This is a genomic window from Paenibacillus sp. JL3B1040 (assembly GCF_057063165.1).
In genome coordinates, this window is the sequence record NZ_CM169317.1 from 3974341 (window position 1) to 4032011 (window position 57671).

The 57671-nt window shown below is 55.1% G+C and carries 43 protein-coding genes and 1 pseudogene (2 of these 44 only partly in view); 10 read left to right on the forward strand and 34 right to left on the reverse strand.

Annotated features, from left to right (window positions below):
• The 3 genes from ACZF99_RS18000 to ACZF99_RS18010 all read left to right on the forward strand — a co-directional run.
• Window positions 1–239 carry the 3' portion of a helix-turn-helix domain-containing protein gene (locus ACZF99_RS18000; protein WP_483606442.1) on the forward strand. Its footprint begins 115 nt before the window's first position, so 239 of the gene's 354 nt are visible here — the last part of the coding sequence; its start codon lies beyond the left edge, outside the window; it ends in the stop codon at window positions 237–239.
• A gap of 110 nt (window positions 240–349) precedes the next feature.
• A complete protein-coding gene (locus ACZF99_RS18005) occupies window positions 350–949 on the forward strand; it encodes an ImmA/IrrE family metallo-endopeptidase (protein ID WP_483612821.1) in 600 nt (199 codons plus the stop codon).
• Window positions 950–952: 3 nt separating this feature from the next.
• The gene (locus ACZF99_RS18010; protein WP_483606443.1) at window positions 953–1339 is read left to right on the forward strand and encodes a hypothetical protein; all 387 of its coding nucleotides are present in this window, start codon (window positions 953–955) and stop codon (window positions 1337–1339) included.
• Between the two features lie 40 nt (window positions 1340–1379).
• Here ACZF99_RS18010 and ACZF99_RS18015 read toward each other — a convergent pair whose 3' ends face one another.
• The gene (locus ACZF99_RS18015) at window positions 1380–2585 is read right to left on the reverse strand and encodes an oxalate decarboxylase family bicupin (RefSeq protein ID WP_483606444.1); all 1206 of its coding nucleotides are present in this window, start codon (window positions 2583–2585) and stop codon (window positions 1380–1382) included.
• Window positions 2586–2819: 234 nt separating this feature from the next.
• Between ACZF99_RS18015 and ACZF99_RS18020 the strand changes: the two genes are divergently transcribed.
• The gene (locus ACZF99_RS18020; protein ID WP_483606445.1) at window positions 2820–3800 is read left to right on the forward strand and encodes a glycoside hydrolase family 43 protein; all 981 of its coding nucleotides are present in this window, start codon (window positions 2820–2822) and stop codon (window positions 3798–3800) included.
• A gap of 79 nt (window positions 3801–3879) precedes the next feature.
• Here the strand turns inward: ACZF99_RS18020 and ACZF99_RS18025 are convergent, their stop codons facing one another.
• On the reverse strand, window positions 3880–4728 hold the full coding sequence (locus ACZF99_RS18025) for an MBL fold metallo-hydrolase (RefSeq protein WP_483606446.1): 849 nt from the start codon (window positions 4726–4728) through the stop codon (window positions 3880–3882).
• A gap of 122 nt (window positions 4729–4850) precedes the next feature.
• On the opposite strand from ACZF99_RS18025, the gene ACZF99_RS18030 reads away from it, so the two are divergent.
• Complete coding sequence (locus ACZF99_RS18030; RefSeq protein WP_483606448.1) at window positions 4851–6137, forward strand: glycoside hydrolase family 27 protein; 1287 nt, start codon at window positions 4851–4853, stop codon at window positions 6135–6137.
• Between the two features lie 258 nt (window positions 6138–6395).
• On the opposite strand, the gene ACZF99_RS18035 is transcribed toward ACZF99_RS18030, so the two are convergent.
• The 10 genes from ACZF99_RS18035 to sigK form a co-directional block, all read right to left on the reverse strand.
• Window positions 6396–6761, reverse strand: a complete 366-nt coding sequence (locus ACZF99_RS18035) for a GntR family transcriptional regulator (RefSeq protein WP_483606449.1) — start codon at window positions 6759–6761, stop codon at window positions 6396–6398.
• Window positions 6758–7414, reverse strand: coding sequence for an ABC-2 transporter permease (locus ACZF99_RS18040; protein WP_483606450.1), 657 nt, complete (start codon window positions 7412–7414; stop codon window positions 6758–6760). The genes ACZF99_RS18035 and ACZF99_RS18040 overlap by 4 nt, the downstream gene beginning before the upstream one ends.
• On the reverse strand, window positions 7398–8264 hold the full coding sequence (locus ACZF99_RS18045; protein ID WP_483606451.1) for an ABC transporter ATP-binding protein: 867 nt from the start codon (window positions 8262–8264) through the stop codon (window positions 7398–7400). The genes ACZF99_RS18040 and ACZF99_RS18045 overlap by 17 nt, the downstream gene beginning before the upstream one ends.
• A 91-nt stretch (window positions 8265–8355) precedes the next feature.
• Window positions 8356–10569 (reverse strand): MMPL family transporter, encoded by a 2214-nt coding sequence (locus ACZF99_RS18050; protein WP_483606452.1) that lies wholly within the window; start codon window positions 10567–10569, stop codon window positions 8356–8358.
• A 45-nt stretch (window positions 10570–10614) separates the two neighbouring features.
• Window positions 10615–11337: a glycosyltransferase family 2 protein gene (locus ACZF99_RS18055; RefSeq protein ID WP_483606453.1), complete on the reverse strand. Its 723-nt coding sequence runs from the start codon at window positions 11335–11337 to the stop codon at window positions 10615–10617.
• Window positions 11338–11459: 122 nt separating this feature from the next.
• The gene (locus ACZF99_RS18060) at window positions 11460–13256 is read right to left on the reverse strand and encodes an LTA synthase family protein (protein WP_483612823.1); all 1797 of its coding nucleotides are present in this window, start codon (window positions 13254–13256) and stop codon (window positions 11460–11462) included.
• A 240-nt stretch (window positions 13257–13496) separates the two neighbouring features.
• Window positions 13497–14147 (reverse strand): response regulator, encoded by a 651-nt coding sequence (locus tag ACZF99_RS18065; protein ID WP_483606454.1) that lies wholly within the window; start codon window positions 14145–14147, stop codon window positions 13497–13499.
• Window positions 14144–15340: a sensor histidine kinase gene (locus ACZF99_RS18070; RefSeq protein WP_483606455.1), complete on the reverse strand. Its 1197-nt coding sequence runs from the start codon at window positions 15338–15340 to the stop codon at window positions 14144–14146. The genes ACZF99_RS18065 and ACZF99_RS18070 overlap by 4 nt, the downstream gene beginning before the upstream one ends.
• Before the next feature lie 39 nt (window positions 15341–15379).
• Window positions 15380–16711, reverse strand: coding sequence for a methyl-accepting chemotaxis protein (locus ACZF99_RS18075; protein WP_483606456.1), 1332 nt, complete (start codon window positions 16709–16711; stop codon window positions 15380–15382).
• 251 nt (window positions 16712–16962) lie between these two features.
• Window positions 16963–17661 (reverse strand): RNA polymerase sporulation sigma factor SigK, encoded by a 699-nt coding sequence (gene sigK, locus ACZF99_RS18080; protein ID WP_059044522.1) that lies wholly within the window; start codon window positions 17659–17661, stop codon window positions 16963–16965.
• A gap of 342 nt (window positions 17662–18003) precedes the next feature.
• On the opposite strand from sigK, the gene ACZF99_RS18085 reads away from it, so the two are divergent.
• A complete protein-coding gene (locus tag ACZF99_RS18085) occupies window positions 18004–18678 on the forward strand; it encodes an SOS response-associated peptidase (RefSeq protein ID WP_483606457.1) in 675 nt (224 codons plus the stop codon).
• 70 nt (window positions 18679–18748) lie between these two features.
• On the opposite strand, the gene ACZF99_RS18090 is transcribed toward ACZF99_RS18085, so the two are convergent.
• The 9 genes from ACZF99_RS18090 to ACZF99_RS18130 form a co-directional block, all read right to left on the reverse strand.
• Window positions 18749–20026 (reverse strand): BNR-4 repeat-containing protein, encoded by a 1278-nt coding sequence (locus tag ACZF99_RS18090; protein WP_483606458.1) that lies wholly within the window; start codon window positions 20024–20026, stop codon window positions 18749–18751.
• A 200-nt stretch (window positions 20027–20226) separates the two neighbouring features.
• On the reverse strand, window positions 20227–22605 hold the full coding sequence (locus ACZF99_RS18095) for a GH36-type glycosyl hydrolase domain-containing protein (RefSeq protein WP_483606459.1): 2379 nt from the start codon (window positions 22603–22605) through the stop codon (window positions 20227–20229).
• Between the two features lie 242 nt (window positions 22606–22847).
• Complete coding sequence (locus tag ACZF99_RS18100) at window positions 22848–27047, reverse strand: glycoside hydrolase family 2 protein (protein ID WP_483606460.1); 4200 nt, start codon at window positions 27045–27047, stop codon at window positions 22848–22850.
• Window positions 27026–27730 carry a hypothetical protein gene (locus ACZF99_RS18105; RefSeq protein ID WP_483606461.1) on the reverse strand — a complete coding sequence of 235 codons (705 nt, stop codon included), beginning with the start codon at window positions 27728–27730 and terminating at the stop codon, window positions 27026–27028. The genes ACZF99_RS18100 and ACZF99_RS18105 overlap by 22 nt, the downstream gene beginning before the upstream one ends.
• A gap of 138 nt (window positions 27731–27868) precedes the next feature.
• On the reverse strand, window positions 27869–31657 hold the full coding sequence (locus tag ACZF99_RS18110; RefSeq protein ID WP_483606462.1) for an Ig-like domain-containing protein: 3789 nt from the start codon (window positions 31655–31657) through the stop codon (window positions 27869–27871).
• 124 nt (window positions 31658–31781) lie between these two features.
• On the reverse strand, window positions 31782–33323 hold the full coding sequence (locus ACZF99_RS18115) for an ABC transporter substrate-binding protein (RefSeq protein ID WP_483606463.1): 1542 nt from the start codon (window positions 33321–33323) through the stop codon (window positions 31782–31784).
• A 31-nt stretch (window positions 33324–33354) separates the two neighbouring features.
• A complete protein-coding gene (locus ACZF99_RS18120) occupies window positions 33355–34239 on the reverse strand; it encodes a carbohydrate ABC transporter permease (RefSeq protein WP_483606464.1) in 885 nt (294 codons plus the stop codon).
• Between the two features lie 16 nt (window positions 34240–34255).
• On the reverse strand, window positions 34256–35224 hold the full coding sequence (locus ACZF99_RS18125; protein ID WP_483606465.1) for an ABC transporter permease: 969 nt from the start codon (window positions 35222–35224) through the stop codon (window positions 34256–34258).
• A 245-nt stretch (window positions 35225–35469) separates the two neighbouring features.
• A complete protein-coding gene (locus ACZF99_RS18130) occupies window positions 35470–37776 on the reverse strand; it encodes a helix-turn-helix domain-containing protein (RefSeq protein WP_483606466.1) in 2307 nt (768 codons plus the stop codon).
• Between the two features lie 232 nt (window positions 37777–38008).
• Between ACZF99_RS18130 and ACZF99_RS18135 the strand changes: the two genes are divergently transcribed.
• On the forward strand, window positions 38009–38551 hold the full coding sequence (locus tag ACZF99_RS18135; RefSeq protein WP_483606467.1) for a flavin reductase family protein: 543 nt from the start codon (window positions 38009–38011) through the stop codon (window positions 38549–38551).
• 82 nt (window positions 38552–38633) lie between these two features.
• Here ACZF99_RS18135 and ACZF99_RS18140 read toward each other — a convergent pair whose 3' ends face one another.
• From ACZF99_RS18140 to ACZF99_RS18170, 7 genes are all read right to left on the reverse strand, one after another.
• On the reverse strand, window positions 38634–39005 hold the full coding sequence (locus ACZF99_RS18140; RefSeq protein WP_483606468.1) for a DUF488 domain-containing protein: 372 nt from the start codon (window positions 39003–39005) through the stop codon (window positions 38634–38636).
• Between the two features lie 79 nt (window positions 39006–39084).
• Window positions 39085–41634, reverse strand: coding sequence for a hypothetical protein (locus tag ACZF99_RS18145; RefSeq protein WP_483606469.1), 2550 nt, complete (start codon window positions 41632–41634; stop codon window positions 39085–39087).
• 165 nt (window positions 41635–41799) lie between these two features.
• Entirely contained in the window at window positions 41800–42603 is an 804-nt protein-coding gene (locus tag ACZF99_RS18150; RefSeq protein WP_483606470.1) for a helix-turn-helix domain-containing protein, read from the reverse strand.
• On the reverse strand, window positions 42567–42830 hold the full coding sequence (locus tag ACZF99_RS18155; RefSeq protein ID WP_483606471.1) for a hypothetical protein: 264 nt from the start codon (window positions 42828–42830) through the stop codon (window positions 42567–42569). Before ACZF99_RS18155 ends, ACZF99_RS18150 begins: the two co-directional genes overlap by 37 nt.
• Before the next feature lie 121 nt (window positions 42831–42951).
• Complete coding sequence (locus ACZF99_RS18160) at window positions 42952–44556, reverse strand: glycoside hydrolase family 3 protein (protein WP_483606472.1); 1605 nt, start codon at window positions 44554–44556, stop codon at window positions 42952–42954.
• Between the two features lie 34 nt (window positions 44557–44590).
• Entirely contained in the window at window positions 44591–47059 is a 2469-nt protein-coding gene (locus ACZF99_RS18165) for a hypothetical protein (RefSeq protein WP_483606473.1), read from the reverse strand.
• A 16-nt stretch (window positions 47060–47075) separates the two neighbouring features.
• Entirely contained in the window at window positions 47076–48518 is a 1443-nt protein-coding gene (locus ACZF99_RS18170) for an L-fucose/L-arabinose isomerase family protein (protein ID WP_483606474.1), read from the reverse strand.
• 144 nt (window positions 48519–48662) lie between these two features.
• Between ACZF99_RS18170 and ACZF99_RS18175 the strand changes: the two genes are divergently transcribed.
• The 3 genes from ACZF99_RS18175 to ACZF99_RS18185 all read left to right on the forward strand — a co-directional run bounded on the left by ACZF99_RS18175 (window position 48663) and on the right by ACZF99_RS18185 (window position 50910).
• Window positions 48663–49502 carry a helix-turn-helix domain-containing protein gene (locus ACZF99_RS18175; RefSeq protein ID WP_483606475.1) on the forward strand — a complete coding sequence of 280 codons (840 nt, stop codon included), beginning with the start codon at window positions 48663–48665 and terminating at the stop codon, window positions 49500–49502.
• A 110-nt stretch (window positions 49503–49612) separates the two neighbouring features.
• On the forward strand, window positions 49613–49942 hold the full coding sequence (locus ACZF99_RS18180) for a hypothetical protein (protein ID WP_483606476.1): 330 nt from the start codon (window positions 49613–49615) through the stop codon (window positions 49940–49942).
• Window positions 49943–49971: 29 nt separating this feature from the next.
• Entirely contained in the window at window positions 49972–50910 is a 939-nt protein-coding gene (locus ACZF99_RS18185) for an SGNH/GDSL hydrolase family protein (RefSeq protein WP_483606477.1), read from the forward strand.
• A 101-nt stretch (window positions 50911–51011) separates the two neighbouring features.
• Here ACZF99_RS18185 and ACZF99_RS18190 read toward each other — a convergent pair whose 3' ends face one another.
• The 6 genes and pseudogenes from ACZF99_RS18190 to ACZF99_RS18215 form a co-directional block, all read right to left on the reverse strand.
• Window positions 51012–53255 carry a glycoside hydrolase family 2 protein gene (locus ACZF99_RS18190; RefSeq protein WP_483612825.1) on the reverse strand — a complete coding sequence of 748 codons (2244 nt, stop codon included), beginning with the start codon at window positions 53253–53255 and terminating at the stop codon, window positions 51012–51014.
• A 39-nt stretch (window positions 53256–53294) separates the two neighbouring features.
• Window positions 53295–54596 (reverse strand): FAD-dependent oxidoreductase, encoded by a 1302-nt coding sequence (locus ACZF99_RS18195; RefSeq protein WP_483606478.1) that lies wholly within the window; start codon window positions 54594–54596, stop codon window positions 53295–53297.
• Between the two features lie 48 nt (window positions 54597–54644).
• Window positions 54645–55019: a putative collagen-binding domain-containing protein gene (locus ACZF99_RS18200; protein WP_483612827.1), complete on the reverse strand. Its 375-nt coding sequence runs from the start codon at window positions 55017–55019 to the stop codon at window positions 54645–54647.
• Window positions 54999–55946, reverse strand: a pseudogene (locus ACZF99_RS18205) (glycoside hydrolase family 140 protein); the annotation flags it as partial. The gene ACZF99_RS18200 and the pseudogene ACZF99_RS18205, both read right to left, overlap by 21 nt.
• Before the next feature lie 60 nt (window positions 55947–56006).
• The gene (locus ACZF99_RS18210) at window positions 56007–56897 is read right to left on the reverse strand and encodes a carbohydrate ABC transporter permease (protein WP_483606479.1); all 891 of its coding nucleotides are present in this window, start codon (window positions 56895–56897) and stop codon (window positions 56007–56009) included.
• Window positions 56898–56932: 35 nt separating this feature from the next.
• Window positions 56933–57671 carry the 3' portion of an ABC transporter permease gene (locus tag ACZF99_RS18215; RefSeq protein ID WP_483606480.1) on the reverse strand. The gene runs 203 nt beyond the window's last position, so only the last 739 of its 942 coding nucleotides appear in the window; the start codon falls outside the window, past its right edge; the stop codon is at window positions 56933–56935.

Sequence of the window (57671 nt, forward strand, 5' to 3'; positions counted from 1 at the left end):
ACGACCGCAAGCCGGATCCGGAGGTGCTGCGAAATATCGTTGATGCGCTGGATACGAGCGCCGATTACTTGCTGGGCCGGACACCCGATCCGTCCCCTGCGGCGGAGAAAGGCGCGAGCTTGTCTTTTTTCGGCGGTCCCGAAGCGTATACGGCCGATGAAATCGCCATGATGGAAGCCGCTTTGAGAGCTTATCGGGAGCAAAAGAAGAAGCTGCTGAACGGGGACGAAGCGAAGTAGAGCGAAGTTAACCAACCCTATAAATAATGCCAGCAACGAAGGCCCTGATTCTTAAGGGCCCTTATTTCGGACGTTGAACCGAACATACATTCTGATTCGGGGTGATTTGGATGTTGTATGCCTATTATTATGAGACCCACCTGGAGCAATGGATCCATACAAAATATCTGGACCGCGGGATGTCGACGCCCGCCGATCTTGACATTGAGCGAATCGCCGAAGCTTTTGGCGTCGGGTTGGTTTACGGGAATCATCCCTCTTTCTCGGATAACGAGGAGAACGTGATTTTCCTGAATAAGCATATGGAGGCGGGGCAGGCGCGAATCGTCTTCTTCCATGAGCTGTGCCATGTGCTGCGCCACGCCGGAGACCAGCGTAGGATGACGGAGCTGTTCATGCATGCCCAGGAGACCGAAGCCGAGCAGTTCGCGCTCTACGCCGCCATCCCGTTTTATATGTTCGCCAAGCTGCCGGTGCCGGATCATCGCAGCGAGGCGGTGGCCTTCGTCGCCGAACAGTTTCGCGTTCAACCGGAACTGGCCGAGCAGCGGCTGGATCAAATCCAGCGGCGGGTGCTGCACGGCAGCCTGATCGCGGCGGCCCAAGAAGCCAACCGCCGCCAGCGCGAAGCGGAGCGGGGCTGGTCGCCCGAGACCCGGCGCATGTTGTCCCAACTGGAACGGCAAATCGGCGGACAAGGAGGGCGGTAACCGATGCGCATTGCGGCGTATTGCGATTTTTACGGGGACGCCACCCGGCCGCTGCAGTTGATCGTGGATGCCCGGCCAGGCGAACTGGATTGGTCGAAGACGTTATATCTCCCGGTTTCCGGTCCGTTTGAGCCGTTTGCGCCCGAAGACTTCGGCGATTTGCCCGGGGTTTCCGTCCTGCTGGAAGACCTGGTACGCCTTAAAGTTCAAGAACCGTCGGAATGCTCCGACGGTTCCGAGCCGAATGCGGGACTTCCCGTTCAAGACCGGCAATGCCTCGGCGTTCTTCTCCCGCAAATCGCCGCCCGCTGCGGCGATCCGTACGAGATCCAGCGGCTGATCGTGCAGATGGATGACGTCGAGGAGGTTCTTAGCTGTCAACGGAGGTAATGGACGGGGATTATGGAGTTGGGCATGGCGGTCGTCAGCGTCAACTGCGGTCGTACTTCACAACCGGCCATTTTTGCTTTCGCAGCGCATCCATCAGCAGAGGCCCGACGTGCAAATTATCCTGTACCAGCTCGCGGGGGGTCAGCGCCATCCATTGGTTGAGCGACACGTCGGCGAACCGGTCGCTGCGGAACATTTCGAGAAACCAGATGCTGCGGTCACCGGTATTCTGAATATAATGGCCATAGGCGAACGGCACATAACCTACATCCCCGGCTCTTACGTTGAACGTCCGGGCAACGCCGCCTCCGGCGAATACGGTCATGCGCCCTTTGCCGGACAAATAATACTGCCACTCGTCGTTGTTCGGATGCCAATGCATCTCCCGCATGGCCCCGGGCTTGATCTCCACAAGGGCAGCCGCAATCGTCTTGGCGATGGGAAAGTTCGTGGAATCGGCAATGCGCACGGTCCCGCCCGGCGTCGTGATCGGTTTCTGGGCCAGCAAGCTATGCTTGAAGCTGACGGGAATTTCGCCGTACGGCGAAGCGACCTTCTGGCTGGCAATCGGTCCCGGAACGCGATCCTGGTAAATGTACACCTGTTTCCCTGGAATATGCTCGAACGCTTTGCGGGGCACACCGAAGTTGGCGGAGAGCACTTCCTTGGGCGTGTGGGCGAACCAGTCGGAAATCGACAAGGTGTTCAAGTCGGAGAAATGCCCGTCATCGAACACAAGCAAGAATTCGCAGCCTTCCTCCAGCCCTTGAATCGAATGGGGAATCCCCGGCGGGAAATACCACAAATCCCCAACGCCCACATCGGCGATAAAGTTCCGGCCATCCTGATCCACCGCCGTAATCCGAGCTTTGCCCGAGATCATGAACGACCATTCCGCCTGTTGATGCCAATGCAGTTCCCGCACTCCCCCCGGCGTCAGACGCATGTTGACCCCAGCCAGCGTTGTGGCGACCGGCAGCTCCCGAATCGTAATTTCCCGCGACCAGCCCCCATGATTCAACTGCATATGCGTATCCGAAAAAGAAAACTTCAAATTCGGAATCAATCCGTTGTCGGTCACCGGAGGAACCAGCATATCGGGATTTTCGCGATCCCGCATCACATCCCGCGGTCCCGTATCGGTTGCGCCGCTGCCGTCATCGCGTATCGGCTCGGGCACGGTTAACGCCCCGGTGGCTTGGTTTTCCGGCTGCCTTGAGGCGGATGGATCCAAATGATTCGTCATCGATCATCACTCCTTTCTCCTGAACATGCCAATGTTAATTTTTTTCCATATTAATCCTACAGTGATCCTATTCCTTCGATAGGAGAAATATGTTCCGGCAAAGCCGTCCGTCTTCCTATAAAATCCGACGATTTTGGAGAAAATAACTTCAAGCGGTTGATAGTTGCTTGTGCATCTGTATAATTAAAGTTAGTAAGTTTAGTCAACAAACTAACTAGGTAAAGGGGAATCCTGATGGAAAGACCTGTACGTCCGAATGAACCCATCGTTACGCACATTTTTACGGCTGACCCATCCGCCCATGTGTACGACGGCAAAATCTATATCTACCCCTCCCATGATCTCGATCACAACGGTCCCGACAACGATAACGGCGACCAATACGCGATGGAGGACTACCATGTCCTCTCGCTGGATGATTTCAACTCTCCATGCGTCGATCACGGCGAAGCCCTGCATCTGCGGGATATTCCTTGGGCGAGCCAGCAACTGTGGGCTCCCGACGCCGCTTACAAAAACAATACGTATTACCTCTATTTCCCCGCGCGGGACAAAGAGGGCATCTTCCGCATCGGCGTAGCTACGAGTTCCTCGCCCGCGGGGCCGTTCACGCCGCAAGAAAGCTACATCTCCGGCAGCTTCAGCATCGATCCGGCCGTCCTCGTCGATGACGACAACCGCGCCTATATGTATTTCGGCGGACTTTGGGGCGGCCAGTTGGAGAAGTGGCAAACCGGAACCTTCAAGCCGGACGCCGAGGGACCGGCACCGGATGCGCCGGCGCTGGGGCCACAATTCGCCGAATTAAGCGACGATATGCTCAGCTTCAAATCGGCGCCGCAGGAGATTTCCATCGTTGACGAAGACGGAAATCCGCTGTTGGCCGGGGACGAAGACCGCCGGTATTTCGAGGGGCCATGGGTGCATAAATACAACGGTTATTACTACCTGTCCTATTCGACCGGAACCACCCACACGCTCGTCTATGCGATCAGCAAGAACCCGCAGGGCCCTTACGTATTTAAAGGTAAAATTCTGACGCCGGTCATCGGCTGGACCACGCACCATTCCATCGTGCAATTTCAGGACAAATGGTATTTGTTCTATCACGACAGCTCGTTGTCCGGCGGCGTAAATCATAAGCGCAGCGTCAAGTATACCGAATTGCATTACAATTCGGACGGCACAATCCAAACGATCGATCCGTATAAATAAGAAAAAACGGGGGAGCGTCAACCGGCATCATGCAGCCGGCGATGCTCCTCCGTTTTTTCTTTGCGCTGCCTTTCGCCGCTCACTGCTTTACGTATTTCCCGTAATCCGGGATGGCGACACGGTCAAACTCGTTCGCCAGTTGAAGCAAGCCGTCCGTCAACACTTGGCCGGATACGGGACGTCCGTGACCGGTAACCGCTACGGCAGGCTGTAGGGCCGCTAATTTCCTGACGGATTCCCATGCGGCTGCCCAATCGGTGGTCAGGTATCTTGGCGGACCGCTGATTTCCACTTCCTGTGTCAGCACCTTATACAACGCATCCTGCCTAACCGTCACGAACGCGTCCGCCGCAATCAATGCGCGGTCTTCGTCCCTGAACAACGACACATGACCCGGCGTATGCCCCGGGGTGTGAATCCAACGAAAGTCGGCCAAATGCGGCACGCTTCCGTCCGTCGGGAGCGGCTGAACATGGTTCCCCAGCCGAATAGGCTCATTGGGGAACAAAGCGGACATTTTGGCAACCATACCGCCTTCTACGGTGGGATCTGGTTCCGGGTAACTCTTTTGTCCCGTCAAATAGGGGATTTCCCATTCATGAGCGTATACGGGAACGTTCCAGTGCTCAACCAGCTCGATCACCGCGCCTACATGGTCAAAATGTCCATGCGTCAGAAGGATGGCTTTCGGCCGGCAGCCCGCCCCGTAGCGAGCTTCCGCAACGGAGATGATTTCTTTCGCCGACCCGGGCATTCCTGCGTCAACCAGGACAAACTCCTGCGCGGTCGGGTCTCCGACGAAGCAGATATTCACGATTTGGAGGGTATGGCAATAAAGGTCCGGGAGCACCTCAACGCCGTGACCGCTTCCAACCGAAGTGGCAGGGATATATTTATAATCGCTCCCGTACTCCATTTCCGTATCCATAGGTTTATTCTCCTTTGAAATTATGGGATAATGACCTTATCGTTCCAATCCCTTGGCAGGGTTATTCATGCTATGGATATTCTATTATGCTATGCTCGTTGATCTGTAGAGGAGTGATGAACATGGACCATCGGCTTGTCGCACCTGCTCCGCCGCTTGGCTGGAACAGCTGGGACTGCTACGGAGCGGCCGTAACGGAAGACGAAATTCGCGGCAATGCGGAGTACATGGCGAAGCATCTTAAAGCATTCGGCTGGAGCTACATTACCGTCGATATTCAGTGGTATGAACCGGGGGCCCATTCCTCGCAATATCGGCCGTTTGTCCCGCTCGTGATGGACGGCTATTCCCGGCTTATGCCTGCCGAAAACCGTTTCCCCTCCGCGGCGGGAGGCCAAGGCTTCAAACCGTTGGCCGATTATGTGCACAGCCTTGGACTGCAGTTCGGCATTCATATCATGCGCGGCATCCCCCGGCAGGCTGTTCACGCCGCTTCCCCGATTAAAGGGACTTCCGTTTCCGTAACGGCACGCGATATTGCGCATACAAATTCCATTTGTCCCTGGAATACGGATATGTATGGCGTAGATGCCTCAAAAGAAGGCGCGCAGGCCTATTACGACTCGCTTTTTGAATTGTATGCCGCGTGGGGCGTCGATCTGGTGAAGGTGGACGACATCGCAGCTTCAAAGCTTTATGGCACTCACCGGCCGGAAATCGCCTTGATCTCCCATGCAATCCAGCGATGCGGCCGCCCCATGGTGCTAAGCCTCTCCCCCGGGCCGGCTCCCGTTGAACACTCGGATTTCTTTGTCGAGCATGCCAATATGTGGCGGATGACGGACGACTTCTGGGACCAGTGGCCGCTTCTGCGGGACATGTTCGACCGCTGCCGGGCCTGGCAGGGCATACCGCAAGCCGGTTCCTGGCCGGACTGCGACATGCTACCGCTCGGCCACATCGGCATACGCTCGGTGGATGGCGGCGGGGCCGACCGCTGGACCCGGTTCACCCGAGACGAACAGTTGACGATGATGTCGCTCTGGAGCATCTTCCGCTCGCCGCTCATCTTTGGCGGCGAAATGCGGGATAACGACGAATGGACCTTGGCGTTGCTGACCAATCGCGAAGTGCTGCGCATGCACCGGGAGAGCCGAAACGCCAGAGAAACGATCCGTCAAGGGGATCTCATCGTTTGGACGGCCGAACATCCCGAAGGGTTCAGCTATGCCGCCGTGTTCAACGTCGGCGAGAGCCCGCTGCCGCTGGACCTCCCCCTGGAGCGGATTGGCCTGTCGGGCGTTGCCGCAGGGTCCGAGCTGTGGAGCGGAGCGCTGGCCGAACTTGCGGCGGACGTGCTTCACACCACGGTACCGCCGCACGGAGTGCGTCTGTATCGGTTTTATTGAGCGTGTCATAGGGTCTCTTGCGCACCGCTTTGTACGATTATCCCTCTCGTTCAGGAACAAGAGCTGTTTCTGATCAAAAGGGATAATCAGGCAAAGCGCTCATCCGACGTACACCTGTAACTTATTCAATAACAAGCATACGCGGAGAGGTTGCAGCCACTAATCTGGAGGACGCCCATGAACCCAGCCCGGCGGAAAGGATCGTCACGACAAGCTTTGTTCCGAGAAGACGCGGGTCAGACCGTTCGTATGAGCGAGTTAATAAACCTTCTTCAATACTTCGATCACTTCTTCCAAACTTAGGCCAAAGGACTTGTAGTAAGCCACCTCGCTAGCCATTTGCTCCGTAACCATTTCACTGCGTATTCGCCGCATCTCCTCGGGTGAAAACTCAGCCACAAAGCAACCCTTGCCTGTAATCGTACGGATCAACCCGCGCCGTTCAAGCTCTTCCCAAGCCTTCTTGACGGTGATGACGCTGACGCGCAGCTCATGGGCGGCTTGCCTGATCGGCGGCAGACAATAGCCGCTTTCCAGCTCGCCCTGCAAAATTTGAGCGCTGATTTGTTCGAAAAGCTGCTGATAAATCGGTTTCTCGGAGGTGTTCGAAATCGCTACGTTCATTGGATTTCCACATGAAGGAATCGTTTGATCGCAATCCGGCAAGCCATAGCGGTAAGCGCTAGGAAGATCACGATTCCCGCGATCAGAATATAGGCTTGAAGCGCCGCACTGCTCGCTTCCGTCCCATAGAAAATGCGGTTTATCCCCGAGTTCTGAATCCCGAGCCATTGGGCGATCCCGGCGAACAACGTGGCAGCCACGGTGGAGGCAAGCAGCGCCATGCCGAATTTATACGCCGTCTTGTAATACATCGGAATAAAGATCAGGTTGAAAATCGCCAGCATCGCAAAACAGAGACCAAAGAACCCCAAATTCGGCGGGAAGAAAATATAGGTCAAATCCGGATACAAGCGGAGCGTGATCATGCCAAAGACTAGGGCAACCACCAGATGCGCCGTTTCCAATCCCGCGATCACGAATACCCGCGCCTTCACGATGTCCCGTTTCGTGACAGGCATCATCGAGGTAAACATCAAATCGTTTTGCGATCTTAATTGGTTAAACATATTCGGAATGGTGATCCAGCAAAAATACAGGATCACGATAAAGTAAATCCAGCCGGGAATGAACATCAAGGCGCCGGTCAAGAATGGCATAATTAAAAACAGGGGATGTACACCCAGCTTGATATCTTTCTTAATCAAGTTCACCATGGATTTGCTCCTCCTTCTTCGTATAATAAATCACGATCTCCTCCAGGCTTGGCGTGGCGGCTTTGATGCCAGCGGAGGGATCGAAGTCGCTCGCGTGGATCAAGCCCGTAAACCCAAACGAATTCGTTTTATAGGATATCATCCGGTCCTTCACCCGGTCCAGTTCGCTTGCGGAACCGTTCAGCAGGAGATAAGTCTCTTTGAATTCTTCCTTCTCGCAGCTTAGAATAATTTGCCCGTTTGAGATAAACGTAATGAAATCCGCGCACTTCTCCAAGTCGGAGGTAATATGCGTCGAGAATAGAATGCTGACTTCACCGTCTACGATCAGTTCTTGGAAAATATCCAGCAAATCGTCTCTTGAAGCCGGATCAAGCCCGCTTGTCGGCTCGTCGAGAATCAGAAGCTTCGCTCCGTGAGACAAAGCAAGAGCAAGGCTGTATTTGACCTTCATGCCTGTCGACAGATCGGCGATTTTTTTGTTCTCATTCAGTTTGAATCTTCGCAAGTAATAGGAATAGGTCTCCTCGTCCCAATTCCGGTAGAACTTCTTAATCGTATCGGTCAATGTCTTGATTTTGCTGCGGGTATAAAACTCGACGCCTCCGAAAGCGAATCCGATGTCCTGCTTCAATTCAAGCTCATGTTCAGCCAGCTTTCTGCCCAGAATATGAACCTCGCCGCTATCGATATGCGTCATATTCAATATCGATTTGATTGTGGTTGTTTTACCTGCACCGTTGACTCCGATAAAACCCATGATGTACCCTTTCTCCAGTTGGAACGAAACCTCTTTGAGTTCAAAGTTCGGGAATTTCTTATTTACGTTTTGAATATCCAACGCCAGCATTCGGTACCTCCTCAAAAAAAATATTGTGCATACCGTGTATGCACAATATATCACCGAAGAGGGGGTTCGTCAATTCATTTATACTGCTATGCTATTCATTCAACCGGACTTGCCCGGCATAGGACTTTGGCTCTTTGCCCTTTTCGGAATACTCTTTCATGATCGTCTCCCCTTCAATATCGAAGTTAGGGAGTATTTTATCTAACCATTTAGGGAAGTACCAAGCGGATTTGCCCAGTAAAGTCATCACGGCGGGTACAATCGCCAATCTCACGACAAAGGCATCGAACAAAACGCCGACTGCCAGGGCCAGTCCCATTTGCTTGATCGTAGGATCATGGGAGAAGATAAAGCCAGAGAATACCGAGATCATGATTAAACCGGCCGCCGTAACGACAGCTCCATTTTCCTTCAAACCCGCATGAATCGCTTTTTTCGCATCGCCGGTATGCGCAAATTCTTCGCGCATTCGGCTAACGAGGAAGACTTCGTAATCCATGGATAAACCGAACAGGATGCCGATACACAGCACCGGCAAGAGGAACAGGATCGCACTCTCCCCGGGGAAGCCGAACAGATCTAGGAAATTGCCGTCCTGCACAATGAATACCGTAAATCCTAAAGTTGCGCCAATGGAAAGAACAAAACCGAGAACCGCTTTTAACGGGACAAGCAAGGATCTGAAAACGACCATCATGAGTACAAAAGCGAAAGCAACAATGAGAATGGCAAAGGTCGGTAAAGCGCTCATGATTTGTTCCGTGATATCTATATTAATGGCCGTAGCTCCTGTAACCAACAACTCTACGCTCCCCTGATCGGACAGAGCCCTAATTTCATTTACGAGGTCTTTGGTTTCCGGAGCGTTTGGCCCATCCTCCGGGGTCACACTCATTAAGAACATATCGCCGCTTTGGTTCGGCATCGCAGGCGTAGCGCTTTTTACGTGATCCAATCCGCTAATTTGTTCCGACAGGGACTTCAACTTGTCCGGAGCGGCAGCCTCCGGATTGGCAGGATCGGCAATCACGACTAATGTAGAATGGAATCCGGCTCCATACGCTTCCGTTAACAAATCGTACCCTTGTCTCTCTGCCGTTTCATACGGCTTATTCCCATCGTCAGGGAGTCCGAGATTCAAATGGAAGAACGGGACGGTCATGACTACTAATAGGGCTATACCGACGAATGCGACGACAAAAGGATTTTTCGTAACAAATCTGCTCCATGCATTGGTGTCCGTATCTTTTTTCTTGTTGGCCCGCGTCAACTTCAAGATCCATCGATTGCCTTTGTCCGGTTGAATTCGATGACCCATGATTCCCAAGATCGCCGGCACAACCGTAATGGCTACAATAATCGAAAGCAACACGACCACTGCCGTCGCGATCCCCATCGTGGTCATGAACGGGATATCCACAACGATCAGCCCTAACAGAGCAATAATCACGGTGATTCCAGCAAATACAACGGCATTGCCGGCCGTACCGTTGGCGATGGCGATCGACTCGTGTACGGAATATCCTTTTTTCAGTTGTTGTTTGAATCTGGAGAAAATGAACAGGGAGTAATCTATCCCCACGGCAATCCCCAACATTCCTGCCAAAGTGAGGGATATCGATGAGACATCGAAGAAGTTCGTTCCCAGCATGATTAACAAGGCGCCGGTACCAACACCGATTAGTGCGATAAGTATCGGCATTCCCGCCACAAGCAAGGAAGCAAAAGTAAGCGCCAAGATCACATAAGCCATAGCGATGCCCAAAACTTCTCCCGGTCCTCCGCCCGCTTTGGTTTGTTCAAATTTAACCGTCCCGCCTAACCCCGTCTCAATGCCTTGTTCCCGTGTTAGCTTCAAGCTGTCTTCCACCCTGTCTTTGGACGCTTGAGACACCTGATCCGCGGGAGAATTATAAGTAACGACCGCATAACCAATTTGTTTATCCGGGTTAATATTCCCAAGCTCATACGGCGTTGCCACGGAAATGACCGCCTGATCCTCCTGAATCTTTGCTAGCAGGTCGCTAATCGCCGCTTTGCTTTTTTCCGAATCTAAAGGTTCATTTGCGGGAGCTTTAAAGACAATGTTGACTTGCCCTTTTTGTTCGCCGCCCGTAAATTGTTCCTGCAAGATGGTCATGGCCTTTTCCGATTCGGTTCCCGGTATGGAAACATCCTCACTAAACGACGTGCCCATGCTCAGGATCAGTGCGCCCAAGAGAGCCATGAGCAAGATAAAAGCCGTAATCACCTTTTTACTATTTGAACCTGTCCAACTTCCGAGCTTATACAACCATTTTGCCACTTTTTCTCTCTCCTCTCATTCCTATCCGAATCCAGTTGTCGATACTCAGTTTGAAAACTGCTGTACTTTCCTGATTTTGTAACGGACCATTCGCTTGCTAAGGCAGCGAACCACCACGGCGTCCATGCATCCTGCAAAAATATTTTTCAGAACATGGGGTCTGGGGCCTCCGTTTCTTCGTTTGCGGTAGCTGACCGACACCTCAATGACGGAAAATCCGTTCATCTGCGCCATTGTCGAAATAAAGCGGTGCATCCCCTTGAAAAGATATAGGCTATCCGCTACTTCCCTTCTGAATAACTTCAGGGGACAAGCCGAATCTTGAAGCTTCCCGCGGGTGATCCATCTGCGAAGGTGATTTCCGGCTCGGTAAGACAACCTCTGGATCCATGACTCCGGAATATCGTTCCATCTGCCATTGACACAATCCATTCTTTCAATGAACGGCATCATTCTGAATATATCCCGAGGATCTGTCTGAAGGCCGGCATCCATTAATGCAATGAGATCTCCATCGGAATGTCGGATTCCAGCCCAAATCGCTGCGGCCGGACCATAATTTCGAGCCAAATGAATGACCTTTACCCGCGAGTCGTATTGAGCGATCTCATTTAATTGCTGCGAACTTCCATCGCGGCTGCCATCATTCACAAACACAATTTCATAGTTTTCATGCTGGTTTCTCATCGCTTCAATAATGTCCAAGTAAAGATCGTTTATATTTCGCCTCTCATTATAGATCGTTGCAATCACTGAAAGTCGAGCCATATCACGTCACCTCCTCGTTCAAGTGAGCTTAACTTCTAACATGACCCTATCTTACAGTTGAAAAGTGCAAGTCGCATCGTCCAAAAGGGCTCCGGTCGGTTGCCCTTTCGGGCAGCCCCTCCTCACCGAGAATCATCCCGGTTCGGCAGTTGTCGAAGATAGCTGTTGGACAGATTCAAGAGCAGTTGCCCCGCTTCGAATTGGTTCTTTGTGGAACCGTTCTGAATGAGATGATTATCTTCTAAACTGTAATTGCTTCCATCCTCATAATCGTTGCCGGTCACATAAATACTCGTGTCGTTAAGAAACGATCCGGTCGGCAGAAAATGCCTCAGCGGGATCAGATTACTGCTCTGATTGAACAGGTCCTGACCGAAATACAATTGATCCCTCAGCGGCACACCCAGCAAATTAGCCACTGTTGGAAGTATATCGATTTGTCCGCCCGTGCCGGCCACCACCTTCGGCAACTGCCCGCCCGGCGAGTGGATAATTAGTGGGACGTTGAACATATCGGCGTAACCGTACTTATGTCCGATCAAAGATTCCAGAAGATCTTTCTCGTTGCGGTTCAGCGTATACATCGGCAAACCTTGATGATCGCCATAAAAAACAAGGAGGGAATCTTCCCATAAGCCGCTATTCTTCAAACCCTCCAGAAATTGCCCCATCGCATCGTCCGCGTAATTTTGCGCGCGAAGGTAGTCCCCCAAAAGCGTACCCTCGTATTCCTCAGGCAGGGTCATTCCGTACTTTTCCTCCGGAATATGATAAGGATGATGTGCACTCATGGAAATCACCATGGCATAAAAAGGCTGCGAATTCGCATCCAAACGGACTAACTCCGGCAGCGTTTTCTTGTAAAGCACCTCATCGGAGGAGCCGAAGGCGATATAATCGTCCTTGCCGAAGAAAGCCTCATCATAATAAGTTTTAAAGCCGACCGCTTTATACAAATCGTTTCGGTTCCAAAAATCAACACGGTTCGTATGGAAAGTGGCTGTATAATACTGGTGTTGATTTAGAAGCCGGGGCAAACTCGGCAAATCCTTCTCCATGTAATCCGAAGAGGTAGCAGGCTCGTTCGGGGGGACATAGAAAGAAGTATTCACCACGAATTCGGCATCCGACGTCGTTCCTTGTCCGGCATTCGCATAGAAGTTACGAAAATACGTGTTCTCCCGAGCCAGTCGATTGAGATTCGGGGTAATCTCATGACCGTCCAAAGTTAAACCGATGAGGAAGTTCTGAAACGATTCCAACTGTACGATAATCAAATTTTTCCCTTGATCAAGGCCAAAATATTTCGATACCGTCGGCATCGTGACACCTTTTATGGACTGTATCCTCTGCTGCGTAATGTCTTTGGAGTCTATCATTTCTTCGTCATTAGAAGCGTCGGCAAGCAAGGTATAGACTTCGTAATTAAGAATCCCCATGCTCCCTGCCTTTTTGATTTCATTCATATTGGCCTGATTAGGCCAGACATTGAAAATACAAAGTCCCAGCGAGACGGATAATGTGCAAGAAAGTACCTTTTTACTGAGCGGTTGCACGCCCCATTGCTTCCATTTCGCAATATACTTTGGCTGAAACATAAAGAGGATGAAGAGAACGACATCCAAAAAAATAAACAAATAGTACGGTGCAATCAGGGAGTACGTACTTTCTCCCAAATGCGTGATTTTTTGGGCTTGCCGCAAATGATGATAAGTCGGGATCACCCCATAGTATTTGTAATACATCAATACGGCAAAATAGATTAATGACATCAGAAAGTTAGACAGCATGTAGTACAACATCTTTCGTTTTGCGGCGAACCATTCAATCAAACTGAACACGATCAGAAAAAACGGGAATTCCGTAATCACCGTGCTCCAGCCCGGCCCTTCGTTAAATACGACATACCAGGCGACCATGCTTTTCAACAGTAGAACTACACTAAAGACAACAAGAAGTCTTCCTCGTTCATTCATTATTTTTGGCATTTCTCTCTGTTCCTCAGTTGTTCAGATTTAGGTGTGCCGGTCACTAGCCCCTATCTTACACTGGGGAGGCGTCTGCAGCATCGTCCAAAAGGGAAAGGATAAACTGCCCCTTCGGGCAACATAGGTGCAAAAAAAAAGCATGCGGATAATTGCTCTCGCATGCTTGTAAATCTACATTTTTAATATTCCGCGTTCCAAGGCGGTGGCTACCGCCTGAGAACGTGAATCGACGCCGAGTTTGTTGTAGATGCTTGTCAAATGGGCTTTTACCGTTCGTTCCGCAATCCCGAGATCATAAGCGATTTCTTTGCTTTTAAAGCCTCTGGCGACGCTTTGCAAAATATAAGTTTCCTTATCGCTAAGCAAAGCAGACTCCGTCTTAGCTGAAACCGGAGGCTTCTGCAACTTGGCTGCCATTACCCTCTCGAGGATATCCGCCGACAGCAACGTCTCTCCTCTGACCGCCGATTCGATGTTCCTGAATAAGTTTTCCCGGTTCGTATCCTTAAGCAGATACCCCTTCGCCCCGAGCGCCAGGCCTCCGATCATGAGCTCATCCTCGTTGTAGGTGGTCAGTATAATCACCGGGGTAGGATCATTTTTGTCCTTTAAGGCTTGAATCGCTTCAAGTCCGCCCATGACCGGCATATTCAAATCCATCAAAATGACATCCGGGTTGATTGAACCCAGCAGTTCCAATGCTTCCTGACCATTTTTAGCCTCGCCCACAACCTGAAACTTATCGCTCGTCTCCAGAATCAATTTAAGTCCCTCGCGAACCACAAAGTGATCGTCCACGATCATGATTTTATAAGGATTCATTCATCTTCACCTTCACTAAGCTGTATCGTGACCGAAATCGTTGTTCCTTCCCCGCTGCTAAGTACCTTCATCTCTCCCTCAATCAGTCTGGCCCGTTCCTGGATTCCCAAAAGTCCGTAATGTCCGGCATCCATCCCCAAATTGTTCGTATTAAAACCAACGCCGTTATCCCTGATTTCGATCCATAGCTGTTTAGCATCGCCAAAGAAGGTTAACCATACCCTGCTCGCCTGGGCGTGACGGGCAATATTCGTCAGCCCTTCTTTCACGATGTGCAAACAGTGCTCCATGTACAACTGGGGTAATTTTGTATTGATTCGGAGATTGGTGACGACGGAAATGCCCGTCGCTTCTTCGAAACGCCGGACTTCATCTTCAAGCGCCTCTTTCAAGTTCATGTCGGGAGCCGACTTCTGCCGCAGATCGTCAATGGCTCGACGCGCTTCGGCCAATGTCCTGCGCGCCTGCTGCATAGATCGCTTGAGAATGGCGTGCGCCCCCTCCGAATTGCCTTGGGTCATATGGGCATCGACAGCTTCCAGCTGCATGATTAACCCGGCAACGCCTTGCGCTAGCGTGTCATGCAAATCTCTGGCCATTCGCTGCCGTTCATTGGATAACGTCAATTCTTCCACCTTTTGATGCGCCTCCTGCAAATCATGCAGAAAGCTCTGAATCCGCAACCGTTCATTGACCTGCTGAAAAAACAAAATGCCATAAGCCACTACAATAATCAGCATTAAGACGAAGATCGGAAGAAAGACGTAAATCTCATCCATATCATGAACGGTCAGGGCCGAATCAAAGAAGATGATGATACTGATGAGGGAGACAAAAACAACTCTGTGGATACGAAAGGAAAAGCCGAGACTTTGAGCAATCAGAACAGGCAGCAGTCCGAGCAGCACGGCTTGGTATCCTTGCGGCATCAGAATCGCGCAAAAAAAGATCAGAATCCCTTGTACCGTGAAATAGATCCAAAATTGCTTTTGCGTCACCCGATATGAATTCCAATGAAGCAGAACGTGGACCGTGAATAATCCGGTAAACGCAATGCTCGGCAAGATCTGCGGGTCCCTTAGGAACTGAAGCACCACCGTCCCGGCATAGACAAACGAAACCCAAATCAGAATCGGGAGCCTGGAAGCAAACATCCCGTTGAACATCGCAAGTCCGGTCTTTTTGTCATTCAATGAACCAGCCCCCCTTTCTCTTATTCTATTATATAGGATCTATAACCTGAATTTTTGAATCGAGCTGCTTAATTGGTTAGACATTGCGGTTTGATCTTCCGTGAATCGGGAAGCATCCTGAATCACGATATTAAACTCTCCCAAGCGGTCCTTGATCTGATTGGTATAATCCGATGTTTTGGCGGAACGTTGGACAACCTTATCGATCACGGAGCTAATTTGCATGACCGAACCGCTCATGGCTGTTGTAGCCGCATTCATTTCTTCCGACATTGCGGTCACAAGCTGAGCATCTTGTTGATATTGTCGTCCGGTTTCAATCAGCAACTCGTAATCGGCCTGCACGTCCTGATTGATATAATTGAGAATATCCTGGGAGCTTTCCGCAAGATATCCAAATGCGTCCCTGACTTGCGCGACCAACCGATCCACATCTGCTATCGCGGCTGCAGACTGGCCCGCCAGTTTTCTCACTTCTCCCGCAACGACCTCGAAGCCTTTCCCGTTCTCCCCGGCCCTTGCGGCTTCAATAGATGCGTTTAAAGCTAACAGATTGGTTTGTTCGGAAATATCCCTGACACTAGAAGCAAGGGTATTGATTTCATCGATGACTTTCCCCGCTTCGATCGCTTTAAGCAAATTCTTATGCTTATCTGTATAGGTCATCTGCGACCGTTCCAAGGATTGGATGCCTTCCTTTTCCATGCGATCCGCTCTTTTTTTCATAGCAGCCGAGGCGGATAAAGAGGATTCCATCTTCTGTATCAATAATTCATTTGTGTGATTGATCTCAGCAATGGATTCATTCACGGTTTGGGCTTCTTGGATCAAATGAAGCGCATCTTCCGCGAGGAACGAGGCCGTGGCATGAATGCTCTGAATGCTGTCTGCCGAATTTTGGGTCGAATGAAGCAGCAGCCCGCTGGTCGCGTGCATATTATTAAATGTCCTATCGATTTCCATAACCAAATTTCGGATATTGGACGAGCTCTTCACCAAAGAGGAACCCAGTCGACTGATATCATCATTCCCTTTAAAATTCAATGTAACGGATAAATCCCCATCGCCAAGCTTTTCCGTAAATGCAACTACTTTTAGCAGTCTTCTCAAAACAAGGCGGTCGTACAGAAATATCAAGATAAACGCGGATATCAGGATACTCAGGCCGGAAGAAACAAAAAAGCCAATATTACCATCCATATAGTTCGTGTTCATACCTGCATCGGCAATCACTTCCCGCCCTTTATCGAAAACGAAGTTCACCAGTTGGCCGATGTTCGTACTAAAAATTTGGAGTACAACAACCGGAAGGATGAGCTTGAATTTGATCGAGTCTAATGTCCAATGTCTCAGCTTGTCCAGGATTTTCATTGAGATCCCTCTTCCATTATAGGTAATATATCCATCATCGTTCCATGAATTTTACTTGAATATGAAAACGTCAACATCGTCCGAAGGTGCATCGCGATCTGCCCTTTCGGGCAATAACTGGCTATAAGCATTGGCATAACCGAAGTCTTGGATGAATTAAAATCTCAATCGCCAATAAAAATGAGACGGTGAGGTAACCGTCCCATCATTTCCCCTATCATATAATTTTCGATATTAGTTTGGAAGTTCCCCTATTTTTTCTTATAAAACTCATGATACAACTTCATGAGCGCTCTTTTCTCGATGCGGGACACGTAACTGCGGCTGATGCCAAGCTCTTTGGCGATTTCGCGCTGGGTCCGTTCTTCTCCCCCATGCTCCAGCCCGAAACGCCCCTTGATCACTTCCTGTTCCCGCGCGTCCAATATATCCAGGTTCCGGTAAATCTTGCTCTTCTCCATTTTGAGCTGAACCCGGTCCACCACGTCGTCCGCTTCCGTCCCCAAAATATCGATCAAGGTGATTTCATTTCCTTCTTTATCCGTTCCGATCGGATCATGCAGCGATACGTCCTTGCGCGTTTTCTTCAGCGATCGCAGATGCATGAGGATCTCGTTCTCGATGCAACGGGCCGCGAAGGTCGCCAGCTTCGTCCCTTTATTCGGCCGGAAGCTCTCAATCGCCTTGATCAGACCGATCGTTCCGATTGAGATCAGGTCCTCCAGGTCCTCGCCGGTGTTATCGAATTTCTTCACGATATGCGCCACCAGCCGCAAGTTATGCTCAATCAGGATATTGCGGGACACCGCGTCCCCTTCCGCCATGCGCTGCAGATGCTTCGTTTCCTCCTCCTCGGTCAGGGGCTGCGGGAACGCATTATTTTTCACATACGATACGAGCAAAGTCAGCTGTTTTATGAACAAAGCAATTGCGGTAAACAATCCGGGCAAAGATGACACCTCCTGCTGATTCACATCACAATGAATTCAACCTCGCTTCATTTTGGGTCATTTCATTGTATGTGGGCGGAGGCCTAGGCGTGCCTGTACCGGAAAAGAAAAGGACACACTCCCGTTGTCTTTCCATCGGTATGATGGATCAGAGTGACAAATCAGGCAAGAACCATAGCGCGTTTCGCTTAACGGACAGGACCCGGGTTTGAATATATCCTCATGAAGTACAAGCGAATCCATGATATACATCATTCCGAAATCAAAAAAAGAACTTATCAAGCATGATTTTCCTCCTTTTACAAACACTACATCCAATCGATCAAAGGAGGCAGATCTTTTATGTGTCAACGGTTTTCCATGGCGGCCGAGCTGCCGGAGGTTCAGGAGCATTTTCAAATCGGGCGGGTGATGTGTTACTACAAGAACCGCTTCAACATTAGTCCTACGCAGCCGACGCCGGTCGTGCTTCAGCAGGACGGGGAGCGGGTGCTCGACGAGTTCCGCTGGGGGTTCGTTCCTTATTGGGGAAAAGACGCGGTCAACGCGGATCTGCGAAACGTCCACCGGAATCCGACCTATCGTCGGATCATCGGCACCCAGCGGTGCGTCATCCCCTGCAACGGCTTCTATTATTGGAGGAAGGAAGGCAAGAAGGAATATCCCGTACGGGTCGTTCTGAAAAACCGCGGCATGTTCGGCGTGGCCGGGCTGTACGAAATTTGGCGGGATACGCGCGGCGAACCGCTTCGGACTTGCACCCTCGTCATGACGGACGCCAATCCGCTGATCGGGGAGTTTGAGCGCCGCATGCCGGCGATTTTGTCCCCCGAGGACATGACCCGGTGGCTGGATGAAGAGATCAATGATCTCGATGCACTGGACCCGATCCTGCGTCCGCATGCGGCGGAGGATATGCAGGCCTACGCGGTAACTCCGCTCATCGACAACAACCGATACGATACCGACGAATGCATCCGGGAGATGGATTTGCAGTTGGCTTGGGTGAAGCGTTGAGCCGTAATTCCCACTATAAAAAACATGAGAAAGCTCTTGGACGCCCACGTCCAAGAGCTTTCTGTTTTGCTCAGTTGTTCCTGCCATAATACAGCTTGAGATTCGGGATATCCACCAGGTACAGAATATCCACGCCTTTGGCGCTGCGCTCCACCGCAAGCCGTTCGATCGGTTTGCCCGGAGCCAGCGAGGTTTCGGTCCAGCCGGTTCCGCCCGGATTCACGGCCACGAAGGCCCGATCCGTTCCGCTCTGCTTCACGTAATAAATTCGGGCTTCCGTGCCGGTCCAGGTGACGTCCACCGCGGCCCGCGTCGCGCCGGCATCGTAGACGGTTTGCAGCTCCCAGCCTCCCGCAACGTAGGTCGCCTGCTTTACCGCGAAATTCGCACTGCCCGCCTCGCGGTAACGGTAGGCGATGATCGGCCTTCCCGCGGAATCCACCGTCAGTTTGGCGCTTTGCACGCCGGGTCCGCCCGGATCGTCGCCGCTTTGCACGTAGGTTTCGCCAGGGGCTAAAGGTTGGACGATATCGGCCGTAGACAACGTCGCCGGAATGGATACCGGCGTTCCGTCCGCCTTGGTGAAGACGCCCGTAGCCGGGCTGTACTTCAGGTACGACAGCTCATGGCGCAAGGCGCTGGCGGCAAAATGCGCCCACTCGAACAAAATATGCATATCGCCGTTGGCGTCGAAAGCCAAGTCGTCCGGATAAACGGAGCGATTCAGCGTCGACGCGATCACTCCGATCTGGCTCCAGGACGAAGCCGCGTTGTCCCAATGAAACAGGACGCCTTCCCGTTTGCCTGCGGGATCCTTGGCCGCCCGTGCGAAGAGATACAAATCCCCGTTCGGTGCCGTTTTAACGATGGGATAGGATATTTTCATATCCGGACCGGGCAGATCCGCCGAATGGTTCTGGGGAGCTCCGCCTACCGTATCCGAACGAAAATATCGCCAGTTGTTATCGTGCATCGAGGCAAACACATGGAACCGGCCGCTGCCGTCCCTCGCGATGGAGGGCTGGTTATGACCCACATCGTCTTGATACTCGGCCACGACGGACCCGTTCATGACCGGGATGTTGCTCCAAGCCCCCGTTCCGTCTCTTCTGGCGATATATACGGTATGCTTGTCTGCGGTACTTCCCGGCGCATTATAAGCCATATACGCGTATTCGTTTCCCGTTCCGTACGTATCCAGCGGCGACCACCATCCCGCCTGGTTGCTGGAATCCATCGGGTAAGGAACCTCTGTAAGTTCCGCGGCTGTATATCCCGTCGTTGTCGGCAGCAGCGTCGTTAATGCAACAAACCAGAGCCCGATTCGCCAACCTTTTCCCTTTTTCATGTTTCCCGCCTCCTCAAACTGAGATCGCTTGCAAACTTTAATCCCCGATAACCATGGTCCTCCCGGTACCGGTACAAGCGTATCACGCCGCCCTTCGCCGGAATAGAAACAAATCAACGTTCCGAATAGAACAGAAATACGCATTTTTACCAAAATAGAACATTTTCACATCCACCCAACAACTCCCGGATCCCCGAGCGTTACATGACCACGTCGACCCGGACGGACAAGCGTCCGGGATAAGCCGGCAGCACCGTGCCTTCCAGCGGCAGGCCGTCGACGGCGATGCTTTTTACCCCTTGGCTGACCCGGCTTTCGTTGCGAACCGTAATCTCATAATCGCAGCCGCGGAACTTGCGTTTCACGCTAAACCCTTCCCAATCGGATGGAATACAAGGGTTCACGGACAAGCCCTGGAGCACAGGTTTGATGCCCAGGATATACTGGGTCGCGGCGACGTACATCCAAGCGGCCGTCCCCGTCAGCCAGGACACGTTGGCCAATCCGAATTTGTCGGATTCCGGCCCGAACAAGTTCGAGGCGTAGACATAGGGCTCCGCCTTGTACCGCCACAGGCCGGCTTTGTCCATGGCCACGTTCGGCAGCAATTGGCGGTAATATTTGTAGGCGAGGTCCCCGCGCCCGAGCAGGCATTCGGCTATGATCGCCCAGGTGTTGGCATGGCAAAAGACCGCCCCGTTCTCCCCCGTCCCTTTATTGTAATTCGTCAAAGGATCGGCGGGATCGGGAAACGTGCTGATGGAGGGATGGATTTTCTTGAGGCCAAGCTCCGTGTCCAGCAGCTCGCGAACGCTGTCCATCGCTTGCAAACCTTTCTCCGGATCGGCCATCCCGGACAGAACCGCCCAGGTTTGGGCGTTGAGCCATATTTTTGCCTCATCGTGCTCGTCGCTGCCGAGAAAGCGGCCGTCGTCCATAATGGCGCGGCGGAACCAGCGCCCGTCCCAACCGAGGCCGTTGACCAGTTGCCGCTGCTGCTCATACATGGCCTCGTATTTTGCGGCATCCTCCGAATGACCGGCGGCATTGGCGAGATCAACCATGCGCAGCAGCACCAAGCCGAGCTGCATGGCGGTCCAAATGCTCTCCCCCCGGCCCTCGCGGCACACCCGGAACAGCTGGTCGTTCCAATCCGAGCGCAGCATCAGCGGAAAGCCGTTCGGCCCCAGCTTCGACGCCGTAAATTCGATGGCGGCCTTCAAGTGCTCGTATACCGTGCCTTGATCCCCATCATAGTAAGGCACTTCAGCGTTTAGGAATGCGGCGTCCCCGGTTTCGGCCAACAGATCCCACGCCGCCAGAGCCGGCCATAAATGATCGTCGGAATGAATGCTCGTCACCGGCTCCCAACCCTCGTGGGGGAAGAAGTAATGATTCGCGTGCCCGTCCCGGTACTGCTGGCCGAGCAGCAGCCGAAGCTTAGCCAGCGCTTGCTGCCCATCGAACGGTACGACCGCCAAAATATCCTGCGACGTGTCGCGGTACCCGACGCCGCGGAACGTTCCGGTGGCATAGAAGGAAATATTGCGCGAAAACAGAAAGTTGCGGTGCGCCTGATACGGATTCCAAATATTCAGCATCCGTTCGGCGTCCGGGTCCGGCAGCCGGCAATCCCACGCTCCAAGATAGCCGTCCCAAAAAGACCGAAGTCCTTGAAAAGAATGCTCCGCAAACCCGGCTTCCCGGGAGCGCGCCAGCGCCTGCCCAACCTCGGCTTCATCCCGGGCCGTGCCGAGAAAGAGATGGACGGTCCGGCTTTCGCCCGGCTGCAGTGTGACCTTGAACTGCAGCGCGCCGCACGGGTCTCCGCCCATCAGCGTCGACCCGCGGCAGCCTCCCTCTTCGATCGCCGCCGGATTGGCTTCGCTGCGATAGCTGCCGATAAATTCCTCGCGGTCGCCGTCATACCCGGACAGCGGCGCGTCGGAGGCAAAATAAACGAGCGGCGTCTCTTCCGGCTTCGGTTGATTTTCGACGCCATACCGGTATACCAGCGCCTCAGACGGATGGTACTGCACGGAGACCTGATGTTTGTTGTAACATTGCCATTGCAGCTCGCGCATAAATTCCATCATCCCGAACTCCACGTAAGCGTAAACGTTCAGCTCTTTGGCTACCGGGGTTTCATTGGACAAGGTCAATTTCCAAATCAGCGAGTTTTCGTAGGGACCGACGAAATACAACGTTTGGGCCGCGATCCCGTCCCGTTTCGCTTCAAACCGGGTGTAGCCGAGGCCGTGGGCGCTTTTCCAAGATTCCGGTTTGTCGGCGGCAGGTTCGTTGGTGGGACACCAGTACGTCCCCGAGTCCGCGTCCTGGATGTAAATATAGGGGCCCGAGCGATCCATCGGCAGGTGAAAAAAACGGTAGCGCGTAATCCGCCAAATTTGCGGCGATTTGTAAAACGCGACCCCGCCGCCCGCATGGGACAACATCGTATGGAACGTGCCGTTGGACAAGTAGTTCATCCATGGAGTCGGCATGTCGTGCCGGTGGAACTCGATTTCTTTTTCCGCGTCGCGAAAGGAATAATAGCTTTGCGGGTCTTTCGGTTTCATGGGAATCCACTCCTTACTCCTTTGGTGGTTTCTAACGGACCTCAGCGCCGCTATTTAGCCGGAATACGCCGATTTCCAGCTGTAACGGACTCCAAAGACCTTATTGAGCATCTAAACGTACGATCAAACCTATTTGGGAGCAAATAACGGCTTTCCGGTCCGCTAGAAACGAGAACGGTGCTTTTTCGGGCAAATAAGGTCTTTCAGGTCCGTTACCGTAAACCCGAGGGTGTCGAGGCAGTCTATTTGGGTTCAACCTCGTCCAGCGTCAAGCTATACGACAGATCTTTCATATAGCGCCCGTCGGGATGTAGGAAGACCAAACCAAAGTCAAGATCCTCGCCAGCCCCTCGCACGATGGCAATCAATCGGTTTAATCCGGGATTCAGAACCAGCTCCTGCTCGGGCTCCGGCACCCGCTCACCGTTGATCACGATTTCAACCGTGGAAGAGGCATCTGCGAGTACCCGCAGCCGCCCTCGGCGAGGAGCCTCCCCTTCTTCCGGCACCGTAACAAAGCAGCTCAGAAACCACGGATCCCGCCCCGCCTTCGCGATATGGAGCAGGCCGGTGGAGCGGCGTTCTTTTTTCTGCATCCAGCCGTACAGGCCTTCCCCCAAATTGTTCAGCGAAAACTCCGGATCGGTGTAATAAGCTCTCATCGCGCCGTCATCGGCGTAAGCCGGACAAGGCAGCGCCATCATGGCTTCCACGGCCCATTCCCCGTCGCCTTTCTCCTCTTCCAGAAGTTCGTCGTCAAAAGAGGCGCCCAGATTGGCCAGCAGCCGGGTATACAAGCGCAGCGCCTTCTCGCTTTCGGGGTCCGGCAACAGCTGGGAGCACACCACGGTACCGCGCCCCACCTTGGCCTCAATCAGAAACGCGCCGAATGGCCGGGCTTGCCGGCGGTTCAGCTCCACCAGCGCCTGGCGGCTGTATTCGGCCGTGTGTCCCCGCACGAAGTAATCCTTCCAGGCGGTGCCCTCCACGCTGGCGCAAAGGACGGCGACGTCCGCCGCTTCCAAGCGGTGGGCGGCGAGGGCCCGGTTGACGACCTCCCGCGGCGACAAGAACACTTTGTCGAAGCCGAACAGGTCAACCGGGCTGAGCCCGCGGGCGGCGGCGTGCGTGTAGTCCGCCGCCAAATGGTACGTCTCGTGCGGCGTCACGCGCACGGGACGGTCCAGCAGGCGGGCCAGCGCCGCCTGCTGCCCGGGTTCCGCCGGCAGGACGAGCACGCGTCCGCCGGCTTCGGCATGGCGCCGGACGGCTTCCGCCGCCCCCGGCGCCTCGAGCAGGCAGGCTTCGGCCACCAGCAGGCCGAAGCCCTGCCCGGGCGGCATGGCGGGGCCCCCGCCATGCCCGCCAGGCGCTGGCGCCGGCGCATCGCCCGGCGCCAACGGGCCGCGCGGCGCGGCTGCCGCCAGCGCCGCGGCATCGGCCAGCGCGGCGTGCCGCAGCCGCAGCCGGCCGAGCAACGCGGCGGCGAGGCCGCCGGGGCGCACCAACGCGGCGGTCGGCAGCTCCGCCGCCTCCGCCCCGTCCCGCTCCCCGGCCGCGCCGCCCGCATATGCAAGCAGGTTGCGCAGCAGCAAGCAAGCCTGCGGCACGCGATCCGCGTGGGCCATCAGCTCCAGCTGATTGGCCACCACCAGGCCGCGGCCGCGCCGGTATTCGAGCAGCGGCGACCACAGATCGCCGCCGTCGCCGAAATCGCCCGCGCTGCACTCCAGCAGTAGCGTGAAATCGCCGCAGACCGGCTTCTCGAAAGCGGCGCGGATGATCGGCGGCGGGCCGTCTTCGGCAAGCTCCGGTTGCCAGAACATCAGATCGTCGTCGCCGATCCCGGAGAGCGCCGGATGACCGTAATCCCCGGCATGGGCGCGCAGGAATGGGCGCCGCGACAACGTCAGCTTGCCGAGCGAGAGCTGGTTCTGTTCCAACAGCAGCAACCGGCCGCCCCGCGCGACATACGCCTGGAGCAGCCGCTCCAACGCGCCGTCCGCATCCTCTGCGTAACTTCCGATGACCAGGAGCCCTTCGGTCGGCAGACGGGGATCGGCCAACTGCTCCCAATCCACCCGTTCACAGCCGGGCACAAGCCTGTGGATGGTCTCATAATCCGCGTCATTCCCCCAATAAACCACCGGCCGCTGGACAGGAACGGGACGGCTCCGCAAGCTGGCCGTCAGGATCCGGTAGTTCAACCGCAGCTCATGCACCGGCTGTCCGTCGTGAAGGAGCGTGGCCGCAAGCTCCGCTCTCCCCTCCGACTGGACGGGCTGCGGCTGCCATTTGATCCGGAGCCCCTTCGGTTCAGCCGGGCTTTGCGTGAACTCGAAGCTTTCCTCATGAACAAGCGTTTCCCCTTGCTTCACGGTAAACTTCACCACGACGCTTCGCCCCGAAAGCGTGTCATTGTACACGTCGAAGCTGCGGTCGACCGGCTGGTCGTCATAGAAGCAGCGGTCGTATTCGGCGGCGAGGATCGTCGCCGGTTTAAACGCCTCCGCCAGGACGGCAAAGGCGGGATTCGGCCGATACGGCGGCTCTTCCTCCGGCAACAGACCGTTGTTGATCGTCAGCGAATAGGCGGGGATAACCTTCGGTTTCACGCCGGGCATGTCCGGGCCGGACGGCGACGGTGGCGGTGGCGGCAGGATCACGTCCCGCTCGGGCATCGCCCGCATGAAATAGTGGGCGAAGTTAAACGTCGACAGGCCGGATACCCCCTGGCGGCGCGCATATTCCACGAACAGCCGCTCCTTCTCCGCCAAGCCCAAGGCGCTTTCGTCCGTGCCGCGATAAGCCCGCAGCCCGACGTACATGCTGCTGTTCTGCGGGCAGATGTACCACCAGCCGCCATGTTCGCCGAAGGTTAGCGGAACGGTGCGATCCCATTGGCCGATCGTCCCGTCGATATTGTAGTGGCGGCTTTCCACTTCCGTATGCGCCTTGGGCAGCAGCCGGTTATCCCCTTCGGCAATGATCGCCCGCGTCGGATCCAGCTCTCGGATGGAGGCCATCAAGCCGGGGAGATGCTCCTTGAAGCCGTCCCGCCCGTCCACCCAGCGCATCTCATTCTGCACGCTCCAGAGGATGACGGACGGATGATTTTTGTCGCGCCGCACCAGCCGCCGCACATGTCGCCGGCAAGCCTCCAGGTAGTCGGGATGGTCCGCCTGCATCGATTTGCTCGAGCCGTAAATGGCCGTTTCGTCGACGATCAGCATCCCTTCCTCGTCGGCGATGCGAAGATAGTCGGCCGGATAAGGCTCCGCGTGCAGCCGGATGCTGTTCACCCCTACGGAGCGGCACATACGGTACCAGTTGCGGATATAGGCTTCCGTCTGCTGCGCTCCGCCTTGAAAATGCCAAGAATCGCCGCGCAGGTTCAGCGGAATTCCGTTCAGCATAAACTGTGGGCCTTCGCACCGGAACTCGCGAAAACCAAACGTTTCCTCGCGCCGGTCGATCCCCCGCTCCCCATCCATCAGCTCGAACTCGGCCCGGTACAGAAACGGCGAATCGGGGCTCCACCGCTTGACGTCGGCCCAGTCCAGACGGAACGTGGCGCGGTAGACTTCCCCGCCATGCTCGTTCTCGCACAGCCGCAACCCCTCGACTGCCTCGGCGGAAACCGGCTCAACCGTCCGTTCCGCCACAAGCACCTGCTGCTCCAACCCCGCCGACGTCCCTGAATTACACCCCTCGGCAAGATTTGAAGTCAGCACCCCCAGCTCGCGAACGCGAAGCCGGACGCGCAGCGGTCCATCCCCGGTGTCCGCCGCCATTCCTTCCGCCCCGCCGATGACGGCCTCTGCTTCAAGCCGGCCGTTCCGGACGGAAGTGCGCAGGGTGACGTCCTCCACGGCCAGCGCCGGGTAGCTCTCCAGATAAACGTCCTGCCAGATCCCCCGGCATACGCTGCCAAACCAAGAACCGACCAGTCCGGTCACCTTGTCGGCGCCGGAGGGCAACGTCGTTTGATCGAAGCTCCCGCAGACGAGATGCAGCTCATGCTCCCGTCCCGGCGTCACGTAAGAGGTAATGTCGAGCCTAAGCGGCAGATAGCCGTCCTCCCATTCGGCGATTTCCCGCCGGTCCAGATAAATCACGGCCTTTTGCATGATGCCGTCCAGTCTTAGTGCGATCCGCTGGCCAGCCATCCGCTCCGGCACCCGGAAGCGGCGGTGCAGCACGCCCGCCTCGGCGTCGTCCCATTCCTTCGGGTAACCGTACAGGTCCATCGGGCTAAAACCATGCTCCGGGATTTCGCCAAAACGTTTCCCCGTCCCCTGCACGTAGGTTCGCCTCCAACTGGAGGGAACCCTCACCTTTTGCGCCTCATATATGAGGGATTCCGGCAGCGTACGGCGCCGCGGCTCGCCATACAGCGGCATAAAGTCCCATTCTCCGTTCAGGCATAACGTATGACGCATCGTGTCTCCTCCTCCGTCCGGCGGAACGCCGCGCGCAGCACAAGCTCCAGCTTCCGCCAAAGCCCCTGTCCTGCCGGAACTCCCGTCCACGGGATAAAATGCGGTTCCATCGCCTCGGCCCAGCGTACCGGCTTCAGCGACGTGTCGAGCTTCCCTTCGTAAGTTGCGGGCTCGAGCGTCGCAGGCTGCTCCGAATAGAAAAATAACGTGCTCTCATGCAGCCCGATGATGCCGTATTTGTCCCCGTCGCCCGGCTGCTCCTCTTGATATTGATAATGGTGGTAGATGTAGCTCGCAGTTTCTTCGGGCTTCAGCCTGGCCAGCCTTCCGTAAGGTTCGGACAGGTGGCCGGGAAGCCGCCAGGGCATGCCGTAAACGGGTTGATGGTAATGAAAAATATCCGTCATCGGCACCCAACGCCGCTCCGTCCCCGTCTCCGTCTCTTCTCCCGGCCACACGATCAACCGCTTACCGGCCGCCATAAACAGCCGCTCCGGCGGAACCGCCTCCCCCAAGCATTCATAATACAGATAGAACCGATTCCCGTCGGCGAACAAGCTGAGATGATCCACCTCCAGCCGTTCCATCGCTTCGGCCAACGCATGGGAAATCTCCGGCCCCCGCCAGATCTCCGCCCACTCTGCTCCTTCTTCTCCTTCGGCCCGGTATATGCACCGTTTCATGGTCAACCTCCCGATAGCTTTGGGAAATCTATACGAAAAATCGCATAGATTTCCCCCGTTTACGTCGATTTCAAAGGAATATATCTGAAATTTCATACACATTAAGGCTTCCGGAAGACGAAGGCCCATAATCTAGGGTCACGGATTCAACGATACCCGAATATCGTCAAACAACAGGTAGTCGAACCCGCTGACATAAAACCCAACCTTGCCCGATGGCCGGTGGTTCGGATCGGTGCCGGCGATTCGCAGCGAGCCGTCTACGTAAGCGGCGACGTCGCCATCCTTCACGACCACCTTCACCGCGTATTCGGTATCCGGCTGCAGGTCGAGGCCCGGCGAATCGGCCTCCGCCAGCTTCTGCCAGTTGGTGTCGTACAGGATCCAGCCGGAGCTTCCGTCCGCCCGCGTCCGGTAACCGATGCGGGTGGAGCCGGCGGAGTCCTGGCGGTCGAAAATATACATCACGCCGCCGTTATCGGGCATCGCGGCCGGGGTTTTCAGCGTGAACTCCAGCGCATAGGACTCGAAGTCACGGTCCAGCAGACCTGTCGCGCCATTCAGAATCTTGTAGCGGCGGTTGCCGTCGGGATCGGCCGCGATGCTGCGGTTCGGATCGACCGGCCAGCCGTTGCCGCCGTTCTCGAAGTCCGTCTCGTGCATCACGTTGGATACGGTCACCGTAATCTCCGCTTGGATAAGCGGATTCGCCGTGGATACCGCCGTGATGATCGTCTCCCCTTCATAAACGGCGCTCACCACGCCCATGGCGTCCACCGTCGCCACCGCCGGATCGGCCGACTGCCAGGTAACCTCCGTCTGCGGCGTATCCGTTGGATCAAATGTAAGCTGCAATGGCCGCTGTTCTCCCGGGATCATCCGAACCCGGCTTTCGGCGGGAAGGATGCCGGCCAGCTCCGTCGACAAAGCTCTAAACCGGATATCGTCAAACAGCAAATGGCTAATGCCGGCGACGTAAAACCCGACTTTCCCCTCGGCGTTGTGTCCGGGATCGTAGCCCTTCAGCCGAAGTCCGCCGTCCACATACACGCTGAGGTCGCCGCCTTTGACGAGCATTTTGACCTCATATTCCGTATTCGGCTGCAAATCGTGGCCCGGCAGCTTCACTTCCTTCAGAATCGCCCAGGCGGGATCGTACAGCAGCCAGGCCGAACTGCCGTCCGCCCGGGTTTTGTAGCCGATCCGGCTGGACCCGCTGCCTGCCTGGCGGTCGAAGATATACAAGGTCGCAGCGTCCCCGATCGTCTCCGGCGTCTTCAGCTTGAAGCTCAGTTCGTATTCCGAAAACGACTTGGAGCTTAACGCCGTAGCCCCGTTCAGCACCTTATACCAGCGATTATCCCCTTCCTTGACGATGCTTCGGTTCGCATCCTGGGGCCAGCCGTTCGCCCCCGATTCGAAATCGGTGAAATCCATCACGCCGTCGCCGACTTCCACCGTGACGTTCACCGTGGCCGAGAACTGCGGATTTTCCGCCGACGCGACCGTGATGACCGTCTGCCCCACCGCCAGGCCGGTGACAATGCCGCTTCCGTCGATCGTGGCGATGGCCGGATCCGCAGAGGTGAAAATCAACGCCGGATTGTCGGCATTCCAGGGCAGAATCGCCGTCCTCAGTTTCACCGTTTTCCAGCGGTCGACCGTGACGTGGTCGTCATAAACCGCGACCCCTTGTACCGGGTAGCTGTCTTGGCCGAGGGTCGTGCCCGCTTTGCCTTGGACGCCGATCTGATCAAACGGGATATCCGGAAAACCGGGAAGCCGCTCGAACACTTCCGCATCCGGACGCAGCGACAGGTCCTCTCCCGCCAGATCGACGAAGCCGGGATCCTCCTCCGCCACCCAGTTGTCGGCATATTGAACCAGCCCGAATTTGTCGTACGCCCCGTGTTCGTTCGTCGTCGTACTGCGCGGAACCACCGGATTGTAGATCACGTTGCCCCGGAACGTATTCGTGTCGGGATAATAGCGGTTTTCCGTGAAGAAATCGGCCAGTTCCGGGTACTTCTCCAAATATGGCGTACCCGCGAAGTTGTTATTGGCCGCGAACAGGGCTAGCCATTTCGGCATGTAATTCTTCGGTACCTGGTCGTCCGGATCGTCGCCGAGATACAAATCCGCGTAATCGTAAGGCACCTTGCTGTCCACGAAAATATTGTTGCGCGTCAAAATGTGCGAGCCCCCGTTGTTTTTGATCGCGGAGTTGCCCATTTTATAAAAAATGTTCTCATCGATCGTCAGCCCCATCGTAAAATTGTCGGGATAGACCCCTTCGACCCCGGGTTTCGTCTCCCCGATATGATGGAAATAGTTGCGCCGGATCACGGTCCCGCGTTCCTGCGGCGTTTCGCCTGCGTTCATGTAGATCGCGCCGAGATCCGAGAACGTTTTGCATACATCGTAAATGTTGTTGTATTCCACCACGTGATCGTTGCCGAAAATCAACACGCCGGGATGAGGCGCATCATGCAGCTCGTTGTGCAGCATCCGGTTGCCCACGCCCGACAGCAGGACGCCGGGATTATAAGCCTTGTGATAATAGGCAAAATCGTGGATATGGGAATTTTTCACGACGTTTCGGCCCGGCGACAGCGTCGTTTTGTTGCCGCCCGTCAGGGTGACGGCCGTCCCGCCGATATGGTGGATATGCGTGTTTTCGACCATGTGGTCCGTGCCGGGAACGCCGTCGAAGTCGTTGTAATAGAACCGGCTTTGGGTGTTCACCAGTACACCGCTATTGGTGAAGTTGCGAATTTCGCTGTTTTGGATCTTCATATGGCTGCCGCCCATGAACACCGCCGCCGAATCGCGGCCATTCTCCAGGATCAGCTCGGAGAAGTTGATGTAAGAGGCGTTCAGTGCGTTGATCATCGGCGACTTCAGCATCGTCACCTCGATCGTCGGATCGGCCGTCATAAATTCCGCGTTCGGCAGAAAATACAGCTTTCCGGCCTGCCGGTCGATGTAGTACTCGCCGGGCATATCGATTTCCTCCAGCAGGTTTTGCGCAAAATGGAAATCGGGATACCAGTTCTTGAAGATTCCGCTCATCTCTCCGTATCGGAGCGTAATCGTTTGGGCGGCCGGATCGATCGAGGCGATTTTGTTGTACGACCACTCCCAGCTATAGCCGAAGATGCCGTCCAGCCAAATGTCGTCCGCCTGCGTCCAGTATTGCGGACGATCATACGTATACGTAAACGTTCCTCCTCGCGAATGCACTTCCCCGTTCGGGTCTTTCCGCGTTGGGCCGGGATCGAGGATTTCGTCCATCTGGACGGTGCCCTCGTTCGGCCAGCGCGCCAGCGTCATGCCCTGCCCGTTGACGTACAACTCCATCGGCGGCACCTCGCTCAGATCGTTGGCCAGGTAATAGCCGTGGCGGCTTAAGTTCCCGTAATCCGTGATGCCAAGCGCCGCCAAATCCGCCACCAGCACCTTCTCCCTCGCTTCGCGGCTGATGATGCGGCTTCGCACCGCCTCGTCGGCAACCGGAACAAAGGCGGATTTCCCCAGACGTTCGGAACCGGACAACACCACCTTCTCGCCGGGGTACGCCGTATAGATAATCGGTTTGCCCGCGGCGCCCGAATCTTGTTCCCGCAGTTCGAAGCTTGCCGATCGCTCGTAGCGCCCTTCGCGCAAATAAACCGTGACGCCACCGGGCGGCAGCCCTTCCGCCGCTTTCAGCTCGCGAATGGCGTCGCGGGCTTTCTCCAAGGTCCGAAACGGAGCCTCCTTGGTCCCGTTATTGGAATCACTGCCGTTTACAGCTACGTAATAAGCCGTGGTGTTGGGATTGCCGGGATTGCCGTTTCCCGCCGCGGATACCGCAGGCGTTGCTACAGGACTTAACGTGAACAACAGACTGGCGATTACCAGCGCAAGCCAGCTTTTTCTCGTCATCGCTCTTCCCATCCTTTCGCATGCGATAGGAACGGTTTTACCCTAAAGGCTGGGGCAAAGCCGTCCTTCACAGCTGGTTTCTCCCTTTATCCGCTCCAAGTGCCGGTAGAGCCGGCGATTCAGATTACTTCAAACCCTGTTCCTTCAGGAAGGCTTCGAACTGGCGCGTCACCTCCTCCACGTATTTGTCTTCGCCCGCTTCCTTCAGCTTACCGTGCAGGACGGGCCAGGTTTCATCGAAATCCAGCGTACCGGTCAGAATCCCTCTTTTATACTCGCCCCACACGGCGTTCAGATTCGCGATCTCCGTATTGACCGGCTCGGAATTGAATTTGAACGCGCCAATGGGATTGACCTCGGCTTCCGCATTGATTTTCTTCGTCTCTTCCCACACGTTCTCCGGCTGCCCTTCCTTCAGATAGGAATTGAATACGCTGCCAAAAACCCAGTCCATATTGGGTTTATAGCGGGAATCCGGCAGCGCCTTAATGTATTCGCCGGTGAGCTTCTCGTAATGCGTGCCTTCCAAGCCGTTGCATAGCAGGTTGTAGAGCTCCTTGTCGGTGTTGACCAGGTTCAGCAGCATCATGGCCCGTTCCGGATTTGGCGATGTCCGGCTGATCGATTGGTTGGTGGCTGCCGAGTAACCGTTGGTGTACCAGTTGCTGAGCGGAACGGTGACCACCTCGTTGCCGCCGTTTTTCGCCTTTACTTCGGCTTCCACGCCCGGCTTCAGCGTCACGTCGAATTGCACCGCGATCTGCCCTTTGGACTGGAAGTCTTCGAATTTGGCCGTTGCCGCATCCTTGTAAATATAACCTTGCTTATACCATTTGCTGACGAGTCGGTAATTGTCCAGCTCCGCTTCGGGATACCGCTGCAGTGTATAGGTAGGATCGTTCGTCTTGATGTAAAAATGGTTGTCGACGCCGGGAACGCCCCAATACTCGTCGTCATGAACCTGCGGAATGAAGTCGAAGTAGTTGCCGAAATTGCCGAACGGGATGATATCCGGTTCGTTTTCCTTGATTTGGGCCAGGAAGGGTTCGATGTCTTCCACTTTTTTGATGGAGGCCGGATCCAGCCCGTATTTGTCGGCGAACCGCTTCTGCACGATATAACCGTAACGGTTGCCGTTGATCTGCTGGTTCGGAATGCCGTAGATTTTCCCGTCGACGGTCAGGCCGTCCCACATCACCTGCGGGACATCCGCTTTCAATTCGGGAGCGTATTTGTCCAGCAGCTCGTCGATCGGCTGGAGCGCGCCTTTGCGCACCAGTTCCTCCGGCTTCAGCATGTAGCCGGTCCACAGAATGTCGAACTTCTCGCCGGCCGCGAGCACGGTGTTCATCTTCTGCACGTAATCGCCGATGGCGATGGGAACCAGCTTGACGGTGGCGTTCAGCTTTTCCTTCACGATTTGGTTTACCGCCTCCTGCACCTGATCCTGATCGGGCTGCAGCTGCGACAGCGGGTAATACCAGGTCAGCGTAACCGGCTCAAGCTCGTCTGCGCTTCCCGTTTCCGGCGCAGGGGTTCCGGCGCTGTTGTCCGCGCCGTTTGCGCCATTCGCTCCGTTGGCACCGTTGCCGCTGCCGCCGCAGCCGGCAAACACGGACGCGGCCAACAAGATCAGCGCTAACATTCCTAACCATCGTTTTTTCATTGTGTGACCTCCTGTACATATTTGTTTTATGTTAACCCTTGAGGGAGCCAACCGTAAGCCCTTTCACGAAAAATCGCTGGAAGAACGGAAAGATCACCAGCATCGGTCCGCCCGCCAGCACGGCGATCGCCATCCGCGCCGAATTGTTCGGAAAGCTCGCCAGATCGATGCCGAGCTGTTGCGTAAACTCGGAATTGGAGGTGAGGAACTCGATGCTGTTTAGCGTCCGTACCAGCAGCAATTGAAGCGGCACTTTGTTCGGATCGTCGATGTACAGCATCCCGTTGAACCATTCGTTCCAGTAAGTGAACGAGATCAGCAGGCCCAACGTGGCCAGCGCCGGCGTGGACAGCGGAAGGATGATCCGGAAGAAGATGCGCAGTTCCCGCGCCCCGTCGATTTTGGCCGATTCGATGATCTCGAGCGGGATTTTCGACATAAACCCTTTCATGACCATGATGTTGAACGGCGACAGCAGCACCGGCAGGATAAGCGCCAGCAAGCTGTCTTTCAGATGCAGGTATTGCGTCATCAGGATGTAGGAAGGCACGAGACCCCCGCTGAACAGCATCGTAAAAAACACGTAAAACGTCGTGATCCGGTTATAACGGTAATCCGGCCGGGAAATGACGTAGGCGGTCATCGCGGTCAGCAGCAGCCCGGTCAACGCTCCGATTACGGTGACCGTGATCGTTACCCCGTAAGCCCGCAGCAAAATATCGGGAGCGTCCAGCAGATAGCGGTACGCATCCAAGCTGAACGATTCGGGAATAAATTGGTACCCGTTCTTGGTAATCGTCTTTTCATCCGTTAACGACACCGCCACTACGAGCAGAAACGGCAGTACGACGACGATGGACAGGACGATGAACAACAGATTGAGCCATATCTTGGAGATCTCGAATTTTTTAGGCATCGCCGGTTCCTCCTCCTTACCACAGCGAATGATCCGGATTGATTTTGCGCACGACGCCGTTCGCAAGCAGCACCAGAATGAACCCGACCACCGATTGATAAAACCCTGTCGCCGCGGACATACTCACGTTGCCGATCTCGCGCAGCGCCCGGTACACATAAGTGTCGATCACGTCCGTGGAGCCGTAGAGAAATCCGGAATTGTTCGGAATGAAATAATGCAGTCCGAAATCCCCGCGGAACATGTTGCCGATGGATAAGATCAACATGATGATGACGAGCGGAGCCAGCAGCGGAACGGTGATTTTCATGGCCATTTGCCGTTTCGTCGCCCCGTCGATCCGCGCCGCCTCGTAGTACTCGCTGTTGATGCCGATGATACCGGCAAAATAGATCAGCGTATTGAACCCGATCGCTTTCCATAGCTGGACCAGAATCAGGATTACCGGCCATGGCGCGGCATTCTGATACCAGCTGACCGGATCCATACCAAAAGCCTGCAAGGTGCGATTGATGAATCCGTCCGAGTGATTTAAAAACGCGTAAGCCACGTAACCCACCAGCACCCAGGATAAAAAGTAGGGCAGAAACAAGGCCGTCTGGTAATATTTGCTCCATTTCGCCTTGACTTCGTTCAGCAGAATCGCCAGCAGCAGCGCCGCAGCCGCCGTGGTCACGATGTAGGCGGCGTTGTACAGCACCGTATTGCGCGTAATCCGCCAGGCCGCATCGGTGGAGAACAGATAGCGGAAATTATCCAGGCCTACCCATTTGCTGCCGAACATGCCGAGATCGTACCTGTAATTTTTAAAGGCGATAATCAGGCCGACCATCGGAATATAGGCGAATATCAATTTGTACAGAATGCCCGGCAGCGACAACAGAAACAGCTCCCGGTTATTCCGGAAATGATGAAGTTCTTTCCGGATTTTCGATTTTTCCCTGCGCGTTTCCGCGTCGCCCGCCCATGAAACATTTTTCAACATAGCCAAGCTCCTTCCTTATGTTCCTTGCGCTTTGCGGCTGGCCTGCGATCAGGCTTTGCACGTCTAACGATAGCGCAGACCGGGGCTTGTTCGTTACTGTACAATTTCAGGATTGCTGTACGGGCGGGCTGTAACAATTTCGGATTACTGTACCGAGCGGCTCTCCCGCCTGAGCGAACGGCAAAAACCCGCTAACGGCAAACTCCGCTGCGGGTTCAAAGTGAAGATGGATTGGGGAGGCAATTTTACGTACTGCGGTCGATCGCCGCTTTGAGGCGGTATTCCTTCGGCGTTGCCCCGTAACGACGCTTGAACAGCCGGTAGAAATAGCTTTCGTTGCCGAAGCCGACCTTCTCCATGATTTCCGCCACGGTCAACTGCTGCTGCTCCAAATACAGCCGAGCTTGGGCAAGGCGGACTTCGTTAATCCGGTCAACGACCGACAGGCCTTCCTCCGCTTTGTACACCTGGCCCAGATGAACGGAGCTCAGCTTCAGCATATCGGCGATCCGCTGCACGTTGAGATCGGGATCGGCATAATGCTTGTCGATGATTTCCTTTACGGTGTCGGCAAGCAGCCGGTTTTTGTTGGCGCGCCCGTTCCGGCGCTGCTCGAACACTTCGCGCACCACCTCCATGAGCACGGCTTCGATTTCGTCCAGCGTTTCTTTCTCGAGGATACGCCGATTTATGGCCTGGAGGTTGACCGTAACCGGGTTCGCGTTATGTTGGTTCAATTCGCCGAGCGTATTGCTTAGCGTGACCGCCAAGTGAAGCAGTCCGGAATACATATTTTCGAAGCTGAAGGAACCGACCCGTTCCCGCCAGCTTCGGATCGCTTGCTCCGTCCCCTCCTGATTCCCGCTCTTCAACCCTTCCGTCAAGCTGCGTTCCAACTCCGGCGGAATACGGAACGAATCGTTCATCTCATTGGCACGGAGCCGATCCGGTTCAAGCACGGCGCCTTTGCCGAAAATCATCCGGTAGTTCGAGTGCCGCACCGCAAGGTTGTAATGCTCCGTAATCCGGCGGTAATCCTGAAACACCTCGCTAAGCGTTACGGTAAAGGTGATCCGGTAATAACGGAGAATGGTTCCTTGCAGCTCCTCGAAGCTCTGCCCCAGCTTCTCCAGCGTTTCTTGCGGCCCGCCGACGATAAAGACGAGATGGCCGCTTTTCATATCGGCGGTCTCGCAGGTTCCGCTGCGGCGCAGCAGCTCCTGGCCGATATTGGCGACGGCGAAATAGAGCAGCGATTCCGCCTGAGGGCCCTGCTCCCGGGCCAGTCGCTGGGCGTCGTCGATTTGTACGAGCGCCAGCCGAAGCGGCGACGGATAGGCCACATCGATCCCATACTGCTCCCTGATCCGCAAAAACGACGGTTCGTCTACGCTTTCGCTGAGGCCGATCAAGCTTCGCAAATGGTAAAGCTTGGCGATATTCCATTGCGACGCCCGTTCCTGCTCCAGCCCTTTGAGCTTGCCGAGCATTTCCGTCAGGTTGTCCGCAATCAGCGACAACTCATCCTGCGCCGGCGATGCGCCGCCGCCCCCCTGCGGCACCAGCGTCAGCAGATGGCCGACCGGTTTGTATAGCCGCAGCGCAAAGAACACCGACAGCAGCACGGCAAGAAGCGCCACGGACAGCGTGACCGCGATTTCCGTCCACCTCATCTGCCGAACGCTGCCCAGCACGTCGTCGTAATCCTGCAGGCTGATGATTTGCCAGTTGTTCAAAGCCTTGCTCAAATAGGTGACCTTGAATTTGCTTCCTTCGTGCGCGTAGATGAACGAGTCCAGCGAATGCTCCGAACCGGCGATGCGCCGGAGAATCTCCTTCGTGTCGAGCCCTGCGGGAAGCGAGCGATCGTTGGACATCAGCAGCCGGCCATCGCCGTCGGTCACGAACAGCATATCATTTTCCCGGTCGACCACCCGATTAAGCGCTTTCAGGTTATCCAGCATCCAACCGGGCTTCACCGTCAAGATCAACACATCGTCGTTGACGGAACCTAACGTAAGCCCGTCATATACGAAAAAAGCGAATACGTCGATCCCCTCGTTCCTTTTGTCCAGATCAAGCGGAAGCAACTGCATCTTCGGCAGCTCGCTGCCGGAAGCCATAACGTTCTCCAAGGCGTCATACAGCTGCCCGTTATCCATGCCGTGGTTCAACGACGAGAAAAAACGTCCCTGCTTCCCGTTATAAAATACGATAGCGTGCAGATAAGGAGAGGTCGCCACCGTTTTGTTCAACCGTTCGATTTTCAAGATGCTCTGTTTATAGTCCCCGCCGGATTTCAGCGCGATCATCTCTTCATCGTTATACAGCGAAACCGCCAAATCCTTGACGATTCCGTTCATGTTCTCGATATTGTAGTTGAGTTGGGTGAGCAATTTGCGGTCGGCGTCGTTTTGCAGGCTGAGCACCTTATCGCGCGCGACGGAGTTCAGGACGAGGGAGGCAATGGCAAGCATGGCGACGACGGGCATAAAACTGAGCATGATCCGCTGCAAATATTTGCGCGACCGGAGCATTTGCAGCACATTCATCGGTTCTCACTCCCTGCTTAAGTTTCGAGTTCAGACGTTTTCCATTACGGCATCGGGAGGACGCCTTGTATCGGGTGCCCTTACTATATCGTTCGCTTTTTTCATTGTCAATCCTCCCCTTGCCGCCCGATTCGCCAATTGTGACCGCAATCACCTCGCCATACGGGCAGCAGCGTTATCCTTCGAAAGAGAGAAGCCAGCGACAAATATCATGGATTCAGGAGGAGTTAACTTGGAGAAAATCGCGGTCAATTACGAAAAAATGTACTATGGTTTCCCGGTGATTCTGATCAGCTTCTACGATGAAAACGGGGTCGCGCATGTGACGCCGACTTCATCCTCTTATTCGCTCAAGGACATGGTTGTCTTGGGCTTCAACAGTAAGGGCTTTGCCGCGCAGCACCTCAAAGCGGGAGCCGACTTCGTGGTGAACGTGCCGGACCGTTCTCTGCAAGAGTCGGTCAACTACTGCGGTTCGCGTTCCGGCGCGGAGGGCAGCAAATTCGCCGCGGCCGGCCTGACGCCGGAAGCCTCGGAGCAGGTCCATGCCCCCGCCGTGCGGGAGTGCCCGATCTCGATCGCCTGCCGGGTCGCCCACGTCGTGGAAAGCGAGCAATTCCCGGGCGTAACCAACATTGTAGGTAAAATCGTGAGCCGATCCGTGGCCAAAGATTATTTGAACGCGGAGGGACGCCTGCAGATCGACAAGCTCAATTCGATAATCTACGCGGGGGACGGGGTTAACAAGGGGTTCCGGTATTTGCGGGAGAGCTGACAGCGGCGGGGGCTGGGCACAAATTTCCTCACGCGAAAAAAGCTGCTTCGTCGCTAAAGCGAGGAAGCAGCTTTTTTATCATTCACTCCATCAGCCAACGAAAAAGCACGTTCGCGTGATTATGCACCGGGTCCTTGGCGGCGTACAGCAAGGTGACCGGGCGTTCCCGCGCGAGCTCGCGGATGCGGTCGGCCAGCACGGCGCACTCCGGGCTGGCGTTCAATTCCCGGAGATAGCCGGCGCTGAAATCCGCATACCGTTCCATGCGGTGGGCGAATTCCTTGCGCAGCTCCGGGCTCGGGGCGATCGCCTTCATCCATTCGTCGATCGCCGCATCCGTTTTGGTCATCCCGCGCGGCCACAAACGGTCGACCAAAATGCGGTACCCGTCCTCGGGAGCCGCGGGTTCGTAGATCCGTTTCACGCGGATGGGGTTTGCAATATCTAGTGACATCCGACGGCAACTCCTTCATCATCATTCCTTCGTTGTCCCTATCATACCATGCCGAAGGAAAAAGCAAACAACCCCCGCCTTACTCCGGTTCAGACGCGTTGACCGATAATCGGTCGAACTGTACGCGGATGCTGTCCCCGCTCGCCCTGGCTTCCGCCGACAGTACGACGCGCATATTCGAGCTCCAGGTTACCGGCACGCTGGAGTACATCACATCGTCCACGTAAATCTGGATTTCCGTCCCGTTATGAACCAGCTTCATCGTATGGGTCCCGCCGTCATTATTCGCGTACACCAGCGTATCGCTGCCGCCGTTCAAATTGTACGCCCATACGCCGGTATCCTTATTCTGACTGAAACGCAGGTATTCGCTAGGGCTGACATACAGCCACAAACCGCTCCTTAGCCCCGTACCGTTGCCCTCCAATGAAACCCGTTCCACTTCAACGACTAACGGTTTCGATGCCGAAGCATGGAAGGGCTGGACGCTTTCGAGCGCTTTGCCGGACCAATAATTGACGCCAGTCGTCCCCTCGAAGGTTAACACGCCCTCTGCCTCTGTTGCCGTAATATCGGTAGGCTGGCTGGATCTCAACCCGCGATCAATGACAGACCAGTGGTTCAAATCAATAACGCCGTCATCGAAGTCGTCCTGCAAGGTGTTGGATGTCGGCATCGCTTCGACCGGCTTGGAGGCGAGCCCTTCACCCGATGAGCCGATGGCAGAAACCGTATAGTAATACGACACTCCGTTGGATACGGCAGTATCCGTGTATGTGGTGTCGGTGACCTGACCGGCAATCGTTACGTAAGGGCCGGCCGGCGTCGTGCTCCTCCGCACATGGTATCCCGTTGCCCCTTCCGCTGGCGACCAGTTTAACTCGATGGTTCCGTCGTCGCCCAAGGCAGACAAGCCCATGACTTCAAACCGGATGACCGCCAGATCATAATCGTCCGGACTACCTGCCCTTTGTGCCCGAACAAGCGCCTGGGACATCGGCGGCAGTGTCGTCGGCGCCGTATATCTCCCTTGCGCATCGATCGTTCCGTAGGCGGGACTCCCGACGACCGACCATTTGATTTTCCCCGAAGCTCCGATCAGTTCCCCGTTGAAATCGATGGTTGCGCCGGGCACCGCCGACACTTCAGCCGGCGTGATCTTCAACTGAATCGGCTCCGGTACGGTGGTATAAAGCGCGACACTGTTCGCCGGCACATCGAAATCATCAAGCGACACGGAAATCGGGTTCCACGAGCGGTCGCCCGGAATCACGAGTCCGCCTGCCGTAGGCTGCAACTCGTCGGTATACACATGGCGGTGGAACGGTTTATGCAGCGGCTCCGAGAACTGAAGCGATACCTGCTTGCTGCTTGAGCTTTTGTTGACGACGAACACCGAATACTCGCCATCCGGCCGCTTCACGGACGTGACATGCAAATCGGGGTCGTCGGACTCCGTCAATAACACCTGGGAGTGCGCGCCCGTAAAGCGGGAGAACAAACCGAACGTATAATAAGTATGGCGCGGTACCGCGCTGTTCTCCGGCCAAACCCAGGTGCCGAATTCAGCGCTGTCGAGGAAGTTCAGCGGATCGACCAGATACTGGTCGGCGAGCCGCCATACCAGAATGCCCGACACTCCGCTGCGCATGCCGGAAACCATCAGATCGGCAAGCTCAATGGCATTCTGAGGCGTCGTTTTATCCCCCGGCGCAGCGATCTCCGTAATCATTAACGGCTTTCCCGTCGGCTGTACGTAAGCCATCCGATCGGACGTCCAGTCGGCCAACGTCGTATAGTTATGCCCGTAGGCATGTCCTTCGTAGATATCCAGAATATCGTTCATCTGTTCCGCCGCATACTGCATCCAAGGAAGTCCGCCGGATTCGTCCGGCCCGAGCAGCTTAATTTGCGAACGCAGCCCGTCTGCGACAAGCCGCTCGTGGATCGCCCGGTACATGGCTTCATAATATGCCATCTGATCGATATGCGCTGGCGTCTCGAAATCGCCCAAATTGGGCTCGTTATAGCTGGTCACATATTTGATGTTGTCGTACCCCTTGTGGACGATCAATTGCTGCAGCGTCGCCGATACCCACTCTGCCCATTCTTCAAGATCGGTCGGAGCGCTCGTTTCCGGCTTAGCCAGCCCGTCGAAGCCAAGCCAGCTCTGCACCTCTTCGGTCATTTTCCATCCGGCAACCAGGTTGACGTCGATTTGCTGCGATTTCAACTCATCCAACACGCGGTACACGGCCTGCATTTTGACGCTGTCCGTTTGCATGCCCTCCCAGTCGATGACATGCGGATCTTGGTTGTCATTGACCGGCTCCATCCAGTCGATCTGGTACCAAACGCGGACCACGTTGGGCTTCAGTTTGGCCAAGCGCCGTTTCTCCAGCTCCCACCAATGCCCATTGTAACCGTTTTCCAAGCTTTCCGGCATAAAGTGGAATGGATCGTATTCCGCGCCGATCCCCAGAAAATCCGCATTTACGACCGTGGTCACATCGACGGATACCGTGGATGTGTTCCCACCGGCCAAAGCGGGGAGCGGCGGCAGCGAAAGCGCCCCCAAACCAAAAATCAAACTGAATACACCGCTAAACCAGGCTCTCTTCAACTTCATGCTCAGGTTCACCTCTTTCCTAATTTGAAAGAACGGACATCCCTTTGACAAGCGAATCGATCCTCATCTCCCTCCCTCCGGCCCCCTGTAGTTTGGATGACACCTTTAGTGTAATCGCTGGATCGGCACGAATAAATTCGACATTTTTAAGATTGTTATCCATTTTCACCCTTTTTCCGCCTGACGAAATCCCCCTCTCGCTCTAACGCTGTCGCGATATTGCTGCGGGGTAACCAAGGTCTTCTTACGAAACAGGCGGGTGAAGTAGGGGGCCGATTCGAGTCCGACCTCGGCGGCAATTTCATAAATTTTCTTATCGGTGGTCTTGAGCAGCAGCTTCGCTCTGTTAATCCGTGTTTCATTGATGTATTCCAGTAACCCCTTGCCCGTCTTCTGCTTATACATTCTCGAGAAATAGGGCGGGCTTAAGTATACCAGCTCGGCCAACGTGGTCAGCGACAATTCCTCATGCAGAAATTCGTGGATATATTGGTGGACCCGTCCGATGATATCGTTGGTTCTCTCCATCCGCTGGCGCCCATTGTATTCAGCAATCCGGATCCCCAGCTCGCCGAAATAACCCAGCATTTCCTGCCAATCGGCATGGCGGTTGGGGTGAGCCAGCTTCTCCGCGTCCAATGTGGTGAGCAAGTCGCCGCACAGCCTCCTTTGATTGAGGTAAGCCAGGAAAAAAGCCGATAGCCGAAAGAAAAATTCCAGCTTGAACCACTCCGGTTCTCCTTCAAGGGGAAGGGAATCCTGTGCGCCATCAAACCATTCCTGAAACAACCCCATAAAAATCTCCGGCTGCCCATGATCCATCGCGGTCTCCAGCAAATCCAGTTTGTTCAGCTTAGCGCGTAAACGCTCGACCTCCATCGCGGATTGGCTGGAACCGCGGCCATTTTCCTGCCCCGGGGCCAGCTCGGTAATCAGCATTTCTTCCCCGGTCCCCTTGCGCAAGAGCATCTGAACTTTAGGGACTCCACCCGGCTGCCGACCTGCTCCCAATTCACGGGATCGGACGCCGCGGCCAAGGATAACGGGATGTTCAATCCCCGTTTGCAAGCATCCTGAATCCGTTCCAGAGCAGGGTTTACCGCCGGCCGGAGCGCGAAATTGGATTCCCCTGCATTCGGCTGGATCAGCCAAATGAGGCGCGATGGATCGTATTGGAACCCTTTTTGCTTGTTCATTCAGTCCCCTCGCTTCACTGGTTTATGCCTTTCACCGTAAATATAAAAGACGTTCCGGACCGCTCAGAACGGGACACTGTTGCGGTTTTTGTCTTGGATTAAGCAGTTGCTTCCCGCGGGGTTAATCGTGCGCTACCAACTCGCGTTTCAACGTCTGCTCACCCGTAATTGCCCGAATCAGGTGATATGCGGTGCACTCGATGTCCCCGTAAGTGTTGATCATGGTATCGATGGATGCCTCGTATTCTTTATGGACAAACGGATGGTAATGGGAGACGAAAATGATCGGCGTATCGAGCTTGGTCCATCCTCCCATCATATTTCTGGCCACCTCATCGTGAAGCCGAACAACGTTCAGACCGTAACTGAGCCGGCTGCCGATCGAGCACAGGATCAGATCGTAATGGCCGCCCGAGGCTGCCTCGAACAACCGATCGGGTCCGGGATCGACCCACTGATCGACGGAGCTCGTCAACCGGGATAGCTCCTGCTTGATGCGGCTGTACAATTCGCCGTATTGATCCTGATAGTTCATGATCGCCACGTGCAGCACGCGGGTATTCGGACCGATGGCAAATGGGATTTTTCCGTCCCGGTCCCGAACGAGAGTCATGCCGTCTTGAGCAACGCGTGCCGCCAGACGAAGGTTCTTCTCTGTATCGATGGGTTGCCGTGCTCGGGACATCCCGGCGATCGTACCCTCGGAATTTCCAAACAACCCCATCTGCTCTTTGAGAGCAATCACACGGCATGCCCGGTCGCGGAGGGTCTCCATCGTCAGTTTCCCCTGCTTCAGCCGCATTTCCATCTCGGCGTAAAACCGGTCGGTCACGCGGGGAAACAACAAGACGTCGCAGCCGTTCTCCAGAGCGGCGGCACAGGCGTCGAAGTAATTCATGAAGCCGACCGCGCCCCCCATTTCAATGGCATCCGAGACGATCAATCCCTCAAACCCCATTTGCTTGCGAAGCAGATCGACAAGCAAGCGCTTCGATACCGTTGCCGGCGGATACAGCCCGCGCTCATCCGGCGAATCGAAGGCCGGGAGCGAGATATGTCCCGGCATCACCGCCATCGCCCCTTCATCGATCAGCGCCTGGAACACCCGACCCGGACCGTCCCACCATTCCTCCGCGGCAAGCGGATTGACCGGTGTCGTCAAGTGCTGGTCCAGGGACGAATGACCGTCTCCCGGGAAATGCTTGATCGTCGCCATCATCCCGTGATCCTGCAGCCCCTTCATATAAGCGCCGACCATCTTGATCACATGCGCGGGATCATGGCCTGCGCTTCTCATGCTGACGACCGGACTGTCCGGATCGACGGCCAAATCCGCCACCGGCGAGAAGGTCCAATTATAGCCGATATCCCCCGCTTCCTCGGCGGTAATCTTACCTGTTTCGTACGCCAGTTCCGGCGAATTCGTCTGGCTTAATCCCATCATGTACGGAAATTTTGCCGCCCCCTGAATCATGTTGCCGGGCCCGCATTCCAAGTCGCTGACGATCAAGGGCGGAATGGCATAAGTGTCCTGCATCCTTTTGATCGCATCCTGCAGTTCCGTTCGATCGGCGGGATGAAAAAAGACGGAGCCATACTGCTCCTCCCTGTTCTCTTCCTGAATACGTACGTAGGCGGGGCATATCACCTGATTCAGCAAACCCCTGAAATCCAGGGAATCCACAATTCTCCGCGTCTGCGCGGTGCTTCTGATCTGAAATTTCATTGGATACCTTCCTCTCTGTAATAGGTTGAACGATCTACCATGAAATTTGAATCGTTCCGCTCACCTGTTTGACGCGCAGCTTGTTGCCCTCCCGTTGCCATGTCACGATTTCTCCGGAGGCATATTCCTTCCTGACCACGACCTGCCCGGCGTCCATCGCTCCGATCGGCGGATAAACGGTCAGCGAGGCGCTCTCCAGTCCTCCCACCGCGATCGTTCTCGAGGGAGTCCGCTCCGGCGTCGAGACCGGGCTGGTCTCCCGGCACCATACCTGACCATGGTGCGACTGATCCACAAAGACGCGGCATTCGTCATAGAAAGTGCGGTCCAGTGCATAAGGCGCCGCCCCTTCTGCAAGGCAAACCGTCTGGCCGATCAGCACCGGCACCCCATCCGGACCGCGAAGCCGGAACGTGACCGAGGTATCCTTTTTACAGCCGGTAAAGATAAAGCCATTGTCGTGCCGCTTGACAAACATCAAGGCCGGCGTGGATGCCCGGTCGAATTTATGCTGCAGGATCGTGTACCCGAAATGCTGCAGCATATAACGTACTACAACAGACCCGTCCAGGTATGCCGACTCCTGCCGGATGGGAAGATGCGTAATGCCCGAGGCCTCATACGGAAGCGACCCGCGTACCCAACCGATTCGCCCCCCTTTCCAGGATGGCAGCGAACGGCTTAACGCAAAGGCCCGAACCCGGCCGTCCAACATCACCTCCATCCCCGGCATGGTATGGGGATCCGCCGTATCCCTGACTCGTTCCGCCAGCCCACCGTCCCCAATAAGGGCCCGGTGCCGGAGAAGCAACGGCTCCGTTTCCCGGTCACAAGCAAACCCGTCTCCTTCAAAGGCAAAGCCGGTCACTTCGAAATCGCCTTCCAGCGCTTCTTCCCGCACCAGATTGAGCATATCCAGCAACTCCGGATCGTGAACCGCCCCGTAAAGCAGAACTTGACCGCCCGACCGGACGTAATTCGCAAAATACGTGGCGCGTTCCCCGGTTAACCAACTGGCGGAGACCAACAGGATCGTGCTTGCCAGCTTCTTCAGACCCGGCTCCTGCAGCGAAAACATCGTATCTGTCCCCACCACCGTATTCAGCGGCAGTCCTTCATTAATGGCATTGCGTATAAACCAGTCGTGAAAAAACACGCTCCCGGACCGATCCTGCGAATCCGCCGCCGCTTCATGCAACTCGCGGAAAGGGTATACCCAGGTTAATAATCCCGCCTCGTCCGGATGATCCTTTAAAGCCCGTGCAATATGCGGAACGATTTCTCTGGGTCCGTCCTCCAGCAGTTCTCCCTTCTCCGTATCAATCGTCAGAATTTCGACGATACCGGGACCTTCCAGCTTGCCTTCGGCATTCACTCTTGCCGCAGCCAGCGGGCAATAAATATCGTGGGGCTCGCGGTCGTACAAATCCCACCACGGGTTCTGCCAAAACCAAGGATCATTCGGATAAAAACGAAACGGGTACGTTTCCCCCGGCAGTTCGGCGATCCGCGACAGGTACCCCGTCATCTCCAGCCCAAAATCATAGTTCAGCGCTCCCCAAGGCGAATTAGGCGGGGGCAGCTCAATATACCCTTTCTCGTATAGATCGAGCATCGGGATGCAGTCCTTCGCCAAATCCATGCCCGTGCCGAAGTTCGTGCCGCGAATTTCCGTACGGTAGCCGGGGCATTCCCGTTTGAATAGATCCCAGAAGGACATCACCTTTGCCGACAGCTCCGCAAAGTCCGCCAGCGGCATCTGCGTGCCGTCATAATTTGCCCCTAAATAGGTCCAGGGGAAATAAGAGAGCGCAAAGCCGTTCGAGAACCATATATAATCGAATCCCATCGCGGGCAAATAACGGGCACATTGGCGGCCAAGGAATTCGCCGAACGGGGTCCCCTCGGGAATTCCGTTCGGATACGCCGCATAGGAAGCCGTATCGCCATGCAGCGTGGACCAGGTGCATACGACGGTATAATCCGCCTTCAGGGCGATAAATTTCCCGCCTAAATCGGCCCGGTTAATTTCGGGATGATCCTGATATTTGAACGGGGAATAAGCAAACTCAGGACCTGCGTCAAAGGCGGCCCCTACTTCTAGCGTCACACCGAACCGCTCCGACGCGACGCGTTTGAAGCTGCCTACAATACCGGCAAGATCGCCGTACGTCATCCGTACCGGTTCGTCCGTGTACGGCCGGGCGATCCGCGGATCATGTTCACCTTGAATATGGCTGAAGCATTGCTCATTCGCGAAGCCGATATATTTGGCCCACTCCAATTCCGCTTCCGGTTGTCCGCTCCAGGTCAAGATCTCACTGCCGTCCGAAACCCACAGCAGCATGGAAGCCTTCTCGGCCATATCGATTAACGGTAACCACTGCCGGATCGCTTCAGCACAGACTTCATCGACGTCAGCCGGCTTCAAACTGGTAAACGGCTTCAGGCTCATCTCCAGGGTAGCTCGGCGCAGCGGCTTTTTGATTGCACTCCATGTCATTTTACGAGACACCTCCTTATACCACTTCAAGCTCAATGCCAAGAACTCTGGCCACATGCGCCAGCTTTGCATTCACGTGTCCGACGCCTAGGGCAAAATGATGGGTGGGCCCCGCCGCGCACCAGTCCTCGACAAATTCGGCGACACGGCGACCAAAGCTGCAGCGGGTGTTGGTATTGCCCGTTTGCGGAATTTCCCCCGGGACCGATTCGCCTTCGGCAGCGATCATTTTGTATCGTCCGTCCGCCGTTTGCGAAATGCCAAGAAGCGTTACGGGCCCCGTCTTGATGCTGAATTCAACGCCGATGCCGGAGCCGCTCTTCCCATGGAACACATCCAGGCCGCGGATCACCGGCCTGCCGTCGCTGATCCGGATATTGTGCGGACCATCGTGGCCGACCAGCACGATATCATCGTTGAAATCGCATGGATGCAGCTCGGCGAAAGAGCCGCCCGCGCCAAGCCGATCCAGGATCAGCATCGCCGCGCAGGTCTTCAGGTCGGCTTCGCCGGCCAGCGGGATTCCTTTGCCGGTGAGCAGCGAATTGCCCAATACCATGTTGGCCCCGATCCGTTCGTATTCGTTGTTGTCGAGGCCGCGGTAATAATAAGCGAGTCCGGACAGCCCGTAGGCCGTAACCAGCTTGTCGAGGCCGACGGCCACCTTGGCGGACCAGGCCAAATCCTCCTCCTTGATCGGCCTTGTGATGGGATCGATGAAGGGATCGGCGAGGGAAAAGACGCGATGGATTTCCTCGAGCTTGGCTTTGATCTCTCCCGGAGTCGCCGCGTTGACCAGCTTGGCCAGATCGCACATTTCAAGCATTTGCACATGCGCGCCGAACGTCGCCGTGAAGGCGGTGGGATCGGAATTCATGTCATACATGCCCTCGTACGTATGGCCTAAGTAACCGATCCGGGCGTGTTTGAAGGCTTTGCGTGCATTCGCCACCTGGCACCAGGCTTCAAGTTCGCGAGCGACCCGCATGTCTCCGTGCAGCGTCCCGACGATCATCCCGGCCGCAGGTTGCCCCGCCCGCACCAATACGCCGCTGATTTCCGGCAGCGAGCAGATATTGTCGTTTGCAAGCTGCATATAGGTCGTGGTATGCCGGTAATCCAACCGACTCAGAGGCTGCAAGGCAACTAGCACGGTCGGTACGGCAAGGTTGAGAATGACGGTTGCCGCCGTCGAGGAGGTTACATACGTGCTTAAATAGCAGAACAGAAAATCGACGTTGTCCGCCTGCAGCGCGGCGGCAGCCGCAAAAGCCCGGTCCACGTTGTCGACAAAGCCGGCCGACACCACTTCCACGTCACAATTCCGCAGTAAAGCTTCGAAGCTTCGGCCATTGCCCTCCAATTCCTCCCGCAAACCCGGAAACTGTCCCCAATACGGTTCATGGCCGACAGTAATCAGACCTACCCTTGCTTTTTTGCGATTGAATAATTCACTCATTTTTACACCACCAATTGATTTATCGTTACACTTATATCCTAGTAATTACGGGATATTCAAACAATGAACAGAACAATAATTATTGGAATAATTCTACGATTTCGTTATAATATCAGCATTCGTTAATGAAGGAGGCGGCTGAAATTGATCGAACCTGTCGCGATCTATTTTGAACAATGCGAACCCGGCTGGCATGTGCCCTCGGCGCGAACGCACAACCATATCCTCTTGCTGATGACCGAAGGAGAAACCGTTTACACATTGGAACAGGAAATCCCGCTGCCATTAGTCCGGGGGGAAATGTTGTTTATTCCCCAAGGCACCTTGCGCTCCGCCGCTAATGCGAAGTCGGAGCCTCATCACATGTATGCCGCCCATTTCCAGTACGAAGGGGACGGGGAGGGCTTGCCCCTGCTGAGCGCTCCTTTCGTTTGCAAGGCCAAACTAACTAATGCGGATTACATACGGCATCGCTTCTCGCAATTGACCCAGCACTGGTTGCGCAAATCGCGTTACGCAAAACCGCTGGCTCACGGCATCCTCCTGGAAATGCTGGCGCTCCTGAACGAAGAGGCGGACGACTTCGAATCACCGTCAGTTCGCGGGAAATCCCAAAGCATCGTCTTTCAATTGCAGCAGTACATTCTTGAACACTATCGGGAGTCGTTATCGATCGGAGACCTGGCCGCTCACGTTGGCCTGACTCCGAATTATGTCAGCGCGTTGTTTAAGCAAACGACAGGCAGCACCTTGACGGAATACATTCAGCAAATCCGGATTTCCGCGGCTTGCGACTTGCTGACCGGTTCGCCGATGAACGTGAGTGAAATTTCCGATTTCCTGGGCTTTTGCGAGCCTTCCTACTTCAATAAAGTGTTCAAAAAGGTAACCGGATCGTTGCCTTCGGCCTATGTTAAAGAAAAGCCTCGCATCTGGATTAACGACAAATCGGAGCCATCCGATCCTCGGCTTCGAAACGGTTAATATCGGACAACAAAGTATAAATCCTCTCGTTTTACTCCGCGTGACAGGCCGATATAATAAATAAAGGAAACCACTAACTTGAATCAGAACCAAAATAAAGGAGGCTTTTCATGATGCATCGGTTCCCCCCTCCTCCGCCGGCTTATGTCTATTTACCGACGGGGTCGACCGCCGTTAGCAACCCGATGGACATGTACGGCTACGCCAAATGCCGCGTTTACATCCAAACGACGCAAACGGGTACCCGCATCGATGTAACTGTCAAGGGAGCCCCGAACGAAAGCGGCATTTACGCTCCCGAATTAGGGACGGAGGCCGTCAAGACCGGAATAACCGGCACAACATCCTACGTTTTGCAGGACATCTCCCGTTTTCTTAGAATTGAAGTCGCCAATTTCACCGGGAACTGGACGATCTGGGTGGTCCCCCTTCAGGTCTGACCTACAATACCAATGAGGAGGGTTCGAACATGGCCAAGCTGAAAGTCGAAGACGGCGCACTAACGTATGAAGGAAGCTGGACGGTCCAGCACACGGCAAATGCAAGCTTATCCAGCAGGCACGACTCGGACGGCACTACAGCCGCCAACGCCACGGTTTCATGGAGCGGATATTTCAGGGGCCTTGATATCCATGCCACCAAAGGACCTAATTTCGGGAAAGCCGACGTCTTCGTTGATGACATGCTTCATGGCGAAATCGATTATTACGCTGCATCGGGACAGCATGGGGTACAGGTGTACGCCATCACAGGACTAAGCGACGGCGTCCACACCGTTTCGATTCGCAAAAAAGGCGTCAAAAACGCTTCCTCCACCGCTTGTTACATCGATATCGATTATTTGATGGCCGATTTTGTCCCCCCGGGATCGTCCGTCTTGCGCAGCATCGTCTGTATCGGTGACTCGATTACCTTCGGCGCGAATGTGTCGCAAAGACCGGAGCAGCTGTACGGGCGCAGGCTCCGGCAAATGCTGTCGGTCCCGGTAAGCATCCACGGTTTGTCCGGAGCTCCGATCGGCACGGTCACCGGCATCATTGACGCCGTCGTTGCCCCGCGCCGTCCCGACCTCGTATTGTGGCTGGCCGGAATGAACAATGCCAATCCGGGCGCGGACCTGGAGAAGGGCTTCGATAAGCTTCGGGAATGGCTTCCGGAAACGCACATCATCGCTTCCACGATTCAATACAACACGTACTACACGGAGGCCCAAAATCAAGTTAAAGTGAATGAAGTCAAGGACGCTTGCCTCCGCAAAGGCGTCCCGTGCGCCGATCTCTATACGGCCACCCAAGGCAACACGTTCATCAACACCCCGGAGGGCACCGTGCACCCGAATGGAGACGGACAAGGCCTGATCGCAAATTTGTTTTATAACGAAATCGTTAAGCTGCTGAACCAATCCTAATCCGCCCCGTTCCCGCCGCAGGGCTTCGGAGGTCAGGGATAACGCGAACGCCTGAAGACTTAATCCGATTTTCCGGGCAGTCTTCGGGCGTTTTCGGGTGCTTATTCCGTTTGAAAATTCAGGGTTTGGCTTGGCTTGTTCGTTAAGACCGGGGCTTCGCCCTTGAACAAGACCGTATACGACGAATTCCGCTCCGGCTGGCCGGTGACGATCAGCTCCAGCTTCATTCTGCCGTTATTTCCGGCCGGCAGGAGGAATCTCGCGGTTGGCCCCCGGAGGTTGGTCCCCGGTTTGGCCCGGCCGAAGTCCCACACCAGCAGCAGATGCCTCTCCCCGGATCCCAACGTCAGATAAGCCTGCATCCTCCCGGGCTCTATCGCGGTGGGACCATCGTTTAACAACCACAGCTCCGGCTCGAACCAATCTCCTTCCCGCCATACGAATTTGGGAATACGCGCGCTCGCCACCACCGGACGGCAGGAAGCCTGCACGGCGGAATAAGCCGGCTTGGGCTTGGCAGGCCAACTGATAATGCTGTTATTCGCCGCAGCAGGCCAGGCTTCGTTAAAGCACCAGTTCAATGCCATGGAGCATTTCGGCTGCTGGCGCCGCGCTTCCTCGTAAATGCATTTGTAGCCTTCAGACTGCAGGAGCTGCCCCCGCTCCACCAATTGCTCCAGCGTCTCGGATGGTCCGAAATAATACTCGAGCTGATCGGGCATCAACCACATCTCCTCGGACAAAGCGTTTAATCCGTGGTGACTTTCCCAGGAGGTCCCTCGTCGCGGCGGGAACAGCTCCTCCGGCGGGATGAAGCTGCGCAGCTGCTCCACCGAAGCCGGTGCGGGAACGCCGAATTCCGTATACGCGGTATTGCTGGCCTTCGGCATCGCCTCGAACACGTCTTCGCCTGTTCTGTACCGGAACATATAGTGGCCATGCCCCATCCCGTCAAGCGGGGAGGTCATGATGAACGGCGTATGCGGATCCAACTCAAAGCAGTTGGCATTCAAAAGACGCAAAGGATAGGATTGCTCTGTCATTCTGGACCAGGCATTAAACAGCTCGTTGCCGCCGCACCAAAGAACGACCGAAGCGTGCCGGCGCAATCTCTTCACGATCGAGCGGGATTCCTGATCCAGCACCTTCAGGTATGCCGGCGCATCCGGATATTGGTTGCAGGCCAGCGGAAACTCCTGCCAAACCATGAGACCCAGCTCGTCGCACAGCTCGAAGAACGGGGTCTTGTTGACGATGCCGCCGCCCCACACCCGCAGCATATTCATGTTTGCCTCCCTGGCCAGGGTCAACAAGGTCCGGTAATCCTCCGCCGTGATTCTCCCCGGAAAAATATCGGGGTTCACCCAGTTGGTCCCTTTACAAAAGATGCGCCGCCCGTTTATCTCCATCGTGATCGGGGGATTGCTGCGGCTTTTCGGAAATTGACTTGGCTCCTTCCACGCGCCATCATGCATCACCAGTCTGACGCTTCGGAAGCCGATCCTCTGCACGTGGATATCCGGATCGGAGAGGCTCCCTTCCGGAGCGCGCAGCCAGACCTCGGATCGGTACAGCGGTTGATCCCCATGGTTATGAGGCCACCATAGTTGCGGCTTCTCGATCGAAGCTTGCAACATGCAGCTCGTGCCCGTCACCGCAAGCACTTGCTCCACCACGGTTTCGCCTGCCGGATCCTTCACACGCCAAACCAACTCTCCCGCATCTCCGGCAAGCTCCGCTTGCATGGTGAGCTTCACGTGATCGCAAGCCTCGTTCAGCTCGTAAAATACCTCCGAGCATGAAATATGAGTTTTTGGACGAACGAGCAGATAGGTGTCGTCCCAGATCCCGAGCGGAATGAGGCGGGGATGCCAATCCCACCCGTAGCTGACCGCCGGCTTGCAGGAATGGTCCGCCTGGTCGCGGCTTTTGGGGGCTCCGGGCCGTTTGGGAACCGGCTCCAGCCGGACCTCCAGGAGCGCTTCGCTCCCGGGCGTAAGCGAATCCGTCAGATCCAGTTCCACCGGCGTAAACATCCCCTCCTGTTCCAGCAACAGCTCGCCGTTTAGGGTTATCCGGAAGTGATAATCGATGCCTTTGGAGATGAATACAACCCGCTCCTCCGGGGTAAATGCCGGAACGCGAAGCTTGCTCCGGTAAGTCCAATATTTATCCTCCATCCATTCGTATTGCCGCCAATTCTCCCCGTAGGCAGAATCCCCCCAATGCTCCGCCCGGGCCCAATCCAATTGGACCGCGCCGGGAACGACCGCGGGTACCCATCTCGCCGGAGTTGCCTGCCGGCTATCGCTCCAGCCGACCTCCCACGAGATCTCCTGTTTCACGCTGTTCAACACGAACCGCCCCTCTCAACAAAAGTCAATTTATGTGTCTTTCTCCGGCACAATGGCCTGATGCATCGTCAATAATTGCCTCAACTCCTCTACCTCCACGCGGTAAACAGGGATCGATCTGCTTGCGGCAATAGCCGCAGCCGCTCCCGCCGCCTGACCTGTGGCCATGCAACTGGCCTGAACCCGGTATGCCGAGGAGGCTATGCCGTCTCCCGATATGCATCGGCCGGCTGCAAGCAGATGCTCGCTTCCGCGGGGAATCAACGCTCCATACGGAATGGTTGGAACCACGCCTTCAGTCAATGGGCGGACTTCGGTTGTATTTGAATCCGATTGATGAATATCAATGGGATAATAGCTGTAACAAACCGCGTCCGGCCAAACTCGTCCGCTAACATAACTAGGGGCGTCCACCCGGGTCTCCCCGATAATTCGCCAGGTTTCACGAATGCCGCATTCATTTGCAAAATCCGAAACGTATAACTTCTCGCAACCGGGAATCCCGCGCAGAAAATGAACGATACGCAGCAGTGCCTCGCGTGCTTTGATTTCTGCCTGCGACTTTAGCGGCGAAGTGGAGCCATCAATCCAGGGGATATGCAAGGATGCGCTTCCTCTATGGACCAGTTCCCTGTAAAATGGAAATTCGCCCGGTAAATGATCCGTAATCCTGATCTCCCCTGCCGCTAATGCGGAGGCATATCTCTCTTTCAACACACTTCGATCCACGTTTTCCAATTCGTATCCTTCCAGTTTGTAGACCAAAGTGCCCGGTTGGAGCACCGCTTCCCTTTCCCTCTCATAGCCCATCATTTCCGCAATGTTGGCATCGCCGGTAGCATCGACCAGTTTTTTAAATCCGATGGCCATCAGACCCGTTTTTCCTGTCGTAAATAACAAAGGCTCTCCTTGCTCGTTACTGTCCACTTTGATGGCGGCCGGCATTTCATGAAACCGAAGGTCCACTCCCGCCTCTAGACACATCTCATCCAGTACGGCGCTGTACAGGAAGCGGTTGACTCTGATCTGATGCTCCCAATGCTTTCCCTCTTGGATAGGCTGAGTGAAATCCGGGAGTTCCGCCCCGCCTTTAGCAACTGTACGTTCAATAGCTTCCCAGCCGATGCCGGAGATAACCTGTTTTCCCCCTGCGTGGAACAACCCCGGGAAATCTACGCCCGCTACCACCGTCGTACCGCCCAGTACACCGTTTTTCTCAATTAGCGCGGTGCGCGCCCCGGCCCTGGCGGCCTGAACCGCAGCCGTAAAACCCGCCGCCCCTCCGCCTATAACAACGACATCATATGAAGCTGTTGCTTGCTGTCCATCCATCCGCACATCAATCCACCCCTCATGATTTGACCTGTTTCAAGCCTCCATTTATCCATCCATCGTATCAAGAACGAGCACCCAATCGTTTCCCCTCCCGGCGGAAGGCGGACGGAAGAACGCCGTGCCCGAGTTGGGATATTCTCCAATCTCCCGAAATTCGCCGGTACGCGGGTCAAACCACGAAGCCGCTGCCCGCGATCCCGCGATCTTGCCCATCGTAACCTCCACCGGCAATCCGTTGGGGGTGTACACGAAGGCGTACTCCCTGCCGCGAGCCGCCGTCATATAGTTGGCGCCCGGGCGGTTATTGGCGACCAGGCTCTGATCCGGAACCCGTTCCGGCAAAGGCCGGGATTCCATTAACGCGCGGAGGTGACGCATTTGCGCAGCGCCTGGCCGATGCAGCCCCTCCTGCCAGGTCATCACGAAATCATCGTCCGTCTCCCGCGTCATGGACCAGATGCTGTGCTGGCCGTACGTGTGCCCAAAAGCCCCGGAAAGCACCGCATAGTAGGCTGCCGTGCGCACGTCGGCTGCATCGAAATAGCCGTTTTCCGGTTTAAATCCCACCGGGATGTCCTCGTAGCAGGGCTCCGCATCCAGCGTCGGTTTAACCGGGGAACGCCCGTAATCCGCATTTACGAACTCGTAATTCACCAACTCGCGTTGGCCATGTCCCGATTGAATCATATTGAAGTCGAGCCACGACTCCTCATGGACGTGATGGGACGAGGATTGCCAGCCCTGCGGATGAAACGTCATCAAATGGCGTCCGTCATCTCCGGCCTTAATCCCTTCGGCCATCTCCCGAATGACGGCAAAGTGCTCATAACGCACTAGCGGCCGGTCCCCGCCAAGCACCCAGATCAGGTTGGGGCGATTTTTGTAACGATTCCCCAGCCATCGACCGTAAGCCCGCGCATTCTGCTCGTGAAAGATGACCGGTCCCTTTCCCCCCTTCAGATGAAACTTGTCTCCCCAAGTCGGGAGCAAGGCGACATATAAGCCTAACGAGGCTGCCATATCCAGAACGAAATCGATATGGGCCCAATAAGAGTAGTCGCCTTCCGTATCCGGCAGCAGTGGATCATATTCCCCGCGCTCGTTCTGCTTCAGCGGTTTTCGCCCATACGCGTTTCCCGTCCTCAGTCCGTCGGCTTCCGACAGGATCACAGTCTGGATCACGTTGAATTGCTGCTCCGCGCGATAGCGCAAATAATGCTCAGCCTCGTCCCGATCCAGCTTATGAAGCAGGTTCCAAGCCGTATCCCCCAGCCAAAAGAACGGCGTCCCGTCCGTAGTGGTCAAAAACCGCCCATTCCCGCTGATCTTCAACCCTTGCATGCTCATCCGAGTTTCCTCCCTTTAACGCGTAGCGTTTGTTCATTCAGTTCGTTCGGGTCGTTCGGTTCAGCCCTTTACCGCGCCCAGCATAATGCCTTTGACGAAAAACCGCTGCAGGAAAGGATAAACGACAACGATCGGCAGCGTCACCAGCATCGTGATCGTCATTTGCACCGATTGCGGCGTCATCACCCGCACTTGTCCGGTTCTCGTCAGCTCTTCACCGCTCATTCCGGCGATGCTGCTCGTCTGATTCAGGAAGTTATACAGCAAGAGCTGCAGCGTTTGCAGCTTCGGATCCGATACCAGGAAGAAGTTGTCAAACCACGTATTCCACTGTCCAACGGCCGCAAACACGGCGATGGTAGCAATAATCGGTAAGGAGAGGGGAAACACGATGCTCGTAAAAATTTTGAAGTACCCCGCCCCGTCGATTTTGGCAGATTCCTCCAAAGCGGGCGGCAATTGCTCCATAAACGTCTTGATGAGAATAATGTAGAAGCCGGTGAGCATCCCGGGCAGAATATACAGCAGGAAGCTGTTTTGCAATTGGTAAGCTTTCATCGTCAAATACCACGGGATGAAGCCCGCATTGAAATACATCGTAATCAACACGAAGCGGTAAATATACTTGCGGAACGGCAGCTCCTGTTTCGTGATCAGATAGGCAAAAAACGAGCTGCACAACACCGTCAATATCGTCCCAATCACGGTACGCATAACGGATACCACCGCGGCATCGGCTAATCCCTTCAACCTAAACGCGGCTTTATAGCTTTCCAGTGAAAATCCGGCGGGCCAGAGATACACCCCCTTCTGGGCCTCGAAGGAATCGCTGATCGAGTAAATGAAAATGTAATAGAACGGATAAACCGTCACGATCAACAACAAGATCAAGAACGTGTAATTGATCATATTGAATATCAGGTCCGATTTGCTTATGCGCCATCTAAGCATGCTTTTCTTCTCCTCCTTGCTTCGTCCGCTGTCGGCTAGACGATGCTTTCTCCCCGGATTTTCTTCGACAGGCCGTTCACCAGGAACAGCAGCGTAATGCTGATCACCGATTTGAACATGCCCACGGCCGTGGAATACGGATAGTCGTTCAGGACCAGACCGACCCGGTATACGTACAAATCAAGAACCTCGATTTTATCCGTAACCATGACGTTGTTGAAAACGAGGTATTGCTCAAAGCCCGCAGACAGCAAATTGCTCACCGCCAGCAACTGCAGGACGATAAAAGTCGGCATGATGCCGGGGAAGGTGATATGCCAAATGCTTCTCAGCCTTCCCGCTCCGTCCACCTTGGCCGCGTCGTACATTTCGCTGTCGATGCTGACGATCGCCGCCAGGTAAATAATCGCGTTCCAGCCAAGCGATTTCCATAACAGAATCAGCGTCTGCGTAAGCCAGACATGATCCGCGTTCCCCAATACGTTCAGCGGCCTTTCGATCCAGCCGAGATTTATCAGTATCGTATTGATCGCCCCTTCGGAACTGAACATGCTGAAGGCCAGCGAGTAGATGATGACCCAACTGATATAGTGCGGAAGCGTCGAGGTGGTTTGAAAGATCCGTTTGAAGCGATGGCTTTTCACTTCCGAGATCATAACAGCCAGCAGCATCGGTATGGGAGCGCACAACAGGGACAACAAGCTAAGGGCTAACGTATTCACCAAGACGCGCCCCATATTCGGATCGGCCAGCATCTCCTGAAAATGCGCGAAT

Bases quoted from the DNA above. Each gene is read 5' to 3' on its own strand.
- ACZF99_RS18005 (WP_483612821.1), top strand. From the start codon at position 350: ATGTTGTATGCCTATTATTATGAGACCCACCTGGAGCAATGGATCCAT.
- ACZF99_RS18010 (WP_483606443.1), top strand. From the start codon at position 953: ATGCGCATTGCGGCGTATTGCGATTTTTACGGGGACGCCACCCGGCCG.
- ACZF99_RS18015 (WP_483606444.1), bottom strand. From the start codon at position 2,585: ATGACGAATCATTTGGATCCATCCGCCTCAAGGCAGCCGGAAAACCAA.
- ACZF99_RS18020 (WP_483606445.1), top strand. From the start codon at position 2,820: ATGGAAAGACCTGTACGTCCGAATGAACCCATCGTTACGCACATTTTT.
- ACZF99_RS18025 (WP_483606446.1), bottom strand. From the start codon at position 4,728: ATGGATACGGAAATGGAGTACGGGAGCGATTATAAATATATCCCTGCC.
- ACZF99_RS18030 (WP_483606448.1), top strand. From the start codon at position 4,851: ATGGACCATCGGCTTGTCGCACCTGCTCCGCCGCTTGGCTGGAACAGC.
- ACZF99_RS18035 (WP_483606449.1), bottom strand. From the start codon at position 6,761: ATGAACGTAGCGATTTCGAACACCTCCGAGAAACCGATTTATCAGCAG.
- ACZF99_RS18040 (WP_483606450.1), bottom strand. From the start codon at position 7,414: ATGGTGAACTTGATTAAGAAAGATATCAAGCTGGGTGTACATCCCCTG.
- ACZF99_RS18045 (WP_483606451.1), bottom strand. From the start codon at position 8,264: ATGCTGGCGTTGGATATTCAAAACGTAAATAAGAAATTCCCGAACTTT.
- ACZF99_RS18055 (WP_483606453.1), bottom strand. From the start codon at position 11,337: ATGGCTCGACTTTCAGTGATTGCAACGATCTATAATGAGAGGCGAAAT.
- ACZF99_RS18060 (WP_483612823.1), bottom strand. From the start codon at position 13,256: ATGGTCGCCTGGTATGTCGTATTTAACGAAGGGCCGGGCTGGAGCACG.
- ACZF99_RS18065 (WP_483606454.1), bottom strand. From the start codon at position 14,147: ATGAATCCTTATAAAATCATGATCGTGGACGATCACTTTGTGGTTCGC.
- ACZF99_RS18075 (WP_483606456.1), bottom strand. From the start codon at position 16,711: ATGAAAATCCTGGACAAGCTGAGACATTGGACATTAGACTCGATCAAA.
- ACZF99_RS18085 (WP_483606457.1), top strand. From the start codon at position 18,004: ATGTGTCAACGGTTTTCCATGGCGGCCGAGCTGCCGGAGGTTCAGGAG.
- ACZF99_RS18090 (WP_483606458.1), bottom strand. From the start codon at position 20,026: ATGAAAAAGGGAAAAGGTTGGCGAATCGGGCTCTGGTTTGTTGCATTA.
- ACZF99_RS18095 (WP_483606459.1), bottom strand. From the start codon at position 22,605: ATGAAACCGAAAGACCCGCAAAGCTATTATTCCTTTCGCGACGCGGAA.
- ACZF99_RS18100 (WP_483606460.1), bottom strand. From the start codon at position 27,047: ATGCGTCATACGTTATGCCTGAACGGAGAATGGGACTTTATGCCGCTG.
- ACZF99_RS18105 (WP_483606461.1), bottom strand. From the start codon at position 27,730: ATGAAACGGTGCATATACCGGGCCGAAGGAGAAGAAGGAGCAGAGTGG.
- ACZF99_RS18110 (WP_483606462.1), bottom strand. From the start codon at position 31,657: ATGACGAGAAAAAGCTGGCTTGCGCTGGTAATCGCCAGTCTGTTGTTC.
- ACZF99_RS18115 (WP_483606463.1), bottom strand. From the start codon at position 33,323: ATGAAAAAACGATGGTTAGGAATGTTAGCGCTGATCTTGTTGGCCGCG.
- ACZF99_RS18120 (WP_483606464.1), bottom strand. From the start codon at position 34,239: ATGCCTAAAAAATTCGAGATCTCCAAGATATGGCTCAATCTGTTGTTC.
- ACZF99_RS18125 (WP_483606465.1), bottom strand. From the start codon at position 35,224: ATGTTGAAAAATGTTTCATGGGCGGGCGACGCGGAAACGCGCAGGGAA.
- ACZF99_RS18130 (WP_483606466.1), bottom strand. From the start codon at position 37,776: ATGAATGTGCTGCAAATGCTCCGGTCGCGCAAATATTTGCAGCGGATC.
- ACZF99_RS18140 (WP_483606468.1), bottom strand. From the start codon at position 39,005: ATGTCACTAGATATTGCAAACCCCATCCGCGTGAAACGGATCTACGAA.
- ACZF99_RS18145 (WP_483606469.1), bottom strand. From the start codon at position 41,634: ATGAAGTTGAAGAGAGCCTGGTTTAGCGGTGTATTCAGTTTGATTTTT.
- ACZF99_RS18150 (WP_483606470.1), bottom strand. From the start codon at position 42,603: ATGCTCTTGCGCAAGGGGACCGGGGAAGAAATGCTGATTACCGAGCTG.
- ACZF99_RS18155 (WP_483606471.1), bottom strand. From the start codon at position 42,830: ATGAACAAGCAAAAAGGGTTCCAATACGATCCATCGCGCCTCATTTGG.
- ACZF99_RS18160 (WP_483606472.1), bottom strand. From the start codon at position 44,556: ATGAAATTTCAGATCAGAAGCACCGCGCAGACGCGGAGAATTGTGGAT.
- ACZF99_RS18165 (WP_483606473.1), bottom strand. From the start codon at position 47,059: ATGACATGGAGTGCAATCAAAAAGCCGCTGCGCCGAGCTACCCTGGAG.
- ACZF99_RS18170 (WP_483606474.1), bottom strand. From the start codon at position 48,518: ATGAGTGAATTATTCAATCGCAAAAAAGCAAGGGTAGGTCTGATTACT.
- ACZF99_RS18180 (WP_483606476.1), top strand. From the start codon at position 49,613: ATGATGCATCGGTTCCCCCCTCCTCCGCCGGCTTATGTCTATTTACCG.
- ACZF99_RS18185 (WP_483606477.1), top strand. From the start codon at position 49,972: ATGGCCAAGCTGAAAGTCGAAGACGGCGCACTAACGTATGAAGGAAGC.
- ACZF99_RS18195 (WP_483606478.1), bottom strand. From the start codon at position 54,596: ATGGATGGACAGCAAGCAACAGCTTCATATGATGTCGTTGTTATAGGC.
- ACZF99_RS18200 (WP_483612827.1), bottom strand. From the start codon at position 55,019: ATGACCTGGCAGGAGGGGCTGCATCGGCCAGGCGCTGCGCAAATGCGT.
- ACZF99_RS18210 (WP_483606479.1), bottom strand. From the start codon at position 56,897: ATGCTTAGATGGCGCATAAGCAAATCGGACCTGATATTCAATATGATC.